Raw genomic sequence first — 57040 nt, 5'->3', positions numbered from 1 at the left:
CCAGCCGCCGGAGCCGCTGGTTTCGGTTCGGGCTTATCCACCACAATCGCTTCGGTGGTCAGCACCATACCCGCGATAGAAGCCGCATTTTGCAGAGCCGAACGGGTGACTTTGGCCGGATCGACAATGCCCGCCTCGAACATGTCCACATAGACATCGTTCTGGGCATCGTAGCCAGTATCAAAGGGCTTCTCTTTGACACGCTCCAGCACAATTGCCCCATTTTGGCCGGCATTTTCAGCAATACGCCGCAGGGGGGATCCCAAGGCACGCGCCACCAAATTAGCCCCACTCAATTCATCCCCAGACAGGTTGGCCGCAGCCCACTCGGTAATGCCCGGAATGAGGTGAGCCAGAGTAGTACCACCGCCCGGAACGATCCCTTCTTCCACAGCCGCTTTGGTGGCATTGATGGCATCTTCCAACCGCAACTTGCGGTCTTTCATTTCGGTTTCGGTGGCCGCACCGACTTTGATCACCGCCACACCGCCAGAGAGTTTGGCCAAGCGCTCCTGCAGTTTCTCTTTGTCGTAGCTGGACTCAGTTTCTTCGATCTGCCGCTTGATCTGCTCGCAACGAGCCTTAACAGCCGTTTCGTTCCCTTCCGCCACGATGGTAGTGGTGTCTTTGGTAATGGTGATGCGACGGGCTGAGCCGAAGGAATCCACACGGGCGTTTTCTAGCTTCAGACCTCGATCTTCGGTTATCACTTCGCCGCCGGTCAGCACAGCGATATCCTCTAGCATGGCCTTACGGCGATCCCCAAAGCCAGGTGCCTTCACCGCAGCCACATTCAGCACACCACGCAGCTTGTTCACCACCAGAGTGGCCAGAGCTTCTTTTTCGATATCTTCGGCGATGATCAACAGCGGACGACCGGAACGGGCCACCTGCTCCAACACCGGCACCAGATCCTGAACCAGGGTGATCTTCTTGTCGGTGATCAGGACGTAGGGGTTTTCGAGGATGGCTTCCATCCGCTCCATGTCGGTGGCGAAGTAGGGGGAAATGTAGCCCTTGTCGAAGCGCATCCCTTCGGTGACTTCCAGTTCGGTGGTCATGGACTTGCCTTCTTCTAGGGAGATCACCCCTTCGCGGCCCACTTTGTCCATGGCCTCGGCGATCATCTGACCGACTTCATCGTCGTTACCGGCAGAGATAGCTGCCACTTGAGCAATGGCTTTGGAATCTTCCACTGGGCGAGCATGCTCAGCAATTTTGTCCACCAAGAACTTTACTGCCTTGTCGATGCCTCGCTTCAGGGAGATGGGGTTCGCGCCTGCCGCCACATTTTTCAAGCCTTCCTTCACCATGGCGTGGGCCAAGACGGTCGCTGTGGTGGTGCCATCCCCAGCGGCATCGTTGGTCTTGGAAGCAGCCTGACGGATCAGAGATACACCCGTATTTTCGATGTGGTCTTCCAGCTCAATTTCTTTGGCAATGGTTACACCATCATTGATGATTTGCGGTGCGCCAAACTTCTTCTCCAGCACCACGTTGCGCCCTTTGGGGCCAAGGGTAACGGCTACGGCTTCCGCCAGTACATCCATGCCGTGTTCCAGGGCACGACGAGCTTCTTCACTAAAAATGATCGATTTCGCCATGATCAACCTCTCAAAGTTGAAAGTGAAAAGTGAATGAGTAAGGACATTAGGACGGGATCCAGAAATCCGGATCTAGGGATCCAGTTAGATCCAACTACTGCCAATTACTGCCAATTACTGAACAATGGCGAGAATGTCGCGCTCAGCTAGCAGCACGTACTCATCGCTGCCCAGCTTGACTTCGGTTCCGGCGTACTTGGAATAGAGCACTTTGTCGCCTGCTTTCACTTCCATTGCCACCAGTTTGCCGTCATCGTTGCGCTTGCCGGGGCCAACAGCGGCCACTTCTCCCACTTGGGGCTTTTCTTTAGCGGTGTCGGGCAAGAAAATCCCACCCGCGGTTTTTTCATCCTGCTGAGCGATTTTGACCAATACGCGGTCGCCCAGAGGCTTCAGTGTAGAAACATTAAGAGCTACTGCAGCCATGACAAATATCCTCCGTGATGCCTAAAGCACGAAGCTGAAGGTTTTGAGTTGTGAACTAAGCTTGCGCAAATCGGAGTTTTAGCACTCTCGACTTACGAGTGCTAGTTTACCAGTCTAGTTTTCTCGCTGACAATAGCCCCTCCTCGCTGGGATCCCCCCTTTTGTCGGTGCGGTTGGGTACGGATCCCCCTACATTACGGGTTCATCGAAGCGCTGAACCGCTAAGGTCTCCTGGATACCGTGTTGAATACGGGCTTGATCTTTTCTCCAAGCTGGGTAGCCTGCTTCTGCGAAGCTAGCAGCAGCCATCCGAGTGGAGGGCAGTGGAGTGGAGTTATCTGGATTGTTCTATTATCTGGATCGTCCTAGAGGATGGAGCTGACGGGAGTCGAACCCGTGTCCGAGATGGGTAATGGGGGATCACTCATTCACAGGCTTAGCCCCTCTTACCCTAGGGGCGGGGAGCACCGTTTAGATCCCGGTGATGGGATGTCTCCGTCGGATCTTGGTCTCTCTCTTGACGGAGCCAAAGAAGAGAGCTGCACCCGTTGAGGGTTTGATCCGCCCACTTAACGGGGTCGTGAGGGGATCCTCGAGCTCAAGAGTAAGTTTTTAGGTTACTGAGCCTTAGGCAGCCAGAACGGCAGCTTTACGAGCAAAGGGTACGACGTTGTTCGCACGTACTTGTTTTGAGCCTGGTGATAACGGGATAAGCTCAATCCCGACCTGTATCATGAACCCTTGTTCGCCACCCCGTCGAAACCGTTACAGCCCCAGGGTTGACTTGATCCCAGCATAGCAAAAAACTCGAGACATTGCGAAGTGACTCTGCTAGGATGGTAAAGCTGCAAATTAGGGTCGGTAGCTCAGCGGTAGAGCATTCGGCTTTTAACCGATTGGTCCAGGGTTCGAATCCCTGCCGACCCATATCTACAAACAATCAGTCAAGTCACCAGTTCAGAACCCTGCACCGCCTAAATTTATTCGGGAATTATTCGGGAACGCTAGTCCAGCATCGCGCCTTTCCTGAACAGCCTTGCGAGTAGGCTAGCAGCGGCCTTTTGGAGCATTCAACAAGAATGATAAATATCCCCCATCAGAGGTTAAGGGAAGGTTAAATTCAAGAGACAAGCCAGTTGTCGTTGTAGAAGGATAGGTCATGACAGAAAGGGATCCATCTCGCTCGCCGGAACTGCAGGAATTTCTCTATCCTCGCCACTCCTACCACGGCACTTTTACCCCTGCCAACTTGGTGTTTGATGCCAATTTGCAGGAATTCAGCCAGCGGGTTGGTTATGTCAGTAACTTAACCGCCAACGGCAAGCTCACCCCGATAGAAGCTTACGGTCAGATTCGTCACTTTTGGAAAATCCTGAAACGCAGTTGTAAAGCACTGGGGATTGGGCAGGGGGAGTAGAGCTATTGAACAGGAAAGATCCTCGTCCAAAGTCAGAGTCTGTTGCCTTACCAGAGCGGGTGGAGATCTTGGATCCGCCGTATTTGATGGGGCGACAGGGCTATGTACTGGGCAAAGAATGTTGTGCTGAAACGGGGAAAGGCTGCCATGCGTGGACGGGGCGTTGGTTGGTGCAGATCGATGATCTGGGTGAAGTTTGGGTGGTCTCGCTAGAGGCCAGAGAGTTTCGCATACTGGGTAGGGATGGGCACAACTCGATTTCTATTTAAGGTTTGCTGTAGGTTTGGAATTTCTGGATCCCTAGAGGTACTCTGTCCACCCCTCAGTCATGATGAGGCTGACGAACCTGAGAAAAGGAGGAAAGCCTCATGGTTAATTTCTGTTGGGAAGAGTTAGGGAATGCGGGTGAGGTGAAGGTGTTGTCTTCTCCCTCTGTGGAACAAACCCTAACTTTGCTAGCAGAAGTGGCGGAACAGCAAGACGAAGTTCTTGTTTCTAAGCTCTGGCACCAAGTTCCAGCCCAAGAGACGATTATTGATGAGTGCCTCAGTGTATTGGCGAAGGTGGCGTTGTCCCTTTGGCCTAATTGGTATGGGCAAACACAGTGGTTCACTCAAAGCACTGCTGCAGAAGAGATATGGCTGAATCACCTCCGTATACAAGCCATCTCAGTAGAAGTAGATCCATCGATCTCCACTATGTGGTTGAAAGCGGTAGTCCCTTTGTGTGAGAACAATATTCCTCCCCAGTTAACAAAGCTTCCCAGATCTTTGCAGGTACAGCAGCTGATCAAGGCCATCAGCCCCAAGGGTTTAACCCTGGCTTTGGTCACCGATGATCCCCAGCCGCGCTCGATGTACCTGTTGGGTTTGGCAAAAGCAGCATCCTGGCTGGCTGACCAGAGTAAGGTTCGGGTTGTTTTGCTGGTACCTACTGCCCTTGCCCACCACGAAGAACTTGCCTCGATAGGATACAGTGCCCTTGAACTTCAACTGCCAGCACCTACTGAGTTCCTTGACACCTCGGTTAGAGTGGTTCTGGGCCAGAGGGGATCCCCTCATCCTGGCAGTCAGATGGAGCAGCTGCTGGCAAAGCGAATTGAATGTGATGCAGAGTTAAAAGGCTTGTTCAGCTTCAACCAATCTATACAAACCACTACGGGGCAGTCCTTCAAGGTGGATCTACTTTGGGAAGAGGGTAAGCTGATCGTAGAGCTTGACGGGGATGAACACAGAGGGAGGAATCGTTACACTGCTGATCGTCAGAGAGATTATGAGCTCGTGATTTCAGGTTATTTGGTTCTACGGATTTCAAATGATCAAGTGATGTCTGATTGTGAACGGGTGTTGGAGATGATCCGTAATGTAGTCAGGTTGCGCCCTAGGAGCCAAGCTTTGAATAACACCTTGGGAGCTTAATCCATGATACCTCTGTTGCCCAAGAACGAGATTTTGCTCTGGAGGATGATCCTGACTGGGGAAGAGCCCACGAAATCTCAGGTAAAGCCGGCGCATAGCTCCAGAGATAGAAAACCTCTGGAGGAGAATGGTCTAATTGAATACAAGACGCAAGTTAAAGGCGGGAAAAGATCAACCTGTTTGGTTCTGACAGACAAGGCTTGGGATTGGGCAACCAAGACTCCACCATCAGCCATCGAAAGGTCTAAATCGCCTCAGGCCGCAGCTGTATTGCAGTTGGTTCTAGCAAAGCTGGTGTCTTATCTTGAGCGGCAGAATCTGTCTTTGGTAGATATTATTCGTCCCCCGGAGCCTATATCCCTAGACCAAAGAATCCTTCTGTCTTGTCAGGAATTGGGGGGGCGACACCAGAGGGTTTATCTGTCTGATTTGCGCAAGAAGCTTTCAGATCTTCCCAGAAATCGCCTGGATCAAGAACTTCTGCAAATGGAGGCACAAGATCAAGTCGCAATCATGCCTCTAGATGATCCTCTCTCGATCACTCCCGAGATCGATGCAGCTGCAATTGATATCCTTGGATACAAAAAACACATTCTACGATTAAAAATTGAACAATGCTAGAAGCTCTGAAAGCACTAAAAGAGGCAGATTTTGATTGGGTAGTTCACCTGAAAAAGGTTTGGGAACTACAAAAGTTTGATGTACCTGATTTCCAGATCAATGTGAGAGAAAAATTATTTGATCGACTGAACAAGCTTTTTAGATCCTCTACGGCAGATTCTCCTTTAGGGATCCCATTGATTGGGGCTGGCGGGGCCGGGAAAACTCACCTGTTGAGCTTACTCAGGCAGTCAGCCTTTGAGCAAGGGGCAGGATTCGTACTGGTTGACATGACGGATGTACGAGACTTTTGGGAAACCTTGGTACAAGGTTATTTTAGCTCTCTCTTCATGGCAGAACCGAATGGTAGAAGCCAGTTACAGAAAATCATCGACCAGATTTTTACGCAGGCACTCCCTAGGCCTCAGACTTCGGAAGAGATTGCTGAGACACCTCAAGACTACTTGAGTGACTTGATTAATCGAGCTCTGCAATGGCTGTCTACTCAAGATCGCGTCCATACTCTAAAATATCGAGACTGCGTACGGGCAATTATTCTGGCTAATTCTAATGATTACACTGTTTCTGCAATCGGCACGAACTGGATACAAGGGTTGGAACTGGAGCCAGAGGAACGCAAAAAATTTGGTTTTTCGTCTGCTTCTCCTTCTCACAGTGAAGTAGCAGCAGGACTATCTTGGTTAATGAGTTTGCGGGGGCCTAGCGTGATCGCCATCGATCAGTTGGATCCCATTGTGATACAGCACCATACGGTCTCACCTGCTAAATCGACACCTCAAGAAGTGTTAGCAGAAGAAGAAAGACGAGCTTCAGAGAATATCATTCACAACATTGGAGCAGGCTTGATAGGTTTGCGGGATAATTCCTTCCGCTCCCTCATCGTTATTTCTTGTCTAGAGGCTTCCTGGGATATTTTAACCAAAACTGCCGTTAGCACCTTCGCAGCACGCTTTGAGCCGGCAGAAAGCTTATCTACTTCCCTTTCTGAAGAAATCGTGGCGAAGATGATCACTCTCCGCCTCTCGGATGCTTATCAAAAGACTGGCTTTGTCCCACCTTATCCTTCTTATCCTTTCAAACCAGAGTTTTTTCAGCAAATTAAAGGTCTATCTCCAAGACGTGTTTTGCAGCGATGTCATGAACATAGAGAGCATTGTCTAAAAGAGGGAAAAGTTATAGAGCTGGGATCCGCAACTTTAATTTCTCCGCCACCTAAAATCAGTGATTTCCGAGAAATTAGTCAGCAATTTGAAGATGCCAAAAGGAATGTTAATGTTGCACAGTACATGGCAGAAGAAAGTAAAGATGCTGACTGGAGCTCCTGCTTAACTTGTCTTTGTACTTTTCTCTTGATGGAGAGAAATCTCCCCGTAGGAATTGACGCGCAGGTCGATACTAATTTCCCTGGAGGAAAGACTTTCCCATTGCTCCATGCTAGAGCAAGATTAATTTTCCACCGTGAGAATGACCGAGAAAGACACCTTTGTTTCAGGGCTTTACAAAGAACGAACGCCAAAGCCTTCCAAGCTCGCCTCAATGCTGCGATCACGGCTTCAGGCATTGACCCAGCCCTCACGTTTAGAAAAATGATTCTGGTGAGAACCTCCCCGTTGCCCGGTGGCGAAAAAACGCAGCAATTGCTACAAAGATTCTTCACAGCTGGAGGGATCCACTGGCAGCCGACTGAAGAGGAGCTGAAGGTTTTATCAGCCCTTGAACAGGTTAGTACCCATTCTGCTTTCCAGTCTTGGATGCTCCAGGAGCGACCGCTCTCTAAATTGCCTGCACTTTCCCCGATAGCAGAGTGGCTGTTTGCAGGGATCCCTGACGGGCCACTAGAAGCATCTCCACCTTTTAATTTTGCTACCTCTGAAGAGCCATCTCAGGCGATTTCTACTGGGAGCCTGGCCAATCCTGTTATTCGGGAATCAACTGCTACAAAGCCAACGGCAAAACCACAACTGGACAAGCAACATATTTTTCTGGGGAGGTGCTTGTTGGGTAGCCGAGTAGGGGATCCTATTTTGCTTCCCATTCAGGACTTGGTGCGGCACACTGTTATTCTTGCTGGGAGTGGTTCTGGGAAAACCGTTCTCGTCAAGCGGATTGTTGAAGAAGCAGCATTGCTTGGGATTCCCTCGATTGTGATTGATGGGGCTAATGATTTAGCTCGCATGGGGGATCCCTGGCCATCTATTCCCGACTCCTGGGATGAAGAAGATAGAGCCAAAGCCGATCACTATTTTGAACAGAGTGAAGTAATCATTTGGACGCCCGGGCGAGAATCGGGGAACCCCCTTGCTCTATCTCCTTTGCCTGATTTTGGTGCTGTAGCTGGAGATCCTGAAGAGTTGGATCAGGCTGCTGATATGGCCCATGATGCCCTCCAAGATATTGTCGCTTCTGGAAATACCAGCACTGCCAAATTGAAAAGAGGCATTCTAAAATTAGCTTTAACGTATTTTGCAACTCATCAACCTGGCACCTTGGATGACTTTATTGAGTTGCTTTCTGACCTCCCACCTGAAGCTGGGTCAGAAATTAGTCAGGCTTCTAAAAGAGCTCTTGAGATGGCAGATCTTCTCAGGGCTGAAAAGGCCAATAACAGCTTACTGCGACAGAGTGGGACAGTATTAGATCCAGCGACTTTGCTGGGGTTAAATCAGACTTCCTCAAAAACGAGAGTGTCCATTATCAACTTGCTTGGGCTTACTAGTCTTTCTGCTCAGCAGCAATTTCTGAACCAGCTAGCCATGACTCTCTTTACCTGGATCAAGAAAAACCCAGCACCTCTCGATTCTCCTGTCAGAGGGCTATTGGTTATTGATGAAGCGAAGGATTTTGTGCCCTCTTCAGGAAGTACCGTCTGCAAACAAAGTATTAACCGTTTGGCAGCACAGGCTCGAAAGTATGGTCTGGGCTTAATTTTTGCTACGCAAGCACCAAAAAGTATCGATCACAACATAATTGCCAACTGCTTGACCCAATTTTTTGGCAAAGCCAGTTCACCTGCGGCAATTGATGTGGTTCGCAACCAAATTGCCTTGAGGGGAGGGACTGGTGATGATATTCCCACTTTGAAAGTAGGCCAATTTTATGTTTCCTCAGAGCAGCTATCTCCTCCCTGTAAGGTGAAAACCCCTTTATGTTTGTCTTATCATGCTTCCACTCCTTTGAATGAATCAGAGGTGCTAGAGCGCTCTTTGCGCACCAAGCTAGAAAAGAGCCGAGTTCTTCAGATTTCATGGCTTCCGAAATGAGTGTCCCATTGTAGAGGGACGTGTTTGCCTCAGTTTCTCAAGGCAGCTGCATGATGGCGCAGGTAATCGTCGATGAAGCTGGCGATGAAGTAGTAGCTGTGATCGTAACCAGATTGGTAGCGCAGGGTTAGAGATTTCCCCGCCTCGGCACAAGCGGCTTGAAACTTTTCTGGCAACAACTGCTGCTGAGCCAAAAAGGGATCCACCGCTCCTTGATCGATCAGAATGGGTCGATCCCACTGGGAACTGAGCACCAACTGGCTGGCATCGTAGGCTTTCCAGGATTCACGGTTGGATCCCAGATAGCCTGTAAAAGCTTTTTGACCCCAAGGGCACTGCATCGGCGCGGCAATGGGCGCAAAGGCAGACACCGAACGGTACTGAGTCGGGTTGCGCAGCGCACAGACCAGTGCCCCATGTCCTCCCATCGAATGGCCAAAAATGCCCTGTCGATTTGGATCTGCTGGGAAATGGGCCTGGATGAGGGCTGGCAGCTCTTGGGTGACGTAGCTGTACATCTGGTAGTGAGCCTGCCAGGGATCCTGAGTGGCATCCACATAAAAGCTGGCTCCAGCCCCAAAATCCCAGTTCTCGGTTTCACCCGTTAGGCCCAAATGGCGCGGACTGGTATCGGGGGCCACCAACAGCAAACCCAACTCTGCTGCCAGCCGTTGGGCTCCAGCCTTAACCATAAAATTCTCTTCGGTACACGTGAGACCCGACAACCAGTAGAGCACCGGCAGGGATCCCCTCTGGGCCGGCAGATATACCGAAAAACGCATCTCCGTTCGGCATCTCTGCGAGACATGGCGATAAAACTCGACCCTGCCCCCAAAACACCCGTGCTGCTGTAGCCGTTCTACCGAGTGAGTCACGTCCGACATTGCTTCTGGTTCCCTGACTGGACAAGTGCCCGCCACATCTTACCCAGCTTCGGTTACCCCATTCTGGGTTGGGGGTGAAATCTACCCCACCACCCGCTCTTCTGGGCCGCCATCTTCTCGGAAGCGATAGTAATAGCCCTCATCGGCAAAATCCTGTTCTTCCAGCACGTGCAAAAACAAGCGGCGCTGGAGACACTCTTGGCCCACCTGTACCGCCTCAGGACGGCTGATCTGAAAATGGCCCGCCAACCAGGCCACGGCATCCAAGCCGACAAAGCACTTCTCAAACTTACGCAGCCGCCACCGTCGATCCTCCACGCGAATGCCACGCCGCATCAGTCGACAGGTGGTTTCCAGGAACTTATCGTAGGGTACAGCCACCAACTGCGGTTGATGAAGGGCGAGACGATACCCATGCACGTCTTGAATCAATACACAAAATTCCCGTTCCTCTAGAGGATGTTCCAGGCGACTCCGGCATTGCTCTATGGCCTCCTCTAGGTCGGTTCCTAATAGCCGCTCGAAATAATAGCACTGATTTTGAAAGATCAGCCCCAAGACCGGATGCGGGAGCCCTGGCCGAAGCACTCCGCTGCGTTGATATTCGTGGGGTTGCAGCAGCAGAACCCGATCCCGCTTATCTCCGAACAGATCGGTGCTTTTCGGACTGACGGTGCTGGTTTTGATGCTGCGGTACTCCAGCGACTCGGCATACAGCCCGATCTCTTCTTCGGCCATTTCGCGGCGGTAGTAGCGAGCTTTGGTATCGGGGCCAAACTCGATCAAATCCCCATCTTCCAAATCCTGGGAGGTACAAGGGATCCCATTCAGCCGGATCCCGTTAGTGCTCCGTTTGCCCTCGGCATTGCCATCCAAAATGCGGTAGCGATAACCAGAACTGGCCGGAACCCTCAGCAGCAGCGCATGTTGCCGGGAAATGGAGCTAGAGTGCAGGGGAATGGAATTTTGCAGGTCCCGTCCCAAAGAATAGGTGGCCGCATCCAAGATCAGGGCTCGCCGCCCCTGTGTGTCATCTAGCACCAACACATGACGCAACTGCGGGGATCCAGAACTGGCCATGCCCAACCCTCCTACAAGGCATCAGGGACACAAGTGCTACTAGGGTCAACCCGTGTAAGGCAGCAATGTGTATTTTTTCACGTCTGAGTCTATTTTGCTACAAACGAACCCCAGATGGCTGAGATGGGCCTAAGAGTTGGCTGAAGCCTTTCTTAAAGCCTTTCTAAATAACAGAAAAGGGTGCGAATAGGATGGTTCTTTCCGCAAGGGCTCCCTAGCTAATCTTCCGCATCTAGAATGCGGGGCACTTTGAAAAAAGTATCGGCGCGGTCGGGGGCATTGGCCAGGATCCCTTCGATATCCGGGTAGGGCTGGATCTCATCCGGGCGAGTGGGCAATTCCATATCCAAGATGTGGAAGGTAGGCTCTACTCCCTCCGTATCCAGCTCCTTCAGCTGCTCCACGTAGGCCAAAATATCTGCTAGCTGCTCTGTAAATTGGATCTCCTCTTCTTCACTTAGCTCCAGACGAGCCAAATGAGCGACATGTTGTACCTCTTCTCGTTTCAGCATCAGCCCCTCTGCCGCATCGGTTACTAAGTTAACCCATTTCCCTGTAGCCGTGTTGTTTAGTACACTTCTAGGTTGGCTCGCCCGGTGATTTTCAGCCAATTTTGCGCCTCGATGTAGTTGTTAGGGGCAATGCGGATGGCGCGGATCCAGTACTGGGCGGCTTCATCAAACAAGGATTCTGCCGTTTCTTCATCCCCAGCTTCTAGGCTGGCTTCGCCCCGATGGTGTAGCAGGACGGCTATGTTGTTCAACGCAGAGCACAACCGCGGGTTCAGCTCCAGTGCCTGTTGGTAGTGGTCGAGGGCTTTGTCGATCTCGCCGTTGCTTTGGTAGATCAAGCCCATGTTGTAGAGAATGTAGCTGCGGTCTTCTTCCCCTTCTTCTAAGGTAAGGGCTTCTTTGTAGTTATCCAGGGCTTCGGCGTATTCTCCATCCCCCTGGGCGGCCATGCCATCCCGGTAGTAGGCAAAGGCTTTTTTCTGGTCGGAACTCACCCCCGGCATTAGCTTCAGGATCAAATCCGCCATGACAGTGAAGCTCTTATCGATGAAGTTGTCGTTCTTCATGCTGCGCGGCATGGTTGACCTCTTGGGTTAGAGATGGGATCTTTCACACTCTTGCGTTTTATCATGCGCAGGCCGAGATTCCCTATAAACCTCCGCCTAGCTTCATGAAGTGATATCCAATTAGACCCTCACAGGGATCCGGAATGGAGAGGGTTTGAGGTTCGCTTGTTCAGGCGCACAGGGTGCCACTGCAGGGTCTCGCCGGGGGAAACTTCTACTTCACAAGCCGTATCGATCAGCCGTTGCGCTTGCGCTTGAGAGGTGGGGTAACGGGCCAGATCGGCATCGACGAGGTGGGGATGTTCCTGCAACAACTGCTCGAGAAACTCCTGTAACTCCTCAGGGCTGAGAAATTGCTCCGGTAATCCTGGCATCAACAACACATAATGGCTAGCGGCACGTAGCTGTTCGGGCTCGTAGTCTGACATGAGCGAATCCAGTCTATCTTTCTCATCATGCGCCAACTTCCTGCAGTTGCCCTGATATCCTTGAAGGAGTTTTCGCAACTCCTGCGGCTTTGTTGTTCGATCTTCTTTTTGCTCTATGACCCAGCCACGTACCTTCTCTGGCATTCAGCCCTCCGGTGAACTGCACTTGGGCAATTACTTGGGGGCGATTAAAAACTGGGTGGCCGAGCAGGAACACTACGAAAACTTCTTTTGCATTGTCGATCAGCACGCCATCACCGTTCCCCAGGATCCGAAGCTGTTGGGGGAGCGTACCCGCTCGCTATTTGCCCTTTATTTGGCCTGTGGTCTCAGCCTGGAGCATTGTGTGCTGTTTGTGCAGTCGCATGTGGCTGCTCATACCGAATTGGCTTGGCTGTTCAACACGATCACCCCGATGAACTGGGCCGAGCGCATGATCCAGTACAAAGAGAAAAAAGAGAAACAGGGGGAAGAGACCAGTGTCGGACTCTTCAGCTACCCGATTTTGCAAGCAGCGGATATTTTGCTCTATCAGCCTAAGTATGTGCCGGTTGGGGAGGATCAACGACAGCACATTGAGCTGAGTCGGGATATCGCCCGTCGCTTTAACGACCGCTTCGGGGAGGTGTTTCGCATCCCGGAGGCCCTGATTCGGGAAGATGGAGCCCGGGTGATGAGCCTGACGGATGGCACCCGCAAGATGTCCAAATCGGATCCCTCCGATTTGAGCCGCATCAACCTGCTGGATGATCCCGATACAATCCGCAAAAAAATTCAGAAGTGCAAAACCGACCCGATTCGCGGCATTACCTTCGACGATCCGACCCGTCCAGAGGCCAATAATCTGCTCACCATTTACCTGCTCACCTCCGGTAAGAGCAAAGAAGCGGTAACGGCTGAGTGTGCCGAGATGGGGTGGGGACAGTTCAAACCGCTCCTCACCGACAGCATCGTTGCTGCCCTAGATCCCATTCAGCAGCGCTATCAGGAGCTCTGGCGTAACCCCGACCATTTACTCTTTCTGATGCGGGAAAACGCCGCCAAAGCCCGCGCCATTGCCAATCAAACGCTGCAAACGGTTCGGGATGCCATGGGGTTCTTGCCTGCTTAAGGGATCCCTACAAAAGCCCTTGCTCCTCCCTCAGTCTGGGTTGCCATCCCGAATTTCGACGGTGCTCACCACCCAACCTAAGCCTAGCTCGGCGAGGATCCCTTTCCAGCCCAGGCGCAGCCGGTTCTGCCATTCTTGGCGGTGGTTGATCAAATAGACACAGATGAGGGTAATGCCCACCCCTAGCCATTGCAACTGCGTCAGGGATTCCCCCAAGAAGGTGCTGCCAAACAGAAGGGCAAAGACAGGGGTGAGAAAAGTGAGGGAGCTGAATTCGGTGAGGTTCTCCTGAGAGGCAAAGTAGAAAAAGAGGGCATAGGCCAGTGCACTACCCAGCACAGACGCATAGAGCAAGCCCAACCAATGGGATCCGCTCAACTCCTGCCACTGTTGAGTTTCCGTCAGCCCCGAGAGCAGAATCAAAGGCAGGCTGCCCAACACCATGTGCCAACCCGTCGCCAAGACTGGATCGGCGACTTCCGCCACCTTCGGCATCATCACGGTGCCAATCGCCATCGACAAAGAGGCCATCAACATCCAGATCACGCCGGAGTTCAGTTGCAGGGATCCCTCCCCGGATAGGCCAATGATACCAATGCCCACGACCCCGACCCCTAAGCTGAGCCAGCCCAGGGATCCCATCCGTTCCCGATAGAACCAGGTGGCCATCAAAGCTACCGCCAGCGGTTGGGAGTCGATCAAGACAGAACCTAGCCCAGCGCCTGTTTCGGTTAACCCTTGAGCCAAAAATCCCTGAAAACAGGTGCCATCCACTAGGGCAAAAGCCAACACCCACAGCCAGCCCCGTAGCCCCTGGGGATGCCAGGGTTTGGGGTTGGATTCAGCCTCAGAGCCGCGCCCCTGCCAAAGCCGAAAGGCCAGCACCAGGATCCCTGCTGGCAACAGCCGCAAAATGGCGATAAACAGCGGGGTCGTCTCCGCCAAGGCATCGCGCATTACCACCATGGCCGATCCCCACAGGAAGAAGGGGGCGATCATCAGCAGGCGCTGCCAGATAGGCTGAGAAAACGTGACAAATTGGGGCATGAGTGCTTAAAACTTGGGGACAGAAGTTACCCCCTATGTTAAGCGCTAAAGCAGTTCGGTTACAAATCTTAATGATTGATGGATGGCCATGGGATCCCTAGAGGGCTTTCTCAACCTGGATAAACCGGCGGGGTTCACCTCCCACGATGGTGTGGCGATAGTGCGGCGGGTCTTGCGCACGCGCAAGGTGGGGCATGGGGGCACCCTTGATCCGGCGGCGACTGGGGTTTTGCCGATTGCGGTGGGGCGGGCGACGCGATTTCTGTCCTTTTTGCCGGGGGAGAAAGTGTATCGGGCCACCTTCCGCCTGGGGCAACGCAGCGATACCGACGATGCCGAAGGACAGATCCAGGTGGGATCCCCTTGTGCTGAGCTGGGCCGGGAGTTGGTGGAGCAGGCTTTGCGGGAGTTTGTCGGCAAGATTTTACAGGTGCCCCCCCTCTACAGTGCCGTTAAACGGCAGGGCAAAAAGCTCTATCAGTTGGCGCGTGCCGGTGTGGAAGCCTCTGAATTGCAACTCGAACCTCGCCCCGTCAGCATTCACCAACTGCACCTGCTGGACTGGCGGCCCGGAGACTTCCCCGAAATGGATCTAGAGATCACCTGCGGGTCGGGTACCTACATCCGGGCTATTGCCCGCGATTTGGGAGAGAAATTGGGCTGTGGGGGCCTGATGAGCCGGTTGCGGCGCTTACAAAGTGGCCCATTCCGGATTGAGCAGAGTGTGTCTTTAGATACATGGCAGGGATCCGCGGATCCCACCGCTGCGCTCTGGCCGATTGAAACCGGATTTTTGCACTGGGATCCGATCCAGTTGTCCCCAGATATGGCCCACCGCTGGCAGCAGGGTCAGGGGGTTGACGTGGGATCCCTCACCCCGGCTTCAGAAAACCTACGCGTGCAGGGGAGCGATGGCGAGTTTTTGGGTTTGGGTCACTGCCAAGAGGCACGGCTCAAGCCCCTGCGGGTGTTGTTGCCGGATCCCTGAATTGTTGCAGAAATGTTACATTTTCGTAACAACATTTGCTATTCTCTCAGGGCACAGCCGGCAAGAAACCCCTGCATGTTAAACTTCTGAGGGCGAATTGGAAGCCTGGGGCATTGCGGTTGCTGGGCTCCGGCTCGATTTTCCGAGGTTTGCATTCGGATCCCGCTTAGCAAAATCTCTTCTCATTTTTTCATCTCAGCCGATTCAATAAAAGACGCTACAGGAACGGAGTTTGGGATATGCGTGATGCTGTGACCACACTGATCAAAACCTACGACCTGACAGGCCGCTACCTTGATCGGGATGCGATGGATGCCCTCAAGTCTTTTTATGACTCGGGGCTACGGCGCATTAAGGCAGTGAACGTGATCAATCTCAACTCGGTGGATATCGTCAAGACGGCTGCTGCGGGCATGTTCGCCCAAGTACCGGATTTGATTCGTCCGGGGGGCAATGCCTATACCACCCGCCGCTATGCCACCTGTTTGCGGGATATGGACTACTATCTGCGCTATGCTTCTTATGCTCTGGTGGCTGCCGATACCAGCATTTTGGATGAGCGGGTGCTAGCGGGGTTGCGGGAAACCTACAACTCCCTTGGCGTGCCGATTGCCCCAACGGTGATCGGCATTCAGAACATGAAAGGGCGCACCCTGGAGCTGCTGGGATCCGACGAAGACTACAGCTTTGTGGCCGAGCCCTTCGACTACCTGAGCGACGGACTGAGCGAGACCGATATTTGAGCTTGGAGCGCTCGCTCTCAACCCAAACCCCACCCCTACTGTGGCCAAGCGGTGCGTATCCGCCGAGATACCCCTTTCTATCGCTACAGGGGAACTTGGAAAGCCTAGGTGCCCAGGATCCCGTTCAAGCTAAGGTAAGGGCAGCCTTCACCCGAAGGGAGGGATCCCAGACAATGCCCATTTTGGATCCAGAGCGTTCCTACACGTTCTCCCAATATTTTGAGCTACGCTTTGATCCGGCAGATATTTTGGCCGAACTCTCCGTCACCCTGGAACGGCGCTATCTGCAGGATTTGCCCTATGCTTGGCCGGAGTCTTTGGCGGTGGGGGCTACTGCTCTGCGCCAGAGTATGTTGCAATACTTGCCGAAAGCTGCTCTAACCAGCAAGATGGCACGGCGGGAACTGTTGATCAGCCCCGTTCTGACCATGTTACTGGAATGCTTACCCCTACAACTGAGCATTGAATACGGCATTGAGGTGAATCGCTTTTTGAAAGGGGAAGTCGACTATCTCTTGCGCGGCGAGCAGCAGATGATCGTGATTGAGGCTAAGGGGGCAGATCTCAGCCGGGGTGCGACTCAATTGGCGGTGGAGTTGATTGCTTTTGATCTCTGGCTGGAGCAGCGGGGGCAGCTCCCAGAAGTCCCCACCCTCTACGGAGCTGTAACCACTGGGGATATCTGGCAGTTTTGTCTCTACCAACGGCGTGATCATCACATTGTGCAAGACCTTAACCTTTACCGGATCCCGGCAGACCTAGAACAGGTGATGGGCATTCTCAGCGGCATTGTCCTCTGAGCGATCACGGATTCCTCCCCACCCTCCCGCTCATCTCCGCAAGGGCTACCCCACCCATCCACTGCCCAGCCAACCCAATCCGCCTCCCGCCAGCACCAACAACCAAGTGGGCAGCTTCAAGCGCATCAACCCCACCAACGCTGCTACCCCAAGCACAGCCACCCAAGAGGCCGCAATTGTCTCTTGGAGCAGGGCATTTTGGGCCAACGGGATCGTTGCTGCTGCAATCGCCCCCAGCGCCGTTGGGGTGATCGCCTGCAGGGATCCCTTCACCCAAGCATTACGCCGCACCCGCAGCAAAACCGGAGCTGCCAATAGAATAAACGCAAAAGAAGGGGCAAAAATCGCCACTGTTGCCGTCAGGGCCCCCAACACCCCCGCCACCTTGTAGCCGATAAAGGCCGCCGTCAGCACCACGGGGCCAGGGGTAAACTGTCCAATCGCCACCCCATCCAAAAACTCCGCCGGAGTGAGCCAGCCTAGCTGCTCCACCACCTCTTCAGCAATGAAGGGGATAATCACCAGACCCCCCCCGAAAATGGCACTGCCCACCTTCAGGAAAAACAGCGTCATCGGCCAAAAGTAGGTGCCAATGCGCTCTAGGCCCCAAAAACTACTTAGAGTGAGGGTTTCCGGCGGAACTGTTGCCACCACCGTCTGGGCCAACGTCGTCACAGGCCAAGGGAGTAAACCGGGGATCCCTGGCAAAGGACTGCGCGGCCCGTACAGCAGTAGCCCCACCAGGGCCGCCAACCCAAACAGCAGCAAGATATTCACCCCCCCGAACAGCAGCAGGGCAAAAGCCGCTACCGCGATCAGCCCCCGGCTCCAATCCTTGATAGCCTTGCGGCCCAGCTTCCAACAAAAAGCCAGAATAATGGCGATCACCACCGGGGCTACCCCAAAAAACACCCCCTGGAGCTGGGGTACGCCCTGAAAGCGAAAGTAAAGCCAAGAAAAAATTACCTCGATCACAAAGGCCGGGGCGATAAAGCACAAACCCGCCACCACCGCCCCCAACCCACCCGCCCGCACATAGCCGACATAAATACTCATTTGGGTAGAAGCCGGCCCCGGCAACATCTCACACAGGCCCACCCCTTCCGTGAATTGTTCCTGGCTCATCCAGCCCCGCCGCGTCACCGCCTCGTCGTTTTGCATGGCGATATGGGCCTGTGGGCCACCGAAACCCAGGGATCCCAGCCGGAGAAATACTTCAGCGATCTCCTTGAGGCGGGTCGAGAGGGGAGGGAATGCCTCGGGCGGCTCGTTCTCAACCACAAGGGACTGACTGGGGGAAGGCTCAGAAGACATCGGCAAGTCTCGACCTCCGGCTCACTGGCGCAAACGGCAACACAACCCAGCTCATCCTGCCATCGGTTCGGGATCCCTTCAAGACGCCAGGAACACACGCCCCTGCTAACCCTTCACCGATCCGGCCAAAAGGCCCCGCACAAAGTAGCGCTGCAGCGAGAAAAACACCAACAACGGGATCACCATAGTGATAAAAGCGCCCGCCGTGAGAATGTGCCAGTCTTGCCCACGGGATCCCACCAATTCCGAGAGGCGCGCCGTCACCACCGCCACATCCGGGCGGGTGCCCAAAAACACCAGCGCCACCAACAGGTCATTCCAAGTCCAGAGAAACTGAAAAATGGCGAACGAAGCAATGGCCGGCAAAGACAGGGGCACCACCAAGCGGCTAAAGGTGGAGAAATGCCCCGCCCCATCCACAGCTGCTGACTCGATGATCTCCTTCGGCAAGCCCGCTATTGAGCTGTGGAGCAAATAAATGGCCAAGGGCAAGCCAAACCCCGTATGGGCCAGCCAGATCCCCAAAAAGGTGCCATTCAAGCCCATCTGGGTATAGATCCGCAGCATCGGGATCAGCGACATCTGCAGCGGTACCACCATCAGGGCGACAATCCCAGCGAAGATCCAGCGTCGCCCCGGAAACTGCATCCAGGCCAAAGCATAGGCTGCAAAAGCCGCGATCGTAATCGGGATTACCGTGGCCGGGATCGACACCAGCAGGCTGTTCAAAAAAGCTCGCCCCATGCCATCGGAGGTGAGCACCAACTGGTAGTTGTCCAAAGTCCATTGGGTGAACTCAAACGGATGGGCAAACACCGTCCACCAACCGGAGCTTGTAATGGCGCTGCGCTGCCGAAAAGAGCTGATCAACAAGCCCGCCGTCGGTAAGGTCCACAGAAAGCACAGGAACAGAATCAAGGCCCGCAACGGGATCCCTTGCAACCCCCGCCGGAGGGCAGAAGAACGGGCTGGGTGAGCTGAAGTGGCTGGCGTCATGGTGGGCAAAGGCTGAAAGGAAAAGGAGTCTGAAATAAGGATGTGAAAAGTGCTGCAAAAAAAGCTACTGGGCACGTCGCCAACTGCGAATATTGCCAATCATCACCGGGAGCACCGCAATCAACAGGATTACCGCCAGGGCACTGCCCCGTCCAAAGTGGCGGAAGCGGAACATCTCCGAGTACATGCGATTGGCGATCACCTCGGTGCCAAACTGGCCGCTGGTCATGACGTAGACGATATCGAACACCTTCAGCACCAGAATCACCACCGTAGTGGCCACCGTCATCACTGTTTTGCTGACGTAGGGGATGATCACCTGAAAGAAGATCTCGATCTCGTTGGCCCCGTCGATGCGGGCTGCCTCCAGGAGTTCGCTGGGCACAGATTTCACCGCTGCCGACAAAATCACCATGCAAAAGCCCGTCTGCAGCCAGATCATGATCACGATCAGGGCAAAGGTATTCAGGGGTTGCGTTTGTAGCCAGCCGATCGGGTTGCCGCCCAGCCCCGTCCAAATGGCATTGAGCAGGCCGATCTGCGGTCGCCCCGGCGGTTGAAAGGCGTACATAAAGCGCCAAATCACACTAGCCCCAACAAAAGAGATCGCCATCGGTAAAAAGATCAGCGACTTGGCCAGTGGCTCCCAACGCACCCGATCCACCAAGACGGCGATCAGCAAACCCAAGGAAACGCTGATCCCGGTGACCAACACCAGCCAGAGCAGGTTGTTGCGAAAGGCGATCAACATGGTGCGGTCGGTAAAGGCAAATTGGTAGTTCTGCCAGCCCACCCAGCGCTGGGAACGGGCATCCAAAAAACTTAAGTAAAGGGTTTGCACCGTGGGGAAAACTAGATAGGCAAACAACAGCAGCAGCCCCGGCCCCACAAAAATGTAGGGCCGGATCCGCTCTGCCCAGAGCCGCGGAAAGCGCGATACCAAATCGTTGGCTAGAAAAAAGAGCGTCCAAACCCCCAGCACCCCGATCGCCAGAGCCACCAGCAGCAATTGCCAGGCGGGCGCGTTCGGATCCCTCATGAACCCGGTACTCCAGCCAAAGGCGGCGAAAATGGCGGTTAACCCCAAAATAGGTCGCAAGATGCGAGCCGGTTGACTGTCCAGTAGGCTGCTCTCTTCAGCGGTACTTGCCCCTTGCATGTATTCTGTATCTCCCAATTCAAATCCAGCCCAGATGCTGGAGGTCAACGATGAGCTGGGTTAGTCCTGGGGCCAACTGCGCTGGATCTCTAGCAGCACCGTATCCAAATCCCGCCCGCTGAGGTAATCCACGATCCCTGTCCAGAAGGTGCCTGTCCCAACCGCCCCTGGCATCATGTCGGAGCCATCGAAGCGGAAGGTGTCGGCATCCCGCAGCAGTTCTGCTTGCGCACGGGTGAGATCGTCCGGGTACCAATCCAAATCGGCATCATTGTGGGGAGAGAGGAACCCCCCTGCTTCCGCCCAGGCTCGTCCTGCTTCTGCTGTGGTCAGGTATTCCATCACCTGCCGTACTTCCGGGCGGTCGTTGACCATCGACATCACGTCCCCAGCGCCCATCACGGGGCGACCATGCTCGGGGTTGATCGGCGGCAGATAGAAAAAGTCGATATCGCGGCCTGGCTCTACTTCTGGGGGCAAAAACACCGGCAAAAAGCTGGCCTGACGGTGCAGGTAGCAACCGGGCGGCTCCTCAAACATCGGGTTGGCGGCATCCCCAAAGGGTGTGGTGAGAATGCCCACGGTGCCCCCCAACACGTAGTCGGGGTTGAGCCAGATCTCGCCCATTTTCTCAAAAGCTTCTTTCACCCGTGGGTCGTTGAAGGGGATTTCGTTGCTCACCCATTGGTCGTAAACTTCTGGGCCAGAGGTACGCAGCAGAATATCTTCAATCCAATCGGTGCCTACCCAACCAGTGGCGCCGCTACTCTCGATGCCGATACACCAGGGGGTACCCCCATCCGCCACAATTTGATCCGATAAGGCCAGCAGCTCATCCCAAGTTTCCGGGATTTCGTAGCCTGCTTCCTCAAACTGCGGCACCGGGTACCACACTAAGCTCTTGACAGAAGCGCGATACCACACCCCCACCAGGGTGTCATCAACGGTGCCCAAATCCAGCCAGAAGGAACGATACCCTTGGCTGAGTTGTTGGCTATCCAACACTTCCCCCAGATCCACTAGGCGGCCTTCACGGGCATATTCCACCATCAAACCCGGCTGCGGAAAGGCGATGATATCCGGGGGATCCCCTCCTTCCATGCGCACCGTGATCAGGGTTTCAAAGTCGCCGGAGCCTTCGTATTCCACCTGAATGCCAGTCTGTTCCTCAAAAGGCCGCATCGAGGCTTCAAAACGCCGGGCATCTTCTTCCACAAATGCACCGAAAATGGTGACCCGTTGTCTTGCCCCTGCGGTATCCGGTTGCTGAGGTTGCGGGGCACAGGCGAAAAGGGAGGTGGCAAGAACTAAGCTCAGGCTGAGGGATAGGGGCCGAGGGGTGGGGTTCATCAGTAGAGACTCCTATATGCAAATCGGGGCAATCGTGTTTGGCCGGCATGCCGCAGATAGGTTACGCCAACCTGCCGACGGTGTAGAACTATGCCTTCTAGAGAAGGGGTAAAAAAACAAGGATTGCCCACACCGACAGAACAAAACCTCAAATGCTACTGCTCGCTTTCTTTGCTGGAAAAGCATTCTGAGGCAATATAAAACAATTCTATCGAACTCGCCTTGATGTTTCTGAGGATGCTTATTAATCCTTCATTAAAATCAGGAATTCCGATACAAAATCAATCCCTTAGTGGGGTTTGCAATGTCAACGCTCTAGGCTGAGCAACCACTGCTCTAGGGCGCGGATCGGGGCGGGATCCCGGTAGACCCGGTGTTGCCGTTCTTGCACCTGTTGGCGAATCTGTGCTCGCCAGGTTGGATCGGTTCCCAGGCGGGCGGCAATGTGAACGTACTCCTCCGGGCTGTGGGCGATGGTGTCCGGGATCCCCATCTGCTGCAGGATGGCGTAGCTGTGGCGGCCTCGCATCAGGGATCCGGGCAGAGTGACAACCGGTAGGCCGTAGGGCAGGGCTTCCAGAGTAGTGTTGCCCCCTGACCAGCCGATGCTATCCAGGTAAATATCGCCGAGGGCGTTGTAGGCAGCATATTGCCCCGGATCCAATTCCGGCAGCAGCAGCACATGGTCTTCTGCCCGCAGTCCAGCGGTTTCAAAGACTCGTTGCATCCGTTGCCAAAAGCGCTCCCGCAGCCCTTGAGAAAATCGCCCGCGCAAAAATAAAAATTGACAGTCTTTCACTTCAGCCGCGATGCGGGGAAGCACCCAGTCGTATTGGGGCAGGTATTTGAATAGGGACTGAGCGCAGAGGTAGAGGATTTTGTGGCGTTCTACCCCCCAGGCTTCCCAGTTCACCGCCACCGGCTGCGTTTCCAGGGGCACATAGTAGGTGCCGATCCCCGGCAGAGGGATCCTCTGTTCGCAGTAGTGGGTGGCCCCATCTTCCGGTTCCATCAGCTGGCTGCTTAAGAAAACATCCATCGTCGGTAGTCCGGAGGTTTCGGGATGTCCCCAAGCCATGGCTTGAACGGGTGCCAGTGGCAGGGTGGCCAAACGAGCACACATGGGGTCGATTCCCACTTCGGGGTAGAGGAGCACATCCAGCTGGGCCGAGCGGATCTGAGTCTGCCAGTCCTCGAAACTACGGGATCCGGCCAGGAACTGCTCGAAGCGTTGTGGTAGAGATTGGGTGATCTCGTCTTGGATATCTGAGGTGTGAAAGCCGTAAAGGGCGAACTGGTTTCGATCCAAGGCCTCCACCCAGCCACGGGTGATGATCTTCCACACCGAGTGATCCCGAAACAGCCCCGAGACGATCCCAACCCGCAGCTGGCCTTGGCGCTGGGTCTGGGGGGTGGGCGGGTGGGGATAACGGGCCGCCATCACCGTGTGAATTAGGGATCCGTATATCTGTTGCAGCTCGCGGTCGTTCTGGCCTTGGTAGGGCAGAAAAAACGGTTGTACCGAGCCGATCCCGGCGGCAGCCCGTTCCAGTAGACGGGGATCCCGCAGCAGCGGTTCTAGCGTCCCTTTCACGTGCAGGAGGGCTTGGCGGTATTGCTCCCGTGCCGTCCAAATGTGCTGTTCCTCCTCATACAGAAGGGGCAACTGGCTGATGCACCACCCCAACCCAGCGGCCAAATCGGCGGGATCCCGCTCCCAAAGTTGGCGAAACAGCTCGGCAGCTGCGGGTTCTTGGCCACAGTCGCGCAAGATGATCGCCAAAGTATAGGCGGCATCGGCAAACTCCGGTTGGAACTTCAGGGCTTGTGCCAAGGGATCCCGTGCAGCTTCCAACTGCCCCTGCTGCCGCAATACCAGCCCGATCTGATAAAGCGTTTCTGGATCCGGCCCCCCTTGCTCTAGGGCTTGTCGAAAGTGGGTTTCTGCCTCGGCCAGTCGGCCTGCTTGCTTGAGGGCAATCCCCAAATTGAAATGGGCATCGGGGAATTGGGGTTGCTGGGCGATCGCTTGACGGATCAACTGAATGGCGATATCCAGGGATCCCTGTTGTTGCCGACAAACTCCCAAGAGATGCAGCACCTCTGGGTGGTTGGGGGATTTTCCCAAAATCCACTCGTAGAGAGGGATAGCCTGGAGCAGTTGCCCCGCCTGATGGTGGCTAACGGCCCGTGTCAAAACAGATTCGATGGAAAAAGATGGGGATCCCTTGGGAGCCGGTGATTTTCCAAAGCCTTTCCCCCCTTTAGTGGACATGCTGCAGCCAGGCTTTCAAATCAGCAACCGGCAACTGGCTCAGTTGAGTTGCTTGGGCAGGAACCCAAGATCTGAACTTACGGCGCAACAGACCCAGGGCCAGCTTTGCTCGTCGTTGTTGAAGTTGAACCCCCTGCAGGAGTGCCGGTTGGATCCCTTCTTGGATCCCATTCTTGCGGCCAAGGCAGGGTTGCCCCCAATCTTCCCTTATCAACATCTCCCCAATCTCCTCCCGAGCTACGCGAGGAAACTTGTCTACCCCCCTCGACCTACCCATTGGGGAAATTGAGGAAGCCTGCCAAAGCCGGCGCAATCGGTAGCAGGGTCATCACCATCAAAAACAGGGCTAATAACGCCAAAGCATCCCGTTGTCCATCGGTTTCGCTGATCTCATCCTGAGGGGGGCGCTCCGGCTCACGGGCAATAAACAGGATCAGCAAGGCCCAGTACAAAGCCAAAACATTGCTAAAGGACGCCACTGCCAACGCGATCAAGGTGATGAACGTGGCCCGAGCCGCCGTCTTGCGTCCATACACCGCCTGCATGATCCGTCCGCCATCCAACTGACCGGTAGGCAACAGGCTCAAAGCCGTGATCCCAAGGCCAATCCACCCCACCGCCACCAGCGGGTGAATGGCGATCACCTCTGATTGAAACTCGCCCCCCAACACCAAGCGCGCCAGGGTTCCCACCAGAATCGAGCTGCGGAACAGATCCGTGGGCACATACAGGCCCGCCGAACCGGATAACAACAGCCCTATCAACAACACCAGCAGAGAGAGCAACCCGCCCGCCGCTGGCCCAGCAAAGGCAATATCGAAGAGGGCTTTGCGGTTGGGTACCGGCGACTCAATCCGATTCAGGGATCCCAGCGTGCCGATGCCAAAACTGGGAATGACAAAAGCAGGGCTGAGGCGTACTCCATACTTTCCCGCCATCCAACGATGGCCCGCCTCGTGCACGAGCAAGGTCGCGAGGATCCCCACCGAGACGGGCAAAGCCTCCACCCAGCGTCCTGGCGCATCCAGCAGGCGGAAGCCAAACAGATTTGCCCCCACCTCCAATGTGGCGATAAAGCTAAAGAACAGCAGTGCTCCCGCCAGAATCTTGGCTCCTGTAGAAGCCCGGTAGTTGACGATCTCATCCGGCAGCACCACCACAGCCGGTTTTTCCGAGGGATCCTCCACCAAAAACAGTTGGTAGCGATTGCCCACCCGCTCCTTCAACTTATCGATCAACAGGGGTAAAACCACCTCTGGATCCTGGCGCAGATTGCCCTTAAAGATCGCCCCTTCTCCGTAGGGGATAGTTTCTGTGGCAAAAAAAGTATCAATGCCAAAAATCGACTGAATCGCTTGTAAGTCCTCGGCAGAAAGACGGTGGGGAACGGCCTCTGAAGAAGCAGTGTCGAGCTTTCGCGGTGCGTCTTCAGATCCTGCGGAGTCGGGTTGCCCCTCCATTTGACTGGCCAGTTGTTCACGGCGGGCTTGCAACTCTTGGTTTGCCAATTGCCGCGCCTTGCGCCCCACGGCGATGTAGAGCCCCGTAAAGACCAGCAACAACAACAGGAACCCGGCAAAATTGAGATAGATCCCAAACAGCAGCAGCCCCAAAAATGCCACCCATGGCAGCAACAACAGGGATCCCTGTAGCCAAACCCAGAGGGCAACGGATCCCCGCTTGCGCGCTCGCCAAAATCCCCAACCCAAAAACGCCAGCGTCGCTAACAAAAACAGGGGGGTAATCTCGGTAGCGATGTTCATGGTCTGTCTACAGTTGAGCTAGGGTTGAAGGCGGCTCAGGCAGGAACGGTAGCCCCTTGAGGAGCCGCCGGTTCAGTCTGTTCCCACAGGTGGATCCCGGCGGGCCGAGTCTTGAGCAAGAAGAGCTGCAAGAACTGATAGCCATTGGCCAAGTAGAGGGGCAACTTGCGCAGCCCTTTCAAAGGGCCAGTACCTTGGGCAATCTCTCTTAGCTTGGCATTGTTGGCTACACACCGCTGCAACCGCTCGATGAATTCAGGGTTTTCCACATCCAACACCACCGGAAATACCTTGGCCGCTTCGCGATTGGTCTTGTAGATCACCTCGACATCATAAGTGTGCGGATCCAAGCCAATCAGACGGTAGAAATCGGGGCGCTCCCCGACATCGTTCAGGTACATAGTGGCAAACACCGACAGCAAAAAGAAACGGCACCAAAGCTTGGCGATCCACCCCTTAAGGAGCTTCGGCTGGCTAGAGAGCATCAGCATAAAGAAGTCGCCGTGGCGGTTCTCGTCCTGGCACCAGTTCTTAAAGAAGTTGAAGATCGGGTAAACACGGTCTTCGGGGTGGGCTTCCAGGTGACGGTAGATGAGGATGTAACGCCAGTAGCCAATCTTCTCCGAGAGATAGGTAGCGTAGAAAATAAAGCGCGGCGCAAAATAGGTGTAAGCCTTGTTTTTGGTCAGGAAACTCAGATCCAGCGCCAGGTTGAAGTCTCCCATGGCCCGGTTCAGGAAGCCAGCATGGCGGGCCTCGTCGCGGCTCATCAACGCGAAGCACTCGGCCAAGGTGGGGTTGGTTTCCTTCAGCTTGCGAGACAGCTCCTTGTAGAGGAGAAAGCCAGAGAACTCTGCTGTACAGGAACGCTCCAGAAACTCCACGAACAACTGCCGCGACTCTGGATCCAGTTGGCTTTCCCAATCCTGAGCAAACTCTTCGCCACGGACAAAGTGATGGCGATTGTAATCTGCGCGAAACTCCTCCAACATGGCGTGAAAGTCCGCCTCTCGATCCCCCAACCCCATCTTGCCGATGGCCTCGAAGTCGGTGGTGTAGAAGCGCGGCGTCAGGATCGTTTCAGTAGGCACTCGCGCCTGAGTTTGAGTGGCTTGCAGGCTAGGACTCATAGTGATTCAGAGCTTGTGAAAAAGGCCAAGTATACTCCCGCAGTTTATCAGCCCCTTCTGCCAGCGGAGGGATAAGAAGTGTTACCGGGGGTGTTACTGGGTCTGGCACCAGGATGATCCTAACTGAGGGATCCCGCAGCCACAGCCTGCTAGATCCCACCTCTGGAGTGCCAATCGGTGCCATTTGCAGCTTCACAGGGGGTACACCTGCTAGCCAGAGCTGGATCCCTGAGGTAGAGTAATGGATATTGGGCCTGGATCATCTACCGCCGCTGGGTCTCGCATTGAGTCTCGCGCAAAAACTGTGTAAAGTGGTAGACGATATGGATTATGGCTGTATCATGTTTTTCCAGAGTCCGCAATTGTCAGGCTCATTCTTGAGTTAGGCAGTTTGTTACTTTTAGAAGGCATCGCTACAGCCAAACAGGTGTGAGGAAAAGAACAAGGAGAGAAACATGCCCGCGAAACACGCGAACTACTGGAAGACTCTGCTGGCTGGCACCCTGGGTGCAGCGGCAGTCTTGACTCCTGGAATGGCCTATGCCCAAGCTTCTGGGCCGGTCACCGCTATTTCTGAGCTTTCTGATGTACAGCCGACCGACTGGGCATTCCAAGCTCTGCAATCTTTGGTGGAGCGCTATGGCTGTATTGCTGGTTACCCTGATCGCACCTACCGTGGCAACCGGGCCATGACCCGCTTTGAGTTTGCCGCTGGTATGAATGCTTGTTTGGATCGCATCAACGAGTTGATCGCTGCTGGCTTGGCTGACAAAGTGTCTCGGGAAGACTTGGCTACCCTGCAGCGCCTGCAAGAGGAATTTGCCGCTGAATTGGCTGCCCTGCGCGGTCGTGTCGATGCCCTAGAAGCTGATGTCACCAACTTGAAGGGGAAAGTCTTCAACCCCGTCACAAAGTTGAATGCTCAGGTGATCACTGCCATTTACGGTAGTGCCCTTACCGATGATCGCATTGTGAATGGCACAACGGTTGCTGAGCAAGACCAAGCCAACATGACCCTACCCTACCGGGTGCGCTTGAACTTCGATGCTTCTTTCACCGGTCGGGATCGCTTGCGGATTCGTTTGCAAGCTCGTAACGCCGTGACCGAGTTCTTTGATGGCGATCCCGGCCCTGGTTTCGGCGGTGGTGGTGGTGGCACATTCACCCTAGCCAAGTTGATCTATCAGTTCCCGGCTTTCAATAACGCTGCTACCATTTATGCGGGCATCTCTGGTTCGGGTGTGTTCGATGTCTTCAACTATGGCACTCCTTTCGATGCCCTGTCTGACTTCGCCGATGCTCCCAACTCCACCGCTGACGTGCCCGGCGGAACCATGTTTGGCTTCCGTTTCCGCCCTGGCGATCAGTTTCGCTTGGCCTATAGCTACAGCACTACTGGCGGTCAGTCTCTGGGTAAAGGCTTTGGTGACTCGGGTCTGACGGGTGGCAATAGTGCTCATGCGGTTGAATTGGGGTTCTTGCCGACTGACACTTTGGAGCTGTACCTGCAGTTTGCTAGCACCTATGTGCAGGACGGTGACCCTGGTTTCTTGGCCAACGGCACCACCCTCTTCCGTGGGCCTCTGAGCGTGACCAATGTGTCTCACTCTGCTCGCGTTAATGCTTTCTCTGTGGCTGCCAACTGGGAGCTTAGCCCTCGTGTGATTCTGTCTGGCTGGTTCACCACTGGCAACGTGGATTACAACCTGCCCAATGTGGTTCCCGCTGGCACCATCGATCCTGGTGATGAAGACTTCAACGGATTCCTGTTCGGCTTTGCCTTCCCGGATCTGTTCATTGAAGGAGCTCAGGGTGGCGTGGTTTTCGGCCAGCCGATCGTAACCACCAGTAACGATGGCGTTTGGGATAGCCGTCCCTTCATCGTGGATGTGTACTACAGCTTCCCGGTGAACGACTACCTGACCTTAACCCCAGCTGCTTACTTTGTAAGCAATCCCAACGGCGCTCTGCCGGGTGACAACGACCCCACTATTGGCGTGGGTGCTCTGCGGGCTGTGTTCAACTTCTGATGAGTTGACTTTCTCTGCAAGTTCATAGTTGCACTGAGGGATCCGTAGCGGCACGGATCCCTTTTTTTAGGCTAGTTCCCATGAGCAAAGAGACTAAAAGGCACGCCGGTTTACAGCCTTTTCTGGCGTTATCTGATATAACAGATTCAAGTCAATCCCTTGCTCCACAAGGTTTTTAGCCTAGTCAAGGGCTTGCGTGAAATCGGAAAAGGCTGTATTGACTACAACGAGTCCTCCAAGTCAGTCTTGCTATGCAAGGGTGGAGCACCACCGTTTGCCTGACTAGAATGTAACTCTACCTAAGGTGACGCAGGCTTTGGATCACGAGGCTCCTTGTCAAGTTGGAAAATCAGAGCATTTCCAACTTTCGAGGGGATGCTTGCAAGTATTAGTTGGGCAATCCTTATGTTCTTCAGTTACTACCTTCGTGTCGGGCCGGGGAGGAAATGAGCTTATTTGTCTTCAGGGTATTCCAGCCGTTAAAGCTAGATCTAATCTTTCCAGACTGGGCTACGGAACTTCGCACCTCTGAGAAAATATCTGGTGTCTACCTACCGAATGTCTATAGGGCTTGCGCTCCCGCTACTACCTCTAAAATCTCTTGAGTAATGGCTGCTTGACGGGCTTTGTTGTAGGAGAGACCTAAAGAGCGGATTAACTCGCTGGCATTGTCGCTAGCGTTGTTCATGGCAGTCATGCGGGCTGCCAACTCACTGGCAGCTGATTCTTGTAAGGCCCGCAGTAATTGGTTATTCAAATAAAGGGGCAACAGGGCATCCAAAATCTGTACCGGATCCTGCTCAAAAATCATGTCTTGGGGGGGGGCAGAAACCGTTGCGATGACTTTGCTGCGTTCGACGGTAAATTCTCCACCGCGCACCAACAGGTTGAAAATTTCGTCGTCCTGAGTGGCCAACCGCGAGGGATCCAAGGGCAAAATGGATTGCACCACAGGGCGAGAACTAATCAAGGAGACAAAGCGGGTGTAAATCAGCTCCACCTTATCCACTTTTTCAGAAAGGAAAGCGGAGAGCAACTGATCCCCAATTTGTGCTGCTTCAGCTGCAGAAGGGATCTGAGACAAGTTCATATAGGTTTTGGCTATCGGGGCAGAGCGCCGCTGAAAATACTGCACTGCTTTGCGCCCGATCAGGTAAAGTTCCACTTGGCCACCCGCCTCCTGGACTTCCCGGATACGCTCTTCGGTGCGTTTGATGATGTTGGAATTGTAGGCCCCACACAGGCCCCGATCCCCGGACACCACCAGCAGGCCCACTGTTTGGATCGGGCGCTGTTGGAGTAGGGGCAGGTTGACATCTTCTAGCCGCAGACGGGTTTGCAGCCGATAAAACACTTGTGCCAAGCGATCCGCAAAGGGACGGGTGGCATTCACTTGTTCCTGGGCGCGCCGTACCCGAGCTGCCGCCACCAAACGCATTGCCTCGGTGATCTTGCGGGTGTTTTTGACTGACTTGATCCGATCGCGGATACCCTTCAGGTTTGCCATGACCTATCCCCTGTGCTGTGGTGAGTCTGGTGGGGATCCTCTGGGATCAATCCCCTAGGGGATCCCCGATAATGGGCGAGTGACCTCAGGCGGTTTTTGCCGAGAAGCTTTGCTTGAACTCGGTGATGGCGGTTTTGAGGATCTCTTCTGCTTCTTCCGTCAGTTGTTTGGTGGAGCGGACGATCTCGCCGAACTTGGCATGGGTGCTGTTCAGGTAGGTGAGTAGACCTTGCTTAAAGCTGGCCACTTTGTCCACCGGAATGTCATCCAGGTAGCCTCGGGTACCGGAGTAGATCACCGCCACCTGTTGATCCACCGACAGGGGAGAGTATTGTGGCTGCTTCAGCACCTCCTGCAGGCGTTGGCCACGGGCTAGTTGCTTTTGGGTTGCTTCGTCTAGGTCAGAGGCAAACTGGGCAAAAGCTTCCAAATCGCGGAACTGGGCTAACTCCACCTTGATGGAGCCGGCCACCTTTTTCATCGCTTTGGTTTGGGCGGCAGAGCCGACACGGCTGACGGAAATCCCCACGTTAATAGCAGGGCGGATCCCGGCGTTGAACAGGTCGGACTCCAGGAAGATCTGCCCATCGGTGATGGAGATGACATTGGTGGGAATGTAAGCAGACACGTCGTTGGCCTGGGTTTCCACAATCGGTAGGGCGGTCATGGATCCCTCGCCCAGTTCGGTACTCAGCTTGGCGGCCCGCTCTAATAACCGGGAGTGCAGATAAAACACATCGCCCGGATAGGCTTCCCGACCGGGTGGGCGACGCAGCAGCAACGACATTTGCCGATAGGCCACCGCCTGCTTGGAGAGGTCATCGTAGACCACCAAGGTGTGCTTGCCCTGGTACATGAAGTGCTCGGCGATGGTAGCTCCACAATAGGGAGCTAGCCACTGCAGTGGGGCAGGGCTATCGGCACCAGCGGCCACCACAATGCTGTATTCGAGGGCACCCCGCTCGGCCAGGGTTCCCACCACTTGGGCAACGGTGCTCTGTTTTTGGCCAATGGCGACGTAGATGCAAATCACATCCTGCCCTTTCTGGTTCAGGATCGTGTCCACAGCAACGGTGGTTTTGCCGGTTTGGCGGTCGCCGATAATCAGCTCCCGCTGGCCGCGACCGATGGGGATGAGGGCATCGATGGCGGTGATACCGGTTTGCAGAGGCTCGTACACGGAGCGTCGATCGATGATACCCGGGGCAGGAGATTCGATCAAGCGAGAATCGCTACAGTTGATGGGGCCCTTGCCATCGATGGGGTTGCAGAGGGGATCCACGACGCGGCCTAGGAGCGCTTCCCCGACGGGAATACTAGCAATTTTGCCGGTGGATTTGACGGTGGATCCCTCCTGAATGTTGCGCCCCGAGCCGATCAACACCGCGCCAATGTTGTCTTCTTCCAGGTTGAGGGCAATGCCGGTGGTACCATCTTCAAACTCCAGCAGTTCACTGGCCATCACCTTATCCAGGCCGTAGATGCGGGCAATGCCATCACCGACCTGCAGGACAGTCCCAACGTTGGAGACTTGCAGCTCCTGGTTGTACTGCTCAATCTGCTGCTTGATGATGGTGCTGATCTCGTCAGGGCGAATGGTAGCCATAGCAGTCCTCTAAAAGTAATTCGGGAAGGGATCCAAAGAAACAAAGGCAAACTTAGGTCAACTGTAGAGTGAGACGCCGTAACTGGCCGCGCAAACTCAGGTCGATCACCTGGGATCCAACCTTGATGATCACTCCACCAATTAGGGCCGGGTCTTCGGTGGTTTGCAACTCCACACTGCTAGCCTGGGTGAAGTCCATCACCCGCTCACGGATGGACTGTTGCTGGGCTTCCGTCAGAGCCACAGCCGTGGTCACTTGAGCCAAAGCGATGTTCTGCAGCTTCCGTTGCAGATCCAAAAAGCGCCGACAGACTGCCCCCAAAAACATGATGCGGCGACGGTCAGCCAGTAGCTTGAGGGTATTTAACAGCAGAGGGTGAATCTGCTCCGCAAACACCTGCTGCAACAAGTCCTTTTTCGACTCGGTCTTGATCACAGGGTTGGCCAAAAACTCTCCTAGCTCCGGTGAGGACTGGAGGACAGCGGCGATGAAGCGAATGTCGGCAGCAAAGGTATCCAATATTCCCTGGCCAGAACCCAGAGAAATAAGAGCCTCGGCATAGGGATCCACCACCTGTTCGGTAATTGCACTGCTGGTCATAGTTTCCCCTTTCTCCTCATCTAGCGGGCGATCATCTGGATCCCTTGGTCGATCAACCTCTGCTGCACCTGATCGCTGAGGTGTTGTGGCAACTCTTCCTCTACCTTGCTCAGAGCCTGGCGCACGATTTGCAGGCGCAACTCCTTTAAGACCCGCTCCTGCTCAGTAGACACATCTTTTTCGGCAGTGGCCCACAGCCGTTCAATTTCCCGATCCGCCTGCTCTAGTAATTCTCGGCGACGGGCTTCGGCATTGGCTTCCGCCTGCTGACGAATGCGCTCGGCCTCCTGCTGGGCTTGGGCCAGCTTTTGCTGCTGATCCGCCAGCCTCTCGATCGCTTCCTGCTTTCGTTGCTCCGCTTGTTGCAATTCTTCTAAGATGCTCTCCCGCCGTTTGGCCAGGGCTTCACCCACCACCTTGCGACCCAGGATGAAGAGCAGGGTGAGAATAATGGCAATGTTGACCAGGTTGCTATCGAGAACCTTGGCGAACAGATCCCCCTCTTCGGAGTCTTCAAGAATTTCCATGGTCTCGGCCACCGGCTCAGTGACGGCAAGGATCCAACTGGGCATCAGGCTGGGTATCATGCTCTACTCCAAAGGCATTCAACGCACTTTCCAAATCAGGATTAGCGGGCGCTACCCAGTAGCTTCTGGGTAATCTGGGCAGCGATGGCATCCACCTGTTGTTGCAGTTGGCTCAGGGCTGCTTGTTTCTCTTCCTCCACCCGGATTCGGGCAGTCTCCAGCTTTTCTTGCAGCTCTGCCTGAACGGCCGCCAATTTTTCAGATCGGATCCGTGCTGCCGCCGCTTCGGCTTCGGCAATTAGCTGCTGGGCTTTGAGGCGAGCTTGACTGATCTCAGCCTCGTACTGGCGAGTCAGGGTCACCACTTTATCCAAACGTTCTTGCGCTTCCGCTTGGGTGGTGCGGATGTAGTCGCTACGACCGTCCATGGTGCGGGTGACTGGCTCATAAAACAGAGCGTTGAGCACTGCCACCAACAGCAAAAACTGAATGGCGATCAGAGGCAGGGTGGCATCGAAATCGAATAGCCCACCTTTTTCAGCAACTTCAGCAGCCAACAGGGTTTGAGAGAGCATCGGTGTTGCGGCCTCAACAGGAACAATTTTGGGTCTGACATCAGGCTAGATCAGGGGGTAGATTCCTCACATAGACCTGGACTAGGCCATCTACCCCCATTAGCGTTAGGCAAAGGGGTTGGCGAACAAAAGCACCAAGGCCACCACCAAGCCGTAGATGGTCAAGGCTTCCATGAACGCAAGACTGACCAGTAGGTTACCGCGAATTTTGTCTTCGGCTTCCGGCTGACGGGCTACCCCTTCCATGGCAGCGGCAGCGGCGTTCCCCTGACCGATCCCAGGGCCCAGGGATCCCAGACCGATGGCCAGAGCAGCAGCCAGAACGGAAGCAGCAGAGGTTAATGGATCCATAATTCAGACGCTCCTTAGTGGTTGACAAAACGAGAGACAGCGTTTTTCGAACGATGAGGTGATCTGGCCTGAAACGATACATCAGCCTCAAATCACTTCCTTGTCAGCGGCCTTCAGAATAAACCTGTCAGCCCCAACAAACCTTACCAGAGAAGGGATCCCTAGCGACAACCCAAGTGGTGGATCAGTCGTGGTGTTCCCCGCCCCCATGACCTTCTAATGCCTCCCCGATATAGGCAGCCGAGAGGGTCGAGAAGATCAAAGCTTGAATTGCCCCCGTGAACAGGAACAAAATCATCACCGGCACCGGGATAAACAAAGGCACCAGCAAGACCAACACCGCGATCACCAATTCTTCCGCCAAAATATTGCCAAACAGTCGGAAGCTGAGGGAGAGGGGCTTGGTGAAGTCTTCCAGGACGTTGATCGGCAGCAAGATCGGCGTCGGCTCGATGTACTTTTTGAAATAAGACAGGCCCCGCTTGCTAATGCCCGCCACGAAATACATGACGCTGGTGAGCAGGGCCAATCCGGCGGTGGTATTGATGTCGTTGGTGGGGGAGGCCAGTTCCCCTTCCGGTAGCTCGATCAACTTCCAGGGGAAGAGATTGCCCATCCAATTGGAGACAAAAATGAACAGGAACAAGGTGCCGATGTAGGGTACCCAAGGGCGGAAGTTTTTCTCGCCAATCTGGGCACGGGCAATGCCTTGCACAAATTCCAGGGCGTATTCGACGAAGTTTTGCAGGCCGCTGGGCTCCCGCTGCAGTTGGCGAGTGCCCAGCACCACCACCGTCAGGATCAGGGCGATGGCGATCCAGCTGGCGATCAAAACCTGCCCGTGAACCGTGAATTTGCCGAGGTGCCAGTAGAGGTGATGGCCAACCTCCAGTTCTGCCAGGAAAGGGTGAGAGAAGAAGGACAGGTTCATGGATATCACGCAGAAGAGGATGAACGTGTCAAGGTTTGAACAATATGGATCAATAAGGTGACTTTGTAGGTGATAAAGCCCAGGAAAATGGGCAGAACTTGCAGAGATTCCACCTGAGTGGCCAAGACGATTAGCCCCACAAACAGAGCTAGACGAGTTACTCCCAAACGGTTGCGGCTTTTGCCCAGCTCCGCTACACCTCGGCTCAGCATCCGCAGGTAAACCAAACCCACCAACGCACCGAGCAGGTAGTTGGCTGCCACCCCAAAGGAGTAGACAAAAGCTACACAGACGGCAATGGCTAGGCTGACCCCCAACGTCACCAATATCAGCCACAACTGCAGCTGCACGTAGCTCCCCTTGCTGGGAGCCATTGCTTTCGGCATGCTCGAATCCAGTTCCGGCGAACCCTGAAGCGCGGCCTTTGAGTCGGACTCCGTAGAAGTCTCAAAACGGACAGACACCTCAGGTAGGGGAGGCAACGGTGTGGGCTTCCACTGAGTCACCTTCCAACGGCTAAAACTATGGGAGAGGAGTCTGGAGGAACGTGTCATGAGAATGAGGTCATACCTCTCAGGGCTCGACCGTAACTCAACATAACATGATTAAGTAACAATACTTAACTCCATTAGGCTGAGCTGAGGCCGGATGAAACGTCCGTTCGTCGCCCAGAAGAGCAACTAGCCCCCTGATACACCCGGATGTTCCTCTAAGAATCTACCACTTTCGCGGATCGGCAACGGCAGAAATCGGAAAACTTTCTGAGGGTCACGTCGTGCAAAGTTTTATCTGTGCTACTCAGCGAAATTGTAATATTTCGTGATTCCGTCGCTTTTATACTGTTGGGAACAGGCGTGGCGGGGGGAGAGGATGATCCCACAGGGCTGGCTGGTAGATGCCATTTGGCTGGACTACAGTTTGGCGGTGGCTCTAACGGTGGTGCTGCCCCTGAGCCTGTTGGTTTGGGCTTTTGGGGTGGGGTTACGCCCCTTGATCCAGCTGTTAATTGTCTACTGGCGGGTGTCTAGCCTGTTGGCGGTGACAGTATATTTGATGATCGCTGGCCTGCCGGTGAGTTTTTTGACGGGAGCGATGGCGCGACTGCTGATCTTGGTCTGTGTTTGGTTTTGGGCCGATTGGAGTGCGGCCCTGCAGCAGTCCAGGACGTGGGCGGCGCGGGTTTTTCTGCTTTGGCGTTGGAGCTTAACTGGGTATATGGGAGTGGGGATCCTCTTTTCAGGGGCGTTTGTGCCCTGTGCTTTTCGCGGATCCCTGTCGGAGGCTTGTCGAGCTTGGTTGGCGCCGCCCCTGGGGTTTCGAGAGATCTTTCACCCGAATGTGCCGGTGGAGCTGTTGGGGGGTGTGGGGGCCTTTGGCTTGGTGGCCTATCTGCTCTATAGCGTTTACTTTGTGTGGCGGTTGCGACCCGGCGGCCCGCTGAACTCTATCTCCACAGGAGCGGAGGAATGACAGCTTTGCCTTGGCCCCTGGTCCTAGAACGCTACAGCCAAAAGCACCCCCAGGAAGTATTGCGGGTGCAGCTAGAGGGGGAGGAGGGATCCGACTTGGTGTTGATTTATCGGGGCTTCAGCAGCTCCCTCATGCGGTTCACTCCCCATAATCCTGATGAGGCAGTCATTTCCCCCACAGCCCGGTTTGTGCAACTGGAGCGGCTGACTGCCCCCTACCATCCCAACCAATCGAAAATCCTGGCCACCTACAGGCAGTGGTCAGATCTGCAGGCATGGCTTGCGGAAGCTGGGATCCCCGTGGTTGAGGATCCCAAGCTAGAGGGATAACCTAGCGCACCACCGGAGTCGGACGTCGCTGCACGGAGTATTCTGCTGGCTGCAACAGGGATCGGCCCGTCATCTCTTGAGGCTGGGGTAAGCCGAGAATTTGCAAGAGGGTGGGAGCTACATCCGCCAGGCTGCCGTCGGAGCGTAACTTCACATCTGTACCATAGCCGGGGATCTTCCGGCCTTCCCCTTCCACCAAAATACAGGGAACGGGGTTGGTGGTGTGGGCTGTCCAGGGGTTGTGGTCTTCATCCCACATCACCTCAGCATTGCCGTGATCCGCCAAGATCAGGGTTGTGCCGCCCACATCCACCACGGCTGCCAGCAGCCTGCCGATACACTGATCCACCGTTTCTAGGGCCCGCACCGTCGCTTCATAGTTGCCGGTATGACCGACCATGTCTGTGTTGGCATAGTTAAGGATCACCAGGCTGTATTCACGGCGGGCGATAGCTTCGACGACTTTCTCGGTGACTTCCACTGCCGACATTTCCGGCGCTTGGTCGTAGGTAGTGACCATCGGGCTTTGCACCAAAATACGATCTTCGCCGGGGAAAGGCTGCTCGATACCGCCATTGAAGAAATAGGTGACATGGGCGTACTTCTCGGTTTCAGCAATGCGCAACTGCTTCAGATTTGCCTCGCTCACCACTTGGCCGAGCAGATGATCCAGATTCTGGGGTTTAAACAGTACCTCCACCGGCAAATCCGCTTCGTACTGGGTCATGGTGATGAAAGTCAAGTTGGGCAGCAACGGGCGCTCAAAGCCGGAAAAATCGGGGCAGACAAAGGCTTGGGTGAGCTGGCGAGCACGGTCGGGGCGGAAATTAAAGAAGATCACGGCATCCCCAGCTTGAACAGCCCCGGGAGCGAGGCGGGTGGGGGGGATGAACTCATCCGTCAGGTCTTGGTTATAAAACTCTTGGGTCACCTCGGCAGCACTGCGACTCTGGCCGGGGCCATCTTCAGTCATCACTTCGTAGGCTTTTTGTATCCGATCCCAGCGGCGATCCCGATCCATGGCATAGTAACGGCCGCTCAGGGTGGCGATGACGCCGTTGCCCAACAGATCCAACTCCTTTTGCAGGGCGGCCAAAACCGTGGCACCTTCGCGCGGCAAGGTATCGCGGCCATCGGTGATGGCGTGGATATAGGCGGGAACCTGTGCTTGTGCCGCCAGTTTGAGCAGACCGTAGAGGTGGTCAATATGGGAGTGGACTCCCCCCTTGGAACACAGTCCCAACAGGTGCAGGCGGCCACCCCGTTCCTTAAGGGTGCGGCAGAGATCCACCAGCAGCGGCTCTTGAAATAGGGATCCTGTTTCCACCGCATCACTGATGCGCACCAGTTCTTGAGGCACTACCCGACCGGCCCCCAGGGTGAGGTGCCCGACTTCGGAGTTGCCCATTTGACCAGCGGGCAGACCTACCGCTCGTCCAGAGGCTTCCAGAAGGGTGTGGGGATAGGCAGCCCAGAGGCTGTCCAGGACGGGGGTTTCGGCGCCCAATACCGCATTGCCATCGAGGGTATCCCGGTGACCCCAGCCATCCAGGATCACCAAAACCACAGGTGCCACCGATTGCGCGTCCATGAAATGGCCTCTCATTTTATTCAACACATGATACCAGCCTCGGCAACACGATACCGGATCCTCTATTTGCGCTCAAGATTTCAGCCCTCTTTTGAGGGAAAAAGCACCAATTGTGCTGACTTTGATGAGGATTTGTTCTGGCCGGAAATGGCCCCGCATCCCTGGGTCAAGGGTATTTCTACTGAAGATAGAACCTAGCTACTGACTGGCTACTTAGATCAACCCCTCAGGCGTTCGGTTGCAGGCGTTTGCGCAGCGAGTCCGAGCGGCGTTTGGCCACAGCATTCTTTGGGTCCAATTTCAGGGCAGTTTCGTAGGCTTCTAGGCTTGATCCATAGAGATTTTTCTTCTCATAGGCATGGGCTAGATTATTCCAGGCGGTCACATAATCTGGATCTGCAGTAACCGCATCTTTGTAGTAGCGGATGGCCAAATCGTATTGCTGTTGGCTGAAATAGGCAAAACCAAGGGCGTTACAGACAGGGGGAATGTCTTCTCCTGCCACTTCTAGGGCCTTTTTCATCTGAGCAATAGCTTGATCGTAAAGGCGCTTTTGCAGATAGACACTGCCCAGCTCGTAATGCTCCTGCGGGGATCCCTTCTCTTTGCTGAGCCGGGGTTGCAGTTGGTTGAGCACTTTTTCTTGTGCCCGTACCCGCAACACCTCCCGCAGGATGAAGAAGCCCGCCACCCCGAGAATGCCAGCCAATGCAGAAAGGTAAAGGAGCGGAGCATTCATGCCCATGGTGCCTGCCCAGAATTACGCCTGTAAGTGAGCCTCGATGAACCAGAGATCTTTGTCAATCTGGCGGGAGATTTCCGTGAACAGATCGGCGGTATCCGCATCCCCCAGTTCGGCAGTGCGATCGATGTTGCTGCGGGTGGCTGCTGCGTACTGGCCATAGCGGCTGGCTAAGGCCTGTAGGTGATCCCGGCCTTCTTCGGCAGCTAGGTCATATTCCGGCAGGGCGGAGGTTTGAGCAACAATACGAGCGGTGCCTCGCGCAACCCCCCCCAAAGCAGTGACCCGTTCTGCCAGCATATCGACGTATTCTTCCAGGGTGCTGGCAAAGGTATCAAACATCTCGTGCAGGGCGATGAAGTTCATGCCCTTGACGTTCCAGTGGGCTTGTTTCACCTGGGTTTTCAGATCCAATGTGTTGGCAAGCGCCTGATTGAGTAGGGCCACCAGTTCGACACGAGCGTCTTCGGGTAGATCGATGTGGGTGGAGTATAGACGGGTTTTCGCGGTGGTTAACATAACCAAGCTCCTGGGTATTAGTTTCCATTATCGAATATTGACAACAGGGATGACTCCTACGGGAGGGCTGCCTGCTGCTGCCAACTGAAAACATAGTAACACAAACTCGGAATGAGTATGAGTTAGGGCCTAAGGGACTACTTGCCGATGCAGAAGCGGCTGAAGATTTGATCTAAGACTGACTCTGAGATTTCTTCGCCTGTAACTTGTCCAAGGGCATGGAGGGCGGCGCGTAGGTCGATTGTCCAAAAATCCAGGGGAAGCTGCTCCTGAAGGGATTTGTCTACCTGTTCCAGGCTAGCTTGGGCTTGGATCAGGGCAGCAGCTTGCCGTTGGTTCAGGCTCACGGCCACGTTGGGCTGCGGGCGACCTTGGCAGGCAATCTGCTCGACGGCGGTTTCTAGGGCCGGGATCCCTTCTCCTTGGGCGGCCACTGTCGGGATGCGATAGGCAATTTCAGGGGGCAGGGAGATTCCTTCGAGGGGGGCCAGATCGGTTTTGTTGACCACCAGGATCAGGGGGCGATGGCGGATGGACTCGTAAATGGCGGCATCTGCTTCTGTCCAGCCGACCTGTGCATCGATCACCAGCACTAAAATATCGGCTGCTTGCGCCAGGCGAGTGGAGCGTTCTACCCCCAGCCGTTCCACCGGATCATCCGTATCCCGAATGCCAGCGGTATCCAGTAGTTGTATCGGGATCCCTCGCACTACCAGATTGGACTCCACCACATCACGGGTCGTGCCCGGCAGAGCCGTGACGATGGCCCGATCCTGGCCCGACCAGGCATTGAGCAGGCTGGATTTGCCCACATTGGGGCGCCCGACGATGGCGACCTTAAGGCCGGTACGCAGTAGTTCTCCCCGTGCTGCAGTGGCCAACAGAGTTTGTATCTGGCTTTGACATTGCTGCACTTGCTCTTGCCAATCCGGAATATCCAAAGGGGGCAGATCCTCTTCAAAGTCGAGGCGGGCCTCGATCTCTGCCAATAAACTCAGCAACTGTTGCCTTAGGGCGCGAATGGATTCCGCCAACTTACCCTGCAAGCCCGCCAGCGCCATTTGGGCCGCCTGTGGGGAACGGGCCGCCACCAGATCCGCCACACTTTCAGCTTGGGTGAGATCAATCCGGCCATTCAAGAAGGCACGCAGGCTAAATTCCCCCGGTTGGGCTAGACGGGATCCCTGTCGCAGACACTGCTGCAGCGTCGCCTGTACCACCATGATCCCTCCGTGACAATGCAATTCCACCACATCCTCACGGGTATAGGAACGGGGCGCTTGCATCCACACCGCCAAAGCTTCGTCCAGGGTTTGCCCCTTTTCGTCGCGGATCCAGCCGTAGATCATTTGGTGGCTGATCCAGCGCTGCTGGGGGCGGGCGGGGGTAAAAATGGCCTGGGCGATGGAGAGGGCCTGGGATCCTGAAAGGCGCACGATCCCAACGCTGCCCTGTTCGGGTACCACCGCAGTAGCAATGGCAGCAATCGTATCGGCAAGAGGAGCGGTTGCATCCATAGGGTAGGGTCACAGGCAAGCAGCCGACAGGGATGGGACAAGACTGGCTAGAATTGCCCCTACTGGTTATTTTCTCCTGGCTCTCCTTCCATGAACGCTGTTGCTTCTTCTTCTCAGCCGTTGCTGCGCTATGCCTACTATCCCGGCTGCGTGGCCCAGGGAGCCTGTCGGGAGCTGTACGACTCCACAGAGCAGATCACCCGCCATTTGGGCATTGAGCTGGTGGAGCTGGAATCCGCTTCCTGCTGTGGATCCGGCACCTTTAAGGAAGAATCGGAACTGCTAGAAGACACGGTGAATGCCCGCAATTTAGCCTTGGCAGAAGCGCTCGGGTTGCCGATGTTGACCCATTGCAGCACTTGTCAGGGGGTCTTGGGTCGCGTGAATGAGAAGCTGAGGGCGGCGAAAACCGCCAACCCGGAGTATTTCCACCACATTGAAACCCTCTGCCAGAAAGGAGGCTGCGAAAGTCTCTATCAGGGCACTGGCGATGTACGACACCTACTTTGGATGTTGGTTTCCGATTACGGTCTGGAACGACTGCAACAGCAGGTAAAACGCTCCCTCAAGGGGCTGCGCTGTGCTGCTTTCTACGGTTGTTATCTGCTGCGAACTCACGATATTGCTCGCTTTGATTTGGCTCAGGATCCCCGTTCGATGGAGAACCTATTCGAGTGTTTGGGGGCTACCCCAGTTTGGTATCGAGGGCGCACCCAATGTTGTGGCTGGCCCATTTCTAGCTATGCCCCGGAGCAGTCTTTTACAATGGCTGGCCGCCATTTGTTGGAAGCCCTAGAAGCGGGAGCCGATTGTTTGGTTACCCCCTGTCCCTTGTGCCACCTCAATTTGGATTCTCGCCAGCCGGAGGTGGAAGGGGTGATCGGGCGCAAACTGGGGCTCCCGATCCTGCACCTACCCCAGTTGGTGGGCTTAGCCCTGGGGATCCCGACAGAAAAACTGGGCCTCAATCGGCATGTAGTGCAGGTGGAAACGGTATTGCAGAAGATATATCAGTGACGGGATTGCGCCCTTGGCCAACCCTCGATGCACAGGTTCAACGGGCGGTTGGGCAGAACATCAGTTCCCAATAAAGTTCAGTACCGAAGGGATCCCTGGGAAAACTTTGAATAGGGTCGATTGGCTGAAGGATGTGCTATCCTGCCGGGCAAGGTGACCTGTGCTCTCCGAAGAATTAGCGTAACATTAGATACATTCACTCCTGCCTGGCAGCCTTCTTCATTATGGTAGTCTCGGATCCCTTTAGCTTTGCCGTGCAGGAAATGCAGCAGGGCGGGCATGCAGACCGAGTCAAAAAGCTCGTTTATTTCACCTGTACTAGCACTTGGGAGAGTGATGCCAATAAATTGAACCAGGTGGACTTAAAAAGCCTGCTGGAGCAACTTTGCCGCGAGCACACCACCCTAGAGTCCTTGGGTCAGCGCTTTCGGGAGGCGATTAGCCACATCAACAAAAAAGCTGAATATGCCCGCATCGCCAAGATAGTACTCAGCAAGCTGCAACCCTTTTACCAGGAGCAGTCTCCTAACGATTCTGGCCCTCCTCTCCAAGCCCCTGTGGATCCGCCAGTTTGGGTCGCACCACAGCCTGCTCTACCGCTGGGCTATGGAGGGATGCAACTGCAAAAACAAGACTACGATCCCTTCGAGCTGAGGGCAGGGGTGATGCGGCAGACCAGTCCTCTGCGGGCCAAGCTGGTGGCATTTACGGCCCTACATCACAAGTTGGAACCCAATCTGCAGGGGTTGGCGGCTTTGCGACGCTACAACTTCGACGACCTGCTAAAGGAGCTTTACGATGCCTGCAACTCACCTGAAGAACTGGAAACGCGGCTGAAACAGGCTGTGCAGCAGTTGCAAGAGCCCGAACAGGACGGCCAAGCGGCCAATGCCTTGCTGCAGATGATGAAGCCCCTTTATGTTTACTTGCCCCTCGAACCCTCCGCTGGCAGTGGATTGGCGGCTGAAACCGCATCTGGGGATCTGGATTGGCTAAATGGGGAAGCCTCCAGTCGCATCACCTTGGTTGAGCCCTGGACTCCAGACTACCCAGAGATGGATGGAGGCGAGCCGCTCGACCCAAATGATCCCTATCTCAGCGCGGATGCCTGGCCTGAAGCATCTGTTGTCCCACCTCCTGCTGTGCCGGAACCCCCTGCCCCCACTCCCCCACCGTCTCCTGCCAGCCGACCCCGCTTTGTGACGCCCCCGCCCATCCACCTACACCAGCTACCCGAGCGCTCACGGCAGCTATTGGATCGCAGCGCCAACTCCCTCATGGCCACCATCGAAAACACCCTCAGTGAGCTGGGCAATGCCCTCGATGAACGGCTACAAGATGAGGAGCCGGAACAGTATCTCACCCTGAAGCACCAGGTGCTGCGCGGCCTCTTGAAGGATGTGGAGGGATCCGCAGTGACGTTTATGGCCATTTTGAAAAAGCTGGAACAATCGGAACGTCGCCTGGTACAGCCGGATCTGCCAGAGGTGGTGACGGAGATGCCCAGCGATTTCGAGGATCCCTATTCTTCCTTGCGGCAAGTTTTGGCCACCAGTGATCTGACTCAACAAAAGCCGCAGTTGGAGCAAGAGGTGATGCGTTTGGTACGCCGCAACATCGGCTCGATCAAAGTCGGCATCGAAAATGCCTTGAGTGAGTTGGGCAATGCTTTGGATGAGCAGTTCCAAACCCACAACCTCGAAGAAGCCCTGTTTTTGAAGTACCAGGCGTTGCGTACCTTTTTGCATGAAGTGGAAGAGATCTCCACAAAATTTTCTGCCCTGCTAGATCGCATGGAAGAGGCAGAGCGTCGTCTGTTTGGGCTAACTTGAGGGCTGCCTCTCCTGAGGTGGGGGGATGAGGGGTAACAGGCAAAATCCGTACATTGTCGGATCTGACCAGCGAGGATGATATCCACGGGCTACGGCGGCGGTAACCTAAGGGAGCAAGCTAGGTAGACCTTATGGATGCCAAAGATCTGCTCCGGTTGTACCGGTCAGGGCGTACCAACTTCTCGGGTGAAAACTTTGCTGCTCTTGATCTGAGCCGAGCCGATCTGATCGGGGTAGATCTCTCCAGTGCCAACCTGAACAATACCAACCTGATTTTTGCTTATCTGGGGCGGGTCAAGTTGCAGAAGGCAACTTTGGTGGGGGCCAAGTTAAGCGGGGCCAACCTCAGCCAAGCGGATTTGAGCGATGCGGATCTCAGCGATGCCCAACTGCACGGCACCACCCTGCAGGGGGCGGATTTGCATGGAGCCAACCTGACGCTGGCTATGCTGATTGATGCCAACCTTCTGGATGCGGATCTGCGCTGGGTCAACCTCACCAGTGCCAATCTCTTGGGAGCTTGTTTGCGGGGAGCCAATTTCCGTCTGGATAGCCGTCGTAACGCAGTGTTGCGCAGTGCTAATCTCAGCCGCGCTGACCTGAGTGGGGCCAATTTATCGGGGGCGGATTTAACCCGGGCTGATTTGAGCGGGGCCAATCTGCGGGAGGCCAGTTTGCTGGGGGCCAATCTGAGTGGGGCCAATCTGCAGCAAGCCTGTTTGCGCGGGGCAATCCTCAGCGAGGCTGACCTGAGCGGGGTTTCCTTTTTGGGGGCAGATATGCAGGGGGTGCAGATGGCGCGAGTGAACCTAAAAGAGGGAATGCTGAGCCAAGTCAACCTGACTGAGGCCAACCTAAGTGAGGCGGATTTGGGGGGGGCTGATCTTTCCGCCAGTTGTCTGTATTCGGCCAAATTGGCACGGGCGGATCTAAGCCGGGCTAATCTGGCAGGGGCAGATTTGAGATATGCCAGCTTGGTGGACGCCTATCTGGGTCGTACCAATTTAGAAAATGCTGATCTCAGCTGTGCAATGCTAACCCGCGCCGATCTGAGCACAGCCAACTTGATTGGGGCTAACTTGCAGGGGACAACCATGCCGGATGGACGGGTGAATTGAGGCGGGGATCCACCCTAATCAGGGTGAGGTTTTCCCCTGCTAGGCCACGACTGAACCCGCTACCCTGAGGGGAGGGCTAGAGGGATCCGTGAACAGCTATCGCTTGCCATCTTTGTTGCAGTCGCTGTGGGCTGATTTGCCTTTGCCGGAGTGGTTGCCGGCTGCGGGGGAACGGTCTTGGCAGCAGACAGTGGCTGCCCTGGTGCAACTGTGGCAGGAGGTAGGGCAGTTTGGGGTGGTTCTCAGTGGGCCAGTCTCTTGGTTACCTCCTTGGGTAGTATGGGCTGGCCAGGATCCGGCCAGCAAAGATTCCTTGCCACAACTGCCGGTGCGCATCGACACGCTGAAAACCGCCCTGAAACTACGGGATCCGGCCCGAGAAGCCCCCTGGCTGTTTACCCCCGATCTGTCGCCAGAATCGATCTTGACCCCCGGTCAGACGGTGATTCCCCTATTGTCTCGGGATCCGCTGGTACAGGAGCCTTTTTTGCTGGTACTCACCCCTGTTTTTTCGGCAGTAGCCGCCCAAGGGCATCACCCCCATACGCGGCAGGCGGGCATGATGATCTCCTTTGAGCCGGAGGTGGTGCAGCGGGCCTGGCAGAGCTTGGAGCAGCGGGTTCAGCAGGGCCGACCGGATCGGTTGCCCTTGTGGCAGAGCTTAGCCAAGCAATATCCGCTGATGGATCCCCATGTACGGGTTTTGGCACGGTTTAGCAGTTTATTGCTCTTGGGGAACTTGGCAGAGTTGGGATCCCAGCCCGCTTGCTTGCCCCCGGCCAAGACGGAGCTAGAGGCTTCCCCAGAACCCAGAGCATCCACAGAAGATGTGGAGCAGCGGATGGCGACCCCATCCCCCTCCCAGCCTGCTTCCCTGGACTCCTCCGCCCATGACTTGTCTTCGGGTCAGCAGAGCGGCCTATCTGAGGCGGAACTGTTGCGGGCTCTGATTCACGAGGTGCAAACCCCCCTCAGTACCATTCGCACCCTGGCTAGCTTGATTTTGAAACAGCCCGATCTCCCCCCACGGGTGCGGGACTATGCCGAGAAGATCGACCGCGAGTGTACCGAGCAAATCAACCGCTTCGGCTTGTTCTTCCAAGCTACCGAAACGGTGATGCCTGCCGCCAAGGCACGGGAGGGGCGCCGGTTACAGTTGGAGCCGATTGCCTTGGTGGATTTGGTGCGACAAAACCTACCCCGCTGGCAGGAGCAGGTGGAACGACGGGGATCCCAGTTTGATCTGGAGATTTCCGATGAGTTGCCGGATGTGGTCAGCGATCCGAAGGCGTTGGAAGCGGTACTGTTTGGCATGATCGACCGCATCGCCCGCAGTACACCGGCTGGCAGCCATATTCGCGCCCAACTGGTCAGCGCTGGGGATTTGGTCAAACTCCAGTTTCAGGTGGATACTCCAGAGGGCGGGATCCCTGCTACCGCCACAGAACTCAGATCCCCACAGGCCATTGGTCAATTGTTGGTATTGCAACCGGATACGGGCGCGGTCAGCCTCAGCATTCCGGTCACCCAAACCCTGTTTCGAGCCTTAGGGGGCTATTTAACCGTGCGCCATCGCGCCCATCAGGGGGAGATCCTCAACATCTACTTGCCCCGTCAGATCTAAACCTCTGGGCTGGGATCCCGACAAAAGTGGCGGATCAGAGGGGAGATGTGGCTAGGATCGATCTGCTAGATCAAGGGCTAGGTAATCGAGAGATGGTTGTCCATGCCAAGAGTCAGGAAAGGTGTTGAACAAGCGCGAGAGCCAGAGTCCGCATGGGGAGCTGAGGAGGGAGGGGATCCCTTGACAACACCTTCAGCCATGACACGCTCTTCGCGGCAGCTCTCTACCTTGTTACACGAGGTGCGCAATCCCTTGACCGCCTTAAATACCTTGGCCAAGTTGTTGCAGAAACGCCTGCCCCCAGAGGATCGCAACCACTGGATTGGCCTCAGCATTGAACAGGAGTGCAAGCATTTACAGGATTTGCTGCTGGAATTTGAGCGCTCGGATGGGATCCCGGCCCCCCTGCAGGTACAGCCTCTCTCTCTAGGCAATTTGCTGCGGGAGTGGATCCCGGTGTATCAAGCTGTGGCCGAAACTCAGGGACACCACTTTCAAGCGGAGATCCCCTCGCACCTGCCTTTGATCCAGGTGGATCCACGGGCGTTGCGGCAGATCCTGGACAATCTGATCGACAATGCCTGCAAGTACACCCCTAGCCCTGGCCAAATTCAGTTGAGGGTTGAGCTGCAACCCGACACCGCTCCCACGATGGTGGAAGTGTCCATTTGCGATAGCGGCCCCGGCATTCACCCCGAGAATCTGGAGCGTATTTTTGCTCCCTTTTTTCGGGCGGATCCCTCCAAGCCAGGGCAGGGATTAGGGCTGGCCATCAGCCGCGATCTTGCCACTCAGATGGGGGGGCGGCTAGAGGTGGAGAGTTCTACTCAGGGATCCTGTTTTCACCTGAGCTTACCCCTGGCTTAGGGAACCAAGGGAACCAAACAGATCAATCGGCAATCAGTAGGAGCTACGTTATGCCCTCCACCCCCCCAAGACCCACAGAGCCATCTGGTGCGACCGCACCGGCACGGGTCATGTTAGTGGACGATGAACCGGGTTTACGGGATGCGGTACAAGCCTACCTAGAAGACAGCGGGTTTGAGGTGATCCCTGCTGCCCATCCTCAGCAGGCTCTGCAATTGCTTAGCACCACTCAGCCCCAACTGATCATCTCCGACATCATGATGCCGGGCATTGACGGCTATCAATTTTTGGCGCAGTTGCGGCAGCTAGAGCCCTATAGCCATCTACCTGTGGTGTTTCTAACTGCCAAGGGCATGACCGCTGATCGCATTCAGGGATATCGGGCCGGGGTCGATGCCTATTTGCCCAAGCCCTTCGATCCTGAGGAGCTGGTGGCCATCGTCTCCAATCTGCTTGAGCGCTCCCGGTCAGCCAATCCTTCGGAGATAGTAGCGCGGGAGCTAGCCTCAATTCGCGCCTTGCTGTCGGAGCGGGCCTCAGTTTTGGATAGTTCCCCTCATCCCCCTGCCTCTACTCCCTTGCCCCCGCCGATCAAGGTGGAGTTTACGCCGCGAGAACAGCAGGTGTTGGAGAAGGTAGCAGAAGGACTCATGAACAAAGAGATTGCCAAACAACTGCAAACCAGCGTGCGCAATGTAGAGAAATACGTGACCCGGTTGCTGAACAAAACTGGTACCAGCAGCCGCACAGAGTTGGTTCGCTACGCCCTTACCTATGGTCTCATCAGCTTCTGAATCGGGCTCGGCACTGGCGTTGGATCACCCCTTAGCGGCATCATGAAAACAAGGGATCCACAGAACAGGACAACAATGGACATTCAACTGGGCCATAATCGGCAGGTCAGACGGGCTTATGGGCTGGATGAGATTGCCCTGGCTCCGGGCAGGCGGACGCTGGATCCCAGTTTGGTGGATACCCACTTCACATTGGGAGGGATCCAACGGCAAATCCCGATTATCGCCAGCGCCATGGATGGTGTGGTAGATGTCAAAATGGCCATCCTACTCTCGGAACTGGGAGCGTTTGGGGTGCTCAACCTGGATGGGATCCAAACCCGCTACGCGGATCCAGATGAGGTGTTGGACAAGATCGCCGCTGTGGGCAAAGACGAATTTGTACCCCTGATGCAGCGCCTCTACAGCGAACCTGTCAAAGCGGCCCTGATCCAAGAGCGCATCCAGCAAATTAAAACCAGCGGTGGAATTGCGGCTGCCAGTAGTGTGCCCGCCAATGCCGCTCAATATGGCCCTTTGGTTGCCGAAGCTGGTGGAGATCTGTTTTTTGTGCAAGCCACGGTGGTTTCTATTCACCACAAAGCCCCAGCAGGGCTAGATTTGCTGGATCTGGCCCAGTTTTGTCACTCGATGCCGATTCCGGTAGTGGTGGGTAACTGCGTCACCTACGATGTCACCCTAGAACTGATGCAAGCGGGAGCCGCTGGTGTACTGGTGGGCATTGGCCCTGGTGCCGCTTGCACTTCCCGTGGAGTCTTGGGGGTAGGGGTGCCTCAAGCCACTGCTGTAGCTGATTGTGCAGCGGCGCGGGAGCAGTTCTTGGCCCAGACGGGTACCTATGTTCCCGTGATTGCCGATGGCGGATTGGTAACCGGTGGAGATATTTGCAAAGCCATTGCCTGTGGTGCCGATGCGGTGATGATTGGATCCCCCTTGGCCCGTGCCAAAGAAGCTCCTGGTCGCGGTTTTCACTGGGGAATGGCCACTCCCAGCCCCGTATTGCCCCGTGGCACTCGTATTCAGGTGGGATCCACCGGCACGTTGGAAGAGATCTTGCGTGGCCCCGCCCGTCTGGACGATGGCACCCATAACCTCTTGGGCGCACTGCGCACCAGCATGGCTACCCTGGGTGCTGCCAATCTCAAGGAAATGCAGCAGGTGGACATTTGTATTGCTCCCTCCCTGCTTACAGAAGGCAAGGTTTATCAGAAAGCCCAAAGCCTGGGTATGGGGAAATAGCCTCACAACGGATGCTAGACTCAATAAACTGGGATTCCTCGCTTGGGCGGTTAGCTCAGCGGTAGAGCGCCTGCCTTACAAGCAGGATGTCACTGGTTCAAATCCAGTACCGCCCATCTTTTTTTCTCAGTCGCCTAAGCGTTGCGTAGCAACAAGCTTCTAGCTTGATGGGGGCTTTTTCTGTCCCTGACTAGCTTTGGGGGCTCCATCGGCAGACGGAGCTGGATTGAGAGCTAATGGGTAACTAAGCGGCCTAACAACCCCAACGCAGCGGGCTGGTGAAAGCTGCGGAGTCCCATATGAAGCATCTTTGTGCTCCAACAAGAGGGAGAAATCGTTGAAATGGCTTGCCATGCAAGCTTTTGATCCTTATCGGGATGACAGGATTCGAACCTGCGACCCCTTCGTCCCGAACGAAGTGCGCTACCAAGCTGCGCTACATCCCGATGAGTAGCTCATCATAGCATCATACCAAAGCAGGGTGAGGCTACACGAGTCTTGCTCTAGCGATATGCTCAAAAGATCTAACCCATCTGGAGACCAGGCATACATCCGATTGCAACCATTCTCACTGCCCTTGCAAAACCGGGATCCGTTCACTGGGGCTGGCTTGAGGCTGGGGTTGGCCCTGTTGCAGTTGTCGGATCATCTCCGGTACCACCTGATAGAGATCCCCGACGATGCCGTAATGGGCAAATTTAAAGATGGGGGCAGAACTGTCTTTATTAATGGCGATGATGGTTTGAGATTTATCCATGCCGACGCGGTGTTGGATCGCCCCAGAAATACCGCAAGCGATATAGATCTGTGGACGTACAGTTTTGCCAGTTTGACCCACCTGGTGAGCATAAGGGATCCAGCCAGAATCCACTGCTTTGCGGGAGGAACCGACGGCGCTGTTGGGAAAACAAGCTGCAAGCTGCTCCATCAACTCAAACCCTTCTGGCGAACCCAACCCATAGCCGCCCGAGACGATTACCTCCGCCCGCGTTAGATCGATCGCCTGGGAAAGATTGCGCACAGTCTCGACAATCTGCAAACTCAAGTCGCTAGGATCCAATTGAACCGGCACCTGAAAGACCTCGCCCCGACGGGATCCATTCCAAGCCAGCGGCACCATTACCCCCGGACGTACCGTAGCCATTTGTGGGTTTTTCCAGGGGCCAAGAATACGCGCCTTCAGGGATTCCCCGAAGCTGGGCCGAATCGCATACAAGCAATTGGGGAAGAGACCAGACTTGCTCGGGTCTTTGCTGTTGGAATACTCGAAGGGGCCAATATCCAGCTCGGTGCAATCGGCTGTCAAGCCAGTTTCCAAATAGGCAGCCAACCGGGGGGCTAAGTCCCGACCCGTGGTGGTGGATCCCAGCAGGATGATGTGGGGAGGCTGTGGCCAGCTTTTGATCAAGTCGGTAATCACCCGACGATAGGGCAACGTGCGGTATTGAGCCAGTTCGGGATGATCCGCCAAAAACACTTCATCGGCTCCATGGCCAATCAGGGTTGACGACAGGTGGGCAATATTGGATCCCAGAACCAGCGCACTCAGGGTGGCCCCTAATTTATCAGCTAGCAAACGACCCGAGCCCAACAGCTCCAGACCAATCGGCTGCAATTCCCCGTTCACCTGCTCGGCGAAGATCAAAACCCGCTTCTGAACCATAGAACTGCAACTCCCACAAGGATAGATATTGGACTGGATGGCTTTGATTGAACAAGATTTAACAACAATGAACCCAATGAACCTTCCGACTATCCTGCTCCTATGTAGCTGGAGATGGAGGCGGCCTCCCTCAGGCTTTTCACCAAGCTAGGAACCGATTGTCCTTGAAAGACTTGGCAATTGCCGCCAATTTCTCCCACTTTTTCCGTAGCCGCCACGATGGTCGGGGATCCCTTCAGACCACAGCGTTCCGGATCCGCGCCCACATCGTCCAAATTGATGATTTGAATTACCTCAGCCCGCGCCGCTTCGTCCCGCATCAGATGTTGTACCCGTCGGGCACCTCGCAGGGTTTGGTAGGCCAGGCGTTGGGCAGAATTGGCAACCGTCACCAGAGCTGGTAGGGACACCGTCACCGTTTGGGATCCCCCTTCAATCGCCCGCCGCGCCAGGAGAATGCCATCCCGAATCTCGAAGGCCTCGCAGTAGGTTACCTGCGGGATCCCGAGCCGCTCCGCCAGTTGGGGCCCTACTTGGGCCGTGTCACCGTCGGTGGTCTGTAAGCCACAGAAGATCAAATCCGGGGAGCCCGCGTAACGTACCGTCTGCGCTAGGGTATAGGCCGTAGCCAAGGTGTCCGATGCCGCCAGTCGGCGATCTGTCATCAAAATGCCCCGATCCGCCCCATGGGCAATGGCTTCGTAGAGAATTTCCATCGCGGGCGGGGGCCCCATAGTGATGGCGGTTACCCTAGCTCCATGTTGCCGCTTGGTTTGTAAGGCCGCTTCTAGGGCATAGCGATCGAAAGGGTTCAACATACGCTTGGCTTTGGCCCGATCGATGGTGCCATCGCTGTTGATGCCCGCTTTCGAACTTTGATCCGGAACCTGCTTGATCAGGACAAAACTTTCCAAGGGTAAGCGCCCCCACAGTGACCCCCTCTAGGCTAGAAGGGATCCCTGAGCAACATCGGCTTATTCAGCTTTTTTTCGGGATCAGAGCCAGAGGATGCGTTCAAGCCCGAATCAATTGTTTTTGAACAGAGGTATTGGCCACCACCCGCCCACGATGAAGGACAATCCGCCGTTCACTTCCATCTGCGAGAGCATCCGTCAAATGCCGCCCTTGAATAACCAACAGCTCAGCAGGAGAGCCGGGAGCCAAAGTCATCTCTGGCAAGCCCATCGCCTTGCGAGCTGCACGAGAACACAGATCCCAAACATGCTCAGGCGTGAAGTGGGCCACCATCCCCAAAACCGTTGCCGTCTCCACCGGATCAAAACGGCCATAGGGAAAGAACAGATCCCGAACATTGTCGGCTCCAGCAGCCACCACCACCCCGGCTGCTTCTAGTTTGGCGATGGCAGTTACCCCCCGTGGAGGCGCAACCGGCTGATCCCATCCGAAGTAAAACAAGCTGGTCAAAGGCATCGTGGTAACCGCTATCCCCGCCTCGGCCACTTCAGCCGCCACCTTCTCCTGGACAGCCTCCGGTTGGGTCGCCAAACTGATGCAATGGCTAGCCACAACGTTTTTCACTCCGTATTCCTGAACCAGCCGCACCATTTCCGGTAGATAGAAAAAGTCAGGATCCACAGTTTGATCCGTATGCAGATCCAGAGGCAAGCCACTGCGAGCCGCCGCCACCACCGAAACTCGAGTGGTCTCAACAGGATCCGGAGCCAAGTCTGGACTGCCCCCCACCACATCCATCAAGCCTTCTTCAATACCTTCCTCCAGGAGGGCGCGATGTTCCGCTCCTTCATCCCCCACCAGCGGATGAGCAATCAAGCCCACGATCTGCAAATCCACCAGATCCCGGTATTGCTCTTTCACATCCTTGAGTGCCCGCAACCCCCGCAAGCCCACACCCGAGCCAATGTCAACATGACTGCGAATCGCTGTCACTCCGCGTATCACCATGGCTTCTACCGATTCACTAGCCCGTTGCACTAGATCTTCGTGGGTTAAGGTGGGCCAAATGTGATGCCAATCTGCCACGGCAGCCGCCAAATCTACAGGCATAGCGGGCACAAGGCGAGAAGATAAAGCCTTATCCAGGTGGGCATGAGGCTCGGCTGCGGCTGGTAAGATCACCATTCCTGTACAATCGATTTTTTCATCTTCTGGGAAAAGTGCGACAGAGCCTACTGCTGCAATCACTCCACCAACGGGATCCACAGCAACACCGGCTGGTGTTCCATCGGCAAGTACACCATTCACTAGAACCAACCTGGATTTTTTCATGCTCCAATATTCCTGAGAAGGGCTTACGCTTTTACAACAGATGCCTCAATTTTGCTGCGAATATATTCTCCAGCTCTCACAGCTTCATAGCGCGGTGGATTGCTCTCACTTTGGCAAGTCGGCAAACACTCAATCCAAGCATCTGCCCGTGGCCCTGTGAAATAAACCAGGGAAAGTCGCCGGGTGGATCCCGAGAGATTTCTGGGTGGGTTAATAACTCGATGCAGCGTGGAACGCCAACGATCATTGGTCCAACGGGCGATCAAATCCCCAACATTGATGACAAAAGAGTTGGGCAAAGGTTTCACATCCACCCACTCCCCAGATCGTAAACACACCTGTAGCCCACCTGGGGCCTGATCCTGCAACAGAATCGTGAGACCCCCATAGTCAGAATGTGCGCCGTATCGAAGTTGCCCTGGTAAAGGTTTCTCCTGTTGATCCGGGTAGTGAACAGCTCGCAACACTCCTCCATTGGGTTCTAGGAAGGGGAGGAAATACTCTTCTGGCAAATCTAAAGCCAAGGCACTGATACGCATTAAGGTATGGCTGAGGCCCAACAAAGCCTGACTAAAGTTCAAAAAAGATGCTCTTAAAACAGCGGGATCCATCGGCCAAAGATTGCCAGAATCTGGATCGATGCCGACTTGAAATCGATCAGGATTTTCTCTAACCAAATTGACAAACATTAATGCTTCACACAAATCCGGTGGAGTTTGTTCATTTCGTGTGGCAGCCACGCTATCAATTCCTAAAGGAATATAGCCTCGATTGGCCATACGATCCGGAAGGGTTGCCTCTAGTTTTTTCTCCAAAGAAAGATCAAAGAAGGCTATTGCCTGCCGATAAGTCTCTTGGGATAGAGTTTCAGGGATCCCATGCCCGGTAATCACCACAAACCCTATTTCTTCTAACGCTTTGCCAAACTCACGAGCAACCCCGGCCTTGTCCATTTCATTCAAAAAAGGGGCGATATCGACGCAGGGGATCACGCAAGGGATCCCTTGAGCGGCAGAAAGCATGGGAGTTTGCGTAACAGTCTCAGGCATAACCCAGAAATTGAGGTAGGCTTCCAGATGAACACGCTATGGGAGAAGCCACTTAGGTTTTGTGCCGACAGATACAATAACGATTTGCTTGCAATGCAAGAATCGTGCCGCTTCGAGAATAGTACGGGAGCAGTAGAGCTATGAAACGGTTTACTTTGCCCGAGAATCCTGCGAGCCATAATCTCTCTAGGTTTCTCAAGCTCTGTTCAAACGCAGGCCTCGAAAAGCTAGGGCTCCTGCTACTGTTTTTAACAATATTGCTCAACAGCCGGATCGCTCCAGTTCTGAGTGAAGTCAAACCCGATATTGCCGGCATGAAGCTGGCACTTATCCTCGGTGGATCCGCCAACGATGGATCTTGGAATGAAGCAGGAGCTGAAGGGGCAGCAGAGCTGAAGGACTTAGGTGTTGAAGTCGTGATTCTCGAGCAAATTCCCGATCCAGACGCTGAGCGGGTAATCCGTCAATATGCGGAACAAGATTTTGATCTGATTATTGGGCATTCTTTTAATCATCAGGATGCTATTTTTGCCGTTGCTGAGGAATTTCCAGATGTCAATTTCGCGTGGGAAGCGGGAATTGGAAGATTTAGCGAAAATGTTGCCGACTACGACCAACCTTTTTTCGAAGCAGCCTACTTAGCAGGGATCCTGGCTGGAGATCTTTCCTCCACAGGTCAATTGGGGGCTCTCTACGGCTTTGAAATTCCGGTTTGCAAAGCGATGGGCAATGCCTTTTTATTAGGAGCTCAGCAGGTCAATCCAGAGGCTAGCCTTACCGATGTTGGCGTTGGGGATTGGTATGATGTGGGCCGAGCTAAAGAAGCTGCTCTGGCTCAAGCGGAAACTGGTGTAGACTTTTGGATTGGTTGTGGCCAAGGGCCAACCTGGGCATCCATTGAAGCTGCTAAGGAAGTGGATGGATTTGGAATTGGCTATGTGCGGGATATGACTGACATTGGGCCAGAGGTGGTGGTTGCCAGCATTGTTTGGAATACCGAGCCTCTCTTCCGACAAATGCTAATCGATATTAAATCCGATAACTATGCGAATAAATATTATGCCTTAGGCGTTTCTGAAAATGTAATTCAGTTATCTATTAATCCCAACTTTCAAACCCAAATTAGCCCTGAAGCCCTAACTCTTTATGAAGAGACCCAGGAAAAGATGATTGCTGGCGAACTGGAGGTTCCTTTCCAGCCAGACTGAGGATGGGATGAGTTCTCACTTCTACACTCCTTCAAGGGCACAAGTTCAAGGGTACAAGCATTGTTGTAGGCAACCCGCACCAGAGCTGTATCTATGCTTCCCGACTCTGAGATGCTCTTTGAAGATGGATGGATTGGGAAACTACTGGCAGCTGCAACTCAACCACCACAGGTTCCCTGGCGGTCTTTTCGGTTTCTTTACCAAACAGATGCACCTCCCGAAAGCTGCCGGCGCTAGCATAACCATTACGTCCCATCCAGGTAAATAGAGCTGTGATCGCCAGACCCACATCCCACAGGGAACCCGTGTGAATAACGCAGGCCATTTGATCCACTGCTGGTAGTGAGGCCAGTTGTATGGGATCCCTGAAAGTCAACCCCGGGCGCGGCTGCACCGGGATCCCGAACTCCATATCCACATCGGTTTCGGTGTATTCCACGAAGTGGTAGAGCACCATCTCCGGCCCACAGGGTTGCAAATGCTGTTTATCCAGCCAAGCATAGAGTTCATCTGAGGCTCCGCAACGGTAGGCAGGCATATCCATCAGGGTGGGCACAACCCGCCGAATCGAGGCGAGCACCCTCTCCGGTACAGCACGCAGCACCACCTCATAGGGAGAAACCACAGCCTCAGTTTCCAGCTGGGCCAAACGTGAGGCCACCCGTTGCAAGCGGATTTGGGTCTCTGCCACCTGTTGGCTAAGTTCTGCTTGCTTGAGGGCCAACATCTCCTTCAGTTGCCCTGGGGCGAGATCTGTTTGCAGCGCCGTCTCAATTTGTTCCAAGGACAGCCCCAGATCCTTAAGAGCCAGGATGCGATGCAAACGCGGCAACTGCTCCAGGCTGTAGTAACGATATTCGGAGTCGGGATCCACATAGGCGGGTTTGATCAGCCCCATCTGGTCATAGTGACGCAACATTCGGACTGAAACCTGACCGAGCCGGGAAAAATCGCCAATCTTGAGCATGGAACCGAAGGTGATTACGGGATCCCACTAACCTACTGTCCTTCCAGAGCAGGATAGATCCAAAGTTCCTATTAGATTGTTGCCTGAAACCGTAGTTCTATCTTTGCAAGGGATCCCCACCTCAATTCCTGCGATTATGGGTGATTTGTCGTGAACTACTCCCGACGCTCATGCTGTGCCTAGGGCAGGCTTGTGCCAACGCATAGAGCGCGGGCTTCTTTCCGAGC

53 protein-coding genes, 3 tRNA genes and 1 other RNA gene (1 of these 57 cut by a window edge) are annotated in these 57040 nt (G+C 54.9%); 22 read left to right on the top strand and 35 right to left on the bottom strand.

Going from position 1 to position 57040, the window contains the following annotated elements:
- The 3 genes from groL to ssrA form a co-directional block, all read right to left on the bottom strand.
- Positions 1–1604 carry the 5' portion of a chaperonin GroEL gene (groL, locus tag L1047_RS16330; protein ID WP_235280158.1) on the bottom strand. It extends 31 nt beyond the left edge of the window, so 1604 of the gene's 1635 nt are visible here — the first part of the coding sequence; it begins with the start codon at positions 1602–1604; its stop codon lies off the left edge, out of view.
- Between the two features lie 114 nt (positions 1605–1718).
- Positions 1719–2030 carry a co-chaperone GroES gene (gene groES / locus L1047_RS16325; protein WP_235280157.1) on the bottom strand — a complete coding sequence of 104 codons (312 nt, stop codon included), beginning with the start codon at positions 2028–2030 and terminating at the stop codon, positions 1719–1721.
- A gap of 370 nt (positions 2031–2400) precedes the next feature.
- Positions 2401–2805, bottom strand: a transfer-messenger RNA (tmRNA) gene (ssrA, locus tag L1047_RS16320).
- Between the two features lie 80 nt (positions 2806–2885).
- Between ssrA and L1047_RS16315 the strand changes: the two genes are divergently transcribed.
- From L1047_RS16315 to L1047_RS16290, 6 genes are all read left to right on the top strand, one after another.
- Positions 2886–2957 (top strand) — tRNA-Lys (locus tag L1047_RS16315).
- A gap of 232 nt (positions 2958–3189) precedes the next feature.
- A complete protein-coding gene (locus tag L1047_RS16310) occupies positions 3190–3447 on the top strand; it encodes a DUF7219 family protein (protein WP_235280156.1) in 258 nt (85 codons plus the stop codon).
- A 5-nt stretch (positions 3448–3452) separates the two neighbouring features.
- A complete protein-coding gene (locus L1047_RS16305; protein ID WP_235280155.1) occupies positions 3453–3716 on the top strand; it encodes a hypothetical protein in 264 nt (87 codons plus the stop codon).
- A 99-nt stretch (positions 3717–3815) separates the two neighbouring features.
- Positions 3816–4865, top strand: a complete 1050-nt coding sequence (locus L1047_RS16300) for an endonuclease domain-containing protein (RefSeq protein ID WP_235280154.1) — start codon at positions 3816–3818, stop codon at positions 4863–4865.
- Positions 4866–4868: 3 nt separating this feature from the next.
- On the top strand, positions 4869–5486 hold the full coding sequence (locus L1047_RS16295; RefSeq protein ID WP_235280153.1) for a hypothetical protein: 618 nt from the start codon (positions 4869–4871) through the stop codon (positions 5484–5486).
- A complete protein-coding gene (locus L1047_RS16290) occupies positions 5480–8746 on the top strand; it encodes a helicase HerA domain-containing protein (protein ID WP_235280152.1) in 3267 nt (1088 codons plus the stop codon). The genes L1047_RS16295 and L1047_RS16290 overlap by 7 nt, the downstream gene beginning before the upstream one ends.
- 29 nt (positions 8747–8775) lie before the next feature.
- Here L1047_RS16290 and fghA read toward each other — a convergent pair whose 3' ends face one another.
- From fghA to L1047_RS16265, 5 genes are all read right to left on the bottom strand, one after another.
- Entirely contained in the window at positions 8776–9630 is an 855-nt protein-coding gene (fghA, locus tag L1047_RS16285) for an S-formylglutathione hydrolase (protein ID WP_235280151.1), read from the bottom strand.
- Between the two features lie 81 nt (positions 9631–9711).
- Positions 9712–10710 carry an FHA domain-containing protein gene (locus tag L1047_RS16280; protein WP_235280150.1) on the bottom strand — a complete coding sequence of 333 codons (999 nt, stop codon included), beginning with the start codon at positions 10708–10710 and terminating at the stop codon, positions 9712–9714.
- Between the two features lie 218 nt (positions 10711–10928).
- Entirely contained in the window at positions 10929–11222 is a 294-nt protein-coding gene (gene gatC / locus L1047_RS16275) for an Asp-tRNA(Asn)/Glu-tRNA(Gln) amidotransferase subunit GatC (RefSeq protein ID WP_235280149.1), read from the bottom strand.
- A 56-nt stretch (positions 11223–11278) separates the two neighbouring features.
- Positions 11279–11800 carry a photosystem I assembly protein Ycf3 gene (locus tag L1047_RS16270; RefSeq protein ID WP_235280148.1) on the bottom strand — a complete coding sequence of 174 codons (522 nt, stop codon included), beginning with the start codon at positions 11798–11800 and terminating at the stop codon, positions 11279–11281.
- 116 nt (positions 11801–11916) lie between these two features.
- A complete protein-coding gene (locus L1047_RS16265) occupies positions 11917–12216 on the bottom strand; it encodes a chlororespiratory reduction protein 7 (protein WP_235280147.1) in 300 nt (99 codons plus the stop codon).
- Positions 12217–12331: 115 nt separating this feature from the next.
- On the opposite strand from L1047_RS16265, the gene trpS reads away from it, so the two are divergent.
- Entirely contained in the window at positions 12332–13327 is a 996-nt protein-coding gene (gene trpS / locus L1047_RS16260; RefSeq protein WP_235280146.1) for a tryptophan--tRNA ligase, read from the top strand.
- A 30-nt stretch (positions 13328–13357) separates the two neighbouring features.
- On the opposite strand, the gene L1047_RS16255 is transcribed toward trpS, so the two are convergent.
- Positions 13358–14374: a DMT family transporter gene (locus L1047_RS16255; RefSeq protein WP_235280145.1), complete on the bottom strand. Its 1017-nt coding sequence runs from the start codon at positions 14372–14374 to the stop codon at positions 13358–13360.
- Positions 14375–14456: 82 nt separating this feature from the next.
- Between L1047_RS16255 and truB the strand changes: the two genes are divergently transcribed.
- The 3 genes from truB to L1047_RS16240 all read left to right on the top strand — a co-directional run bounded on the left by truB (position 14457) and on the right by L1047_RS16240 (position 16905).
- Positions 14457–15362: a tRNA pseudouridine(55) synthase TruB gene (gene truB / locus L1047_RS16250; RefSeq protein WP_235280144.1), complete on the top strand. Its 906-nt coding sequence runs from the start codon at positions 14457–14459 to the stop codon at positions 15360–15362.
- Positions 15363–15601: 239 nt separating this feature from the next.
- A complete protein-coding gene (apcB, locus tag L1047_RS16245) occupies positions 15602–16105 on the top strand; it encodes an allophycocyanin subunit beta (RefSeq protein WP_235280143.1) in 504 nt (167 codons plus the stop codon).
- 173 nt (positions 16106–16278) lie between these two features.
- Positions 16279–16905, top strand: a complete 627-nt coding sequence (locus L1047_RS16240; protein ID WP_235280142.1) for a hypothetical protein — start codon at positions 16279–16281, stop codon at positions 16903–16905.
- A 45-nt stretch (positions 16906–16950) separates the two neighbouring features.
- Here L1047_RS16240 and chrA read toward each other — a convergent pair whose 3' ends face one another.
- The 8 genes from chrA to acsF form a co-directional block, all read right to left on the bottom strand.
- A complete protein-coding gene (chrA, locus tag L1047_RS16235; protein ID WP_235280141.1) occupies positions 16951–18219 on the bottom strand; it encodes a chromate efflux transporter in 1269 nt (422 codons plus the stop codon).
- 105 nt (positions 18220–18324) lie between these two features.
- Positions 18325–19215, bottom strand: a complete 891-nt coding sequence (locus L1047_RS16230; protein WP_235280140.1) for a carbohydrate ABC transporter permease — start codon at positions 19213–19215, stop codon at positions 18325–18327.
- Between the two features lie 64 nt (positions 19216–19279).
- On the bottom strand, positions 19280–20374 hold the full coding sequence (locus L1047_RS16225; protein WP_235280139.1) for a carbohydrate ABC transporter permease: 1095 nt from the start codon (positions 20372–20374) through the stop codon (positions 19280–19282).
- Between the two features lie 60 nt (positions 20375–20434).
- Entirely contained in the window at positions 20435–21724 is a 1290-nt protein-coding gene (locus L1047_RS16220; protein WP_235280138.1) for an ABC transporter substrate-binding protein, read from the bottom strand.
- A gap of 307 nt (positions 21725–22031) precedes the next feature.
- Positions 22032–23999, bottom strand: a complete 1968-nt coding sequence (locus L1047_RS16215; protein WP_235280137.1) for an O-linked N-acetylglucosamine transferase, SPINDLY family protein — start codon at positions 23997–23999, stop codon at positions 22032–22034.
- Positions 23989–24216: a hypothetical protein gene (locus tag L1047_RS16210; protein ID WP_235280136.1), complete on the bottom strand. Its 228-nt coding sequence runs from the start codon at positions 24214–24216 to the stop codon at positions 23989–23991. Before L1047_RS16210 ends, L1047_RS16215 begins: the two co-directional genes overlap by 11 nt.
- A 52-nt stretch (positions 24217–24268) precedes the next feature.
- Positions 24269–25762, bottom strand: coding sequence for a site-2 protease family protein (locus tag L1047_RS16205; RefSeq protein WP_235280135.1), 1494 nt, complete (start codon positions 25760–25762; stop codon positions 24269–24271).
- A 35-nt stretch (positions 25763–25797) separates the two neighbouring features.
- On the bottom strand, positions 25798–26892 hold the full coding sequence (acsF, locus tag L1047_RS16200) for a magnesium-protoporphyrin IX monomethyl ester (oxidative) cyclase (protein ID WP_235280134.1): 1095 nt from the start codon (positions 26890–26892) through the stop codon (positions 25798–25800).
- Positions 26893–27347: 455 nt separating this feature from the next.
- Here acsF and L1047_RS16195 point away from each other — a divergent pair, with 455 nt between their 5' ends.
- Positions 27348–28922 (top strand): iron uptake porin, encoded by a 1575-nt coding sequence (locus L1047_RS16195; protein WP_235280133.1) that lies wholly within the window; start codon positions 27348–27350, stop codon positions 28920–28922.
- Positions 28923–29484: 562 nt separating this feature from the next.
- Here the strand turns inward: L1047_RS16195 and L1047_RS16190 are convergent.
- The 8 genes from L1047_RS16190 to L1047_RS16155 form a co-directional block, all read right to left on the bottom strand.
- Complete coding sequence (locus L1047_RS16190; protein ID WP_235280132.1) at positions 29485–30429, bottom strand: F0F1 ATP synthase subunit gamma; 945 nt, start codon at positions 30427–30429, stop codon at positions 29485–29487.
- Positions 30430–30514: 85 nt separating this feature from the next.
- Positions 30515–32035, bottom strand: a complete 1521-nt coding sequence (gene atpA / locus L1047_RS16185; RefSeq protein ID WP_235280131.1) for a F0F1 ATP synthase subunit alpha — start codon at positions 32033–32035, stop codon at positions 30515–30517.
- Between the two features lie 52 nt (positions 32036–32087).
- Positions 32088–32636, bottom strand: coding sequence for an ATP synthase F1 subunit delta (gene atpH, locus L1047_RS16180; protein WP_235280130.1), 549 nt, complete (start codon positions 32634–32636; stop codon positions 32088–32090).
- A 20-nt stretch (positions 32637–32656) separates the two neighbouring features.
- Positions 32657–33223: a F0F1 ATP synthase subunit B gene (locus L1047_RS16175; protein WP_235280129.1), complete on the bottom strand. Its 567-nt coding sequence runs from the start codon at positions 33221–33223 to the stop codon at positions 32657–32659.
- Positions 33224–33264: 41 nt separating this feature from the next.
- Positions 33265–33738, bottom strand: coding sequence for a F0F1 ATP synthase subunit B' (locus tag L1047_RS16170; RefSeq protein ID WP_235280128.1), 474 nt, complete (start codon positions 33736–33738; stop codon positions 33265–33267).
- A gap of 105 nt (positions 33739–33843) precedes the next feature.
- Positions 33844–34089 carry an ATP synthase F0 subunit C gene (atpE, locus tag L1047_RS16165; protein ID WP_235280127.1) on the bottom strand — a complete coding sequence of 82 codons (246 nt, stop codon included), beginning with the start codon at positions 34087–34089 and terminating at the stop codon, positions 33844–33846.
- A gap of 184 nt (positions 34090–34273) precedes the next feature.
- On the bottom strand, positions 34274–35020 hold the full coding sequence (gene atpB / locus L1047_RS16160; protein ID WP_235280126.1) for a F0F1 ATP synthase subunit A: 747 nt from the start codon (positions 35018–35020) through the stop codon (positions 34274–34276).
- Positions 35021–35025: 5 nt separating this feature from the next.
- Positions 35026–35406, bottom strand: a complete 381-nt coding sequence (locus L1047_RS16155; protein ID WP_235280125.1) for a hypothetical protein — start codon at positions 35404–35406, stop codon at positions 35026–35028.
- 484 nt (positions 35407–35890) lie between these two features.
- Between L1047_RS16155 and L1047_RS16150 the strand changes: the two genes are divergently transcribed.
- Positions 35891–36490 carry a DUF3177 family protein gene (locus L1047_RS16150; protein WP_235280124.1) on the top strand — a complete coding sequence of 200 codons (600 nt, stop codon included), beginning with the start codon at positions 35891–35893 and terminating at the stop codon, positions 36488–36490.
- Positions 36487–36819, top strand: a complete 333-nt coding sequence (locus L1047_RS16145) for a DUF7734 family protein (protein ID WP_235280123.1) — start codon at positions 36487–36489, stop codon at positions 36817–36819. Before L1047_RS16150 ends, L1047_RS16145 begins: the two co-directional genes overlap by 4 nt.
- 1 nt (position 36820) lies before the next feature.
- Here L1047_RS16145 and gpmI read toward each other — a convergent pair whose 3' ends face one another.
- From gpmI to mnmE, 4 genes are all read right to left on the bottom strand, one after another.
- Positions 36821–38410 carry a 2,3-bisphosphoglycerate-independent phosphoglycerate mutase gene (gene gpmI / locus L1047_RS16140; protein WP_235280122.1) on the bottom strand — a complete coding sequence of 530 codons (1590 nt, stop codon included), beginning with the start codon at positions 38408–38410 and terminating at the stop codon, positions 36821–36823.
- A 226-nt stretch (positions 38411–38636) separates the two neighbouring features.
- Positions 38637–39155: a tetratricopeptide repeat protein gene (locus L1047_RS16135; RefSeq protein ID WP_235280121.1), complete on the bottom strand. Its 519-nt coding sequence runs from the start codon at positions 39153–39155 to the stop codon at positions 38637–38639.
- Positions 39156–39170: 15 nt separating this feature from the next.
- Positions 39171–39671 (bottom strand): DNA starvation/stationary phase protection protein Dps, encoded by a 501-nt coding sequence (gene dps, locus L1047_RS16130; protein WP_235280120.1) that lies wholly within the window; start codon positions 39669–39671, stop codon positions 39171–39173.
- Between the two features lie 137 nt (positions 39672–39808).
- Positions 39809–41188 carry a tRNA uridine-5-carboxymethylaminomethyl(34) synthesis GTPase MnmE gene (gene mnmE / locus L1047_RS16125; protein WP_235280119.1) on the bottom strand — a complete coding sequence of 460 codons (1380 nt, stop codon included), beginning with the start codon at positions 41186–41188 and terminating at the stop codon, positions 39809–39811.
- 90 nt (positions 41189–41278) lie between these two features.
- Here mnmE and L1047_RS16120 point away from each other — a divergent pair, with 90 nt between their 5' ends.
- The 8 genes from L1047_RS16120 to L1047_RS16085 all read left to right on the top strand — a co-directional run bounded on the left by L1047_RS16120 (position 41279) and on the right by L1047_RS16085 (position 49795).
- Positions 41279–42205, top strand: a complete 927-nt coding sequence (locus tag L1047_RS16120; RefSeq protein WP_235280118.1) for a CoB--CoM heterodisulfide reductase iron-sulfur subunit B family protein — start codon at positions 41279–41281, stop codon at positions 42203–42205.
- Between the two features lie 224 nt (positions 42206–42429).
- Positions 42430–44037, top strand: a complete 1608-nt coding sequence (locus L1047_RS16115) for a hypothetical protein (protein WP_235280117.1) — start codon at positions 42430–42432, stop codon at positions 44035–44037.
- A 131-nt stretch (positions 44038–44168) separates the two neighbouring features.
- Positions 44169–45155 carry a pentapeptide repeat-containing protein gene (locus tag L1047_RS16110; RefSeq protein WP_235280116.1) on the top strand — a complete coding sequence of 329 codons (987 nt, stop codon included), beginning with the start codon at positions 44169–44171 and terminating at the stop codon, positions 45153–45155.
- Positions 45156–45243: 88 nt separating this feature from the next.
- Positions 45244–46779: a sensor histidine kinase gene (locus tag L1047_RS16105; RefSeq protein ID WP_235280115.1), complete on the top strand. Its 1536-nt coding sequence runs from the start codon at positions 45244–45246 to the stop codon at positions 46777–46779.
- Between the two features lie 180 nt (positions 46780–46959).
- Positions 46960–47646, top strand: coding sequence for a sensor histidine kinase (locus L1047_RS16100; RefSeq protein WP_235280114.1), 687 nt, complete (start codon positions 46960–46962; stop codon positions 47644–47646).
- Between the two features lie 50 nt (positions 47647–47696).
- Positions 47697–48440: a response regulator transcription factor gene (locus L1047_RS16095; RefSeq protein ID WP_235280113.1), complete on the top strand. Its 744-nt coding sequence runs from the start codon at positions 47697–47699 to the stop codon at positions 48438–48440.
- 75 nt (positions 48441–48515) lie between these two features.
- Positions 48516–49679: a GuaB3 family IMP dehydrogenase-related protein gene (locus tag L1047_RS16090; protein WP_235280112.1), complete on the top strand. Its 1164-nt coding sequence runs from the start codon at positions 48516–48518 to the stop codon at positions 49677–49679.
- 44 nt (positions 49680–49723) lie between these two features.
- Positions 49724–49795, top strand: a tRNA-Val gene (locus tag L1047_RS16085).
- A 256-nt stretch (positions 49796–50051) separates the two neighbouring features.
- Here L1047_RS16085 and L1047_RS16080 read toward each other — a convergent pair.
- The 5 genes from L1047_RS16080 to L1047_RS16060 form a co-directional block, all read right to left on the bottom strand.
- Positions 50052–50125: transfer RNA gene (locus tag L1047_RS16080), tRNA-Pro, on the bottom strand.
- Between the two features lie 122 nt (positions 50126–50247).
- The gene (locus L1047_RS16075; protein ID WP_235280111.1) at positions 50248–51342 is read right to left on the bottom strand and encodes an electron transfer flavoprotein subunit alpha/FixB family protein; all 1095 of its coding nucleotides are present in this window, start codon (positions 51340–51342) and stop codon (positions 50248–50250) included.
- An 89-nt stretch (positions 51343–51431) separates the two neighbouring features.
- Positions 51432–52256 (bottom strand): electron transfer flavoprotein subunit beta/FixA family protein, encoded by an 825-nt coding sequence (locus L1047_RS16070; RefSeq protein WP_235280110.1) that lies wholly within the window; start codon positions 52254–52256, stop codon positions 51432–51434.
- 100 nt (positions 52257–52356) lie between these two features.
- Complete coding sequence (locus L1047_RS16065) at positions 52357–53589, bottom strand: amidohydrolase family protein (protein WP_235280109.1); 1233 nt, start codon at positions 53587–53589, stop codon at positions 52357–52359.
- A 23-nt stretch (positions 53590–53612) separates the two neighbouring features.
- A complete protein-coding gene (locus tag L1047_RS16060; protein ID WP_235280108.1) occupies positions 53613–54638 on the bottom strand; it encodes an isopenicillin N synthase family dioxygenase in 1026 nt (341 codons plus the stop codon).
- 140 nt (positions 54639–54778) lie between these two features.
- Here L1047_RS16060 and L1047_RS16055 point away from each other — a divergent pair, with 140 nt between their 5' ends.
- The gene (locus L1047_RS16055) at positions 54779–55846 is read left to right on the top strand and encodes a BMP family protein (protein WP_235280107.1); all 1068 of its coding nucleotides are present in this window, start codon (positions 54779–54781) and stop codon (positions 55844–55846) included.
- Between the two features lie 91 nt (positions 55847–55937).
- Here the strand turns inward: L1047_RS16055 and L1047_RS16050 are convergent, their stop codons facing one another.
- Positions 55938–56813 carry a MerR family transcriptional regulator gene (locus tag L1047_RS16050; protein WP_268836745.1) on the bottom strand — a complete coding sequence of 292 codons (876 nt, stop codon included), beginning with the start codon at positions 56811–56813 and terminating at the stop codon, positions 55938–55940.
- Between the last annotated feature and the right edge of the window lie 227 nt (positions 56814–57040).

Source organism: Synechococcus sp. Nb3U1 (assembly GCF_021533835.1).
Taxonomy (GTDB): domain Bacteria; phylum Cyanobacteriota; class Cyanobacteriia; order Thermostichales; family Thermostichaceae; genus Thermostichus.
Note: the sequence above shows the minus strand (reverse complement) of the source record. Positions and strands in the feature narration are given on the sequence as shown.

Excerpts from the sequence above, each read along its gene's own strand:
- L1047_RS16195 (WP_235280133.1), top strand. The coding sequence starts at position 27,348 with ATGCCCGCGAAACACGCGAACTACTGGAAGACTCTGCTGGCTGGCACC.
- L1047_RS16145 (WP_235280123.1), top strand. The coding sequence starts at position 36,487 with ATGACAGCTTTGCCTTGGCCCCTGGTCCTAGAACGCTACAGCCAAAAG.
- L1047_RS16280 (WP_235280150.1), bottom strand. The coding sequence starts at position 10,710 with ATGGCCAGTTCTGGATCCCCGCAGTTGCGTCATGTGTTGGTGCTAGAT.
- chrA (WP_235280141.1), bottom strand. The coding sequence starts at position 18,219 with ATGTCTTCTGAGCCTTCCCCCAGTCAGTCCCTTGTGGTTGAGAACGAG.
- L1047_RS16225 (WP_235280139.1), bottom strand. The coding sequence starts at position 20,374 with ATGCAAGGGGCAAGTACCGCTGAAGAGAGCAGCCTACTGGACAGTCAA.
- L1047_RS16205 (WP_235280135.1), bottom strand. The coding sequence starts at position 25,762 with ATGAACATCGCTACCGAGATTACCCCCCTGTTTTTGTTAGCGACGCTG.
- L1047_RS16210 (WP_235280136.1), bottom strand. The coding sequence starts at position 24,216 with ATGTTGATAAGGGAAGATTGGGGGCAACCCTGCCTTGGCCGCAAGAAT.
- L1047_RS16155 (WP_235280125.1), bottom strand. The coding sequence starts at position 35,406 with ATGCCGAAAGCAATGGCTCCCAGCAAGGGGAGCTACGTGCAGCTGCAG.
- L1047_RS16095 (WP_235280113.1), top strand. The coding sequence starts at position 47,697 with ATGCCCTCCACCCCCCCAAGACCCACAGAGCCATCTGGTGCGACCGCA.
- L1047_RS16175 (WP_235280129.1), bottom strand. The coding sequence starts at position 33,223 with ATGATACCCAGCCTGATGCCCAGTTGGATCCTTGCCGTCACTGAGCCG.
- apcB (WP_235280143.1), top strand. The coding sequence starts at position 15,602 with ATGCGTGATGCTGTGACCACACTGATCAAAACCTACGACCTGACAGGC.
- L1047_RS16055 (WP_235280107.1), top strand. The coding sequence starts at position 54,779 with ATGAAACGGTTTACTTTGCCCGAGAATCCTGCGAGCCATAATCTCTCT.
- L1047_RS16270 (WP_235280148.1), bottom strand. The coding sequence starts at position 11,800 with ATGCCGCGCAGCATGAAGAACGACAACTTCATCGATAAGAGCTTCACT.
- L1047_RS16115 (WP_235280117.1), top strand. The coding sequence starts at position 42,430 with ATGGTAGTCTCGGATCCCTTTAGCTTTGCCGTGCAGGAAATGCAGCAG.
- mnmE (WP_235280119.1), bottom strand. The coding sequence starts at position 41,188 with ATGGATGCAACCGCTCCTCTTGCCGATACGATTGCTGCCATTGCTACT.
- L1047_RS16220 (WP_235280138.1), bottom strand. The coding sequence starts at position 21,724 with ATGAACCCCACCCCTCGGCCCCTATCCCTCAGCCTGAGCTTAGTTCTT.
- L1047_RS16310 (WP_235280156.1), top strand. The coding sequence starts at position 3,190 with ATGACAGAAAGGGATCCATCTCGCTCGCCGGAACTGCAGGAATTTCTC.
- L1047_RS16215 (WP_235280137.1), bottom strand. The coding sequence starts at position 23,999 with ATGTCCACTAAAGGGGGGAAAGGCTTTGGAAAATCACCGGCTCCCAAG.
- fghA (WP_235280151.1), bottom strand. The coding sequence starts at position 9,630 with ATGTCGGACGTGACTCACTCGGTAGAACGGCTACAGCAGCACGGGTGT.
- L1047_RS16065 (WP_235280109.1), bottom strand. The coding sequence starts at position 53,589 with ATGAAAAAATCCAGGTTGGTTCTAGTGAATGGTGTACTTGCCGATGGA.
- L1047_RS16290 (WP_235280152.1), top strand. The coding sequence starts at position 5,480 with ATGCTAGAAGCTCTGAAAGCACTAAAAGAGGCAGATTTTGATTGGGTA.
- L1047_RS16190 (WP_235280132.1), bottom strand. The coding sequence starts at position 30,429 with ATGGCAAACCTGAAGGGTATCCGCGATCGGATCAAGTCAGTCAAAAAC.
- L1047_RS16295 (WP_235280153.1), top strand. The coding sequence starts at position 4,869 with ATGATACCTCTGTTGCCCAAGAACGAGATTTTGCTCTGGAGGATGATC.
- L1047_RS16135 (WP_235280121.1), bottom strand. The coding sequence starts at position 39,155 with ATGGGCATGAATGCTCCGCTCCTTTACCTTTCTGCATTGGCTGGCATT.
- atpB (WP_235280126.1), bottom strand. The coding sequence starts at position 35,020 with ATGAACCTGTCCTTCTTCTCTCACCCTTTCCTGGCAGAACTGGAGGTT.
- trpS (WP_235280146.1), top strand. The coding sequence starts at position 12,332 with ATGACCCAGCCACGTACCTTCTCTGGCATTCAGCCCTCCGGTGAACTG.
- gpmI (WP_235280122.1), bottom strand. The coding sequence starts at position 38,410 with ATGGACGCGCAATCGGTGGCACCTGTGGTTTTGGTGATCCTGGATGGC.
- L1047_RS16060 (WP_235280108.1), bottom strand. The coding sequence starts at position 54,638 with ATGCCTGAGACTGTTACGCAAACTCCCATGCTTTCTGCCGCTCAAGGG.
- L1047_RS16120 (WP_235280118.1), top strand. The coding sequence starts at position 41,279 with ATGAACGCTGTTGCTTCTTCTTCTCAGCCGTTGCTGCGCTATGCCTAC.
- atpE (WP_235280127.1), bottom strand. The coding sequence starts at position 34,089 with ATGGATCCATTAACCTCTGCTGCTTCCGTTCTGGCTGCTGCTCTGGCC.
- L1047_RS16050 (WP_268836745.1), bottom strand. The coding sequence starts at position 56,813 with ATGCTCAAGATTGGCGATTTTTCCCGGCTCGGTCAGGTTTCAGTCCGA.
- truB (WP_235280144.1), top strand. The coding sequence starts at position 14,457 with ATGGCCATGGGATCCCTAGAGGGCTTTCTCAACCTGGATAAACCGGCG.
- groES (WP_235280157.1), bottom strand. The coding sequence starts at position 2,030 with ATGGCTGCAGTAGCTCTTAATGTTTCTACACTGAAGCCTCTGGGCGAC.
- gatC (WP_235280149.1), bottom strand. The coding sequence starts at position 11,222 with ATGCTGAAACGAGAAGAGGTACAACATGTCGCTCATTTGGCTCGTCTG.
- L1047_RS16110 (WP_235280116.1), top strand. The coding sequence starts at position 44,169 with ATGGATGCCAAAGATCTGCTCCGGTTGTACCGGTCAGGGCGTACCAAC.
- L1047_RS16240 (WP_235280142.1), top strand. The coding sequence starts at position 16,279 with ATGCCCATTTTGGATCCAGAGCGTTCCTACACGTTCTCCCAATATTTT.
- atpH (WP_235280130.1), bottom strand. The coding sequence starts at position 32,636 with ATGACCAGCAGTGCAATTACCGAACAGGTGGTGGATCCCTATGCCGAG.
- L1047_RS16265 (WP_235280147.1), bottom strand. The coding sequence starts at position 12,216 with ATGTCAGACTACGAGCCCGAACAGCTACGTGCCGCTAGCCATTATGTG.
- L1047_RS16150 (WP_235280124.1), top strand. The coding sequence starts at position 35,891 with ATGATCCCACAGGGCTGGCTGGTAGATGCCATTTGGCTGGACTACAGT.
- L1047_RS16090 (WP_235280112.1), top strand. The coding sequence starts at position 48,516 with ATGGACATTCAACTGGGCCATAATCGGCAGGTCAGACGGGCTTATGGG.
- acsF (WP_235280134.1), bottom strand. The coding sequence starts at position 26,892 with ATGAGTCCTAGCCTGCAAGCCACTCAAACTCAGGCGCGAGTGCCTACT.
- L1047_RS16170 (WP_235280128.1), bottom strand. The coding sequence starts at position 33,738 with ATGCTCTCTCAAACCCTGTTGGCTGCTGAAGTTGCTGAAAAAGGTGGG.
- L1047_RS16075 (WP_235280111.1), bottom strand. The coding sequence starts at position 51,342 with ATGGTTCAGAAGCGGGTTTTGATCTTCGCCGAGCAGGTGAACGGGGAA.
- L1047_RS16230 (WP_235280140.1), bottom strand. The coding sequence starts at position 19,215 with ATGACGCCAGCCACTTCAGCTCACCCAGCCCGTTCTTCTGCCCTCCGG.
- atpA (WP_235280131.1), bottom strand. The coding sequence starts at position 32,035 with ATGGCTACCATTCGCCCTGACGAGATCAGCACCATCATCAAGCAGCAG.
- L1047_RS16255 (WP_235280145.1), bottom strand. The coding sequence starts at position 14,374 with ATGCCCCAATTTGTCACGTTTTCTCAGCCTATCTGGCAGCGCCTGCTG.
- dps (WP_235280120.1), bottom strand. The coding sequence starts at position 39,671 with ATGTTAACCACCGCGAAAACCCGTCTATACTCCACCCACATCGATCTA.
- L1047_RS16300 (WP_235280154.1), top strand. The coding sequence starts at position 3,816 with ATGGTTAATTTCTGTTGGGAAGAGTTAGGGAATGCGGGTGAGGTGAAG.